Raw genomic sequence first — 44,785 nt, 5'->3', positions numbered from 1 at the left:
GACACCTCTGGTGACGGACAGGCGCGATTAGCTCAGCGGGAGAGCACTACCTTGACACGGTAGGGGTCACTGGTTCGATCCCAGTATCGCGCACACAGGTCCCTCGGGATCTTCGGTGGCACCTCGCAGTGCCGCCACCAGCCCGGCCGACACCTCTGGTGACGGACAGGCGCGATTAGCTCAGCGGGAGAGCACTACCTTGACACGGTAGGGGTCACTGGTTCGATCCCAGTATCGCGCACAGCAGCAAGGCAGTTGGAACGAGAGCCGCAGTCCGGTCACGGGCTGCGGCTCTCGTGCGTCCACCGGCGGGCGGCACAGTGAAGTGCCGTGTACGGGACGCCCTCACCGGCGTTCCGTACACGGCACTTCGTTGGCCGGTGCGTGCGCACCTGCTGCTCGCCCGTCCGCGTGTCCCCGCGGGTGCGTGCTCCGGCCCGGCGCCGACCCCTGTCCCGAGAGGTCAGCGCCCGATCATGTCGGCCACCGCGCGGGTCTGGGTGACCATCTGCTCCCAGCCGCCGAAGAGCAGCAGCAGCGCGATCGCGCAGGGCAGCGCCATGGCCAGGGCCACCGCGGGGTGGCGCCGGTCGTCCGCCGGGCGCTGCGCACGGGCCGACCGGATCGCGAACGGCCGGGTTGCGAACGGCAGCCGGCGCCGGGCCGATCCTCCGGAGACATCCGTTGCCATGGTCCTGCTCCCCCTGCTGCTGCGTGTGGTCGGCGCGGTGGACGGTTGATCTCGGGGGACGAGCGCGCCCCGCCCACCGCTGCTCTCAACCGTAGGCGGGCCGCCGGGTCCTGACATCGTGCCCGCGTATCGTTCCGGGGGTGGCCGGGAGGATGACTGGGGTACCGGTCGCCTACTACCGCAGGGGGAGCCGAGGGTCGTCCGACCCCCGAGGGAACCCTGAGAACTACCCCGAGATCCCGGTCACACCAACGCCTCCACGAGGGCCGTCCCCAGGGGAGATCGGACAATCCCACCGGCGGTTCACGTGTTGCGTATCAGCACACCGCAGCCGACAGTCCGTAAGCTGTGCCCGGAAGAATCTGACGCTGCCCCACCACCGGGGGCGCACCTCACGGGTTGCCCACCTGACGGGCCGACGGGGAACGACATGGCGATGATGCGGCTGAGGCGTGAGGACCCCCGCATCGTCGGCCCCTACCGCCTGCACCGCCGGCTCGGCGCCGGCGGCATGGGCGTGGTCTACCTGGGGTCGGACCGCAAGGGCCAGCGGGTCGCGCTGAAGCTGATCCGGGCCGAGCTGGCCGAGGACGCGGAGTTCCGCACCCGGTTCGCCCGTGAGATCGCCGCCGCCTCCCGCATCCGCGGCGGCTGCACGGCCCGGGTGGTCGCCTCCGACATCGAGGCCGACCGGCCCTGGCTCGCCACCTCGTACGTGCCCGGCCCCTCGCTCTACAAGCGGGTCGGCGACGAGGGCCCGCTGGCCTGGCCGGAGGCGGCCCGGATCGGTTCGGCGCTGGCGGACGGCCTGGTGAAGGTGCACGAGGCCGGCGTCGTGCACCGGGACCTGAAGCCGTCCAACATCCTGCTCTCCCCCAAGGGCCCGCGGATCATCGACTTCGGCATCGCGTGGTCGCGCGGTGCCAGCACGCTCACCCACGTGGGCACGGCGGTGGGCTCGCCGGGTTTCCTGGCGCCCGAGCAGGTCCGCGGCGCAGCGGTGACGCCGGCCACCGACGTCTTCGCGTTCGGCGCCACGCTGGCGTACGCGCTGACCGGCGACTCGCCGTTCGGCTCCGGCGCCTCCTCGGAGGTGATGCTCTACCGGGTCGTGCACGAGGAGCCGGACCTCTCGGAGATCCCGCCGGTGCTGGCCCCGCTGGTGGGTGCCTGCCTGGCCAAGGAGCCGATGGAGCGGCCCGGCGCGGCGCATCTGCACGAGCGGCTCAGCGAGCTGGCCGCGCGGGCGGGCGGCGGCCGCGGACGGGCGGCTGCGGCTGAGACGCGCGAGGAGGCGACGGCACGCGAGGAGACAGCGCGCGGTGCGCGGCCGCGCCCGTCCGGCGGGTCGGCCGTCGGCGCCGGGCACGGGTCGCAGGGCGGCTTCGGCCCGGATGCGGCGGCCGCGGCTGCGCGGGTCGAGCAGCAGCACTGGAACGGGCGGGGCGGCGTCCCGCAGCGCGGCGGCGAGGCGGGCCACGGCCACCCCGGTGTCGGACGACCCGCCGCCGAGCGGCACGCGCCGCTGCGCCGACCGCCCGGCCAGCCGCCGACCGCTCCGATGCCGTGGCCGGCGCCCGACGCCCAGGGGCAGGCCCAGCCGCCGTCCCGGGCCCAGGAGAGCCCCGAGTCCTACGACGTCCGGGCGGCGGCCCGGCCGGTGCGCGGTCCGCACGACCGCGCGGGCCGGGAGCGCGCCACCGTACGGGAGCGCCCGCAGACGCCCGCGCCGGGGCGTCCGGCGCGCGACCGCCAGCACACCCCTCCCCCGGGCCGCCCGATCGACTCCCGCCGACGTCTGCTGCGCCAGCGGCTGGTGGTCTTCATCACCGTCACGATCGGCGTCGCGCTGGCCATCGCCGCCGCCCAGGGCTGCGAGAACCGCAACTCGCAGGGGCTGCCGCCGCTGAACCCTGCGGTCGGCGGCCAGCGCACCGGGAACGCCGGACCGGCGATCGGGCTCTCCGCCGACGGCGTGCAGAGCCCGCAGCCGGCGCCGCAGGCCCCGGTGGCCCGGACCAGCGGGGGAAGCGGCAGCCCAGCCGCCGCGGGCCCCGCCGGGTTCGGCCCTGCCACCGGGGCGGTGCCCGCGGTGGACTGGCCCAACCGCAGCTACAGCGACCCGGGCGGCGGCCCGGCGATCCAGCTCCGCGACGGCCGCTCGGGCCCGGACGCCCAGTCGGCGCCCGCAGCCGGTGCACCGGTCTCGCTGGCCTCCGTGCTGCCCGCCCGCTACCGGGGCGCGGCGGCCGCCGTGGTGGTGCTGCGCCGCACCGAGGGATCGGTCCCGGTCGACCTGGTCGAGCTCTTCGGCTTCAGCGGCGACGTCCCCGTTCTGCTCGCCGCGCGCTCCTCGGCGGCGGACCCGCAGGCCGCCGCCGCCTGGCGGCTGGAGGAGGGCGCGCTGGTCCGCGAGGAGCGGGTGGCCCAGACCGGCGCCAGCTCGTCGACCCGCTACATGCTGCGCCCCGACGGCACGCTGGACGAGTCCTGGCCCGGCGCGGGCATCTCCGGTGGCACCGGCGCGAGTTGAGCCGGCCCGGCTGATCAGCCGGCGTTGACGGCGTAGAAGGCGACGGCCGCCGCAGCGCCGACGTTCAGCGAGTCGATGCCGTGCGCCATCGGGATCCGGACCCGGACGTCGGCGGCGGCCAGCGCGCGGGCGGTCAGCCCGTCGCCCTCCGCGCCGAGCAGCAGGGCCGCCTTGGGCAACCGGTGCGGCGCGGCGTCGGCGAGGTCGACGGAGCCCTCGGCCGGGGTGAGCGCCAGCAGCTGGAAGCCGGCCTCGCGCAGCGTGTCCAGACTGCCCGGCCAGGGGTCGAGCCGGGCGTACGGCACCGCGAACACGGCACCCATCGAGACCTTGACGGCCCGCCGGTAGAGCGGGTCCGCGCAGTCCGGGGAGAGCAGCACCGCGTCCATGCCGAGCGCCGCCGCGCTGCGGAAGATCGCGCCGAGGTTGGTGTGGTCGACCAGCCCCTCCAGCACGGCGACCCGGCGCGCGCCGCCGAGCAGTTCGGCGGCGGAGGGCAGCGGCTTGCGCGCCATCGAGGCGAGCGCGCCGCGGTGCACGTGGTAGCCGGTGACGTCCTCGGCCAGCCGCGGTTCCACCACGTGCACCGGGGCGTCCGCCTCGGCGATGACGTCCGCCATGACGTCCAGCCACTTGGCCGTCAGCAGCATCGACCGCATCGCGTACCCCGCCGCCAGGGCGCGCCGGATGACCTTCTCGCCCTCGGCGATGAACAGGCCCTCGGCGGGCTCGCGGCGGCGCCGCAGCTCGACGTCGGTCAGTCCGGTGTAGTCCGCCAGGCGCGGGTCGTCGGGGTCGGTGATGGTGCTGGGTTCGGCCATGCTCGCGCTCTCGCTCAGGCTCTCAGGCGTTTCGGGTGGGGTCCAGGACGTGCACGACCTCGCCGATGACGATGACGGCCGGCGGGCGGACGCCCTCGGCGGACACCGTGGCGGCGACCGTGCCCAGGGTGGCGTCGATCCGGCGCTGAGCAGCCGTGGTGCCCTCCTGGACGACGGCGACGGGTGTGTCCGCGTCCCGTCCCGAGGCGATCAGCTTGGCGGCGATGGCGCCGATCCGCTCGACCGCCATCAGCAGCACCAGGGTGCCGCGCATCTGGGCGGCCGCCTCCCAGTTGACCAGCGAGCGTGGGTCCTCGGGGGCGACGTGACCGGAGATCACGGTGAACTCGTGGGTCATCCCGCGGTGGGTGACCGGGATGCCGACCGCCGCCGGGACGCTGATCGAGCTGGAGATGCCCGGCACGACGGTGACCGGGACGCCGGCCTCGACGCAGGCGAGCAGCTCCTCGCCGCCGCGCCCGTAGACGTACGGATCGCCGCCCTTGAGCCGGACCACGAACTTGCCGGCCTTGGCGGCGTCGATCAGCGCCTGGTTGATCGCCTCCTGGGCCATCGCGCGCCCGTACGGGATCTTGGAGGCGTCGATCACCTCGACGTGCGGCGCCAGCTCCGCGAGCAGCTCGCGCGGGGCCAGCCGGTCGGCGACCACCACGTCGGCGTCGGCGAGCAGCCGCCGGCCGCGCACGGTGATCAGGTCGGGGTCGCCCGGGCCGCCGCCGACCAGCGCCACGCCGGCCGCGCGGGCGCGGAACTGGCGGGCGCTCAGGCTGCCGTCCCGCAGGCCCTCGACGATGGTGGTGCGCAGCGCGGCGGAGTGCCGGGGGTCGCCGGTCAGCACGGCGACGGTGGTGCCGTCGTCGTGGCCGGTGGCGGGCGTCCAGGCACTGGCGGCGGCGGCGTCGTCGCTGCGGGCGCAGAAGATCCGCAGGCGCTCGGCCGCCGCGCTGACGGCCTCGTTGACCTCGTGGTCGTCGGTGGCGACCAGGACGTACCAGCAGTCCGCGAGGTCGCCGTCGGTGTAGCCGCGGCGGTGCCAGCTGATCTCGCCCGCGTCGGCCATCGCCTGGACGGCCGGGGTGGTGACCGGCGAGACCAGCTGGACGTCGGCGCCGGCCGCTATCAGGGCGGGCAGTCGGCGCTGGGCGACCTGGCCGCCGCCGACCACGAGCACGCGGCGGCCGGTGAGCAGCAGACCGACGGGGTAGGGCGTACGGCCCGCGGTGCTGGGGTGGGGGTGGGGCGCGGTCATCGGCGGGGCTCCTGAGCGACGGAGGGCTGTTCGGGTAAGGCGGCGCGCTCCTCCCGTCCCGGGCGCGCCCTTGGGCCGGGGACGGGAGGAGCGGGGGACGGCGTCAGGCCTTCTCGGTGACCCCGGCGGAGTCGAAGGTGGCTACATCGTGCATCGCGCGGGCCGCACTCTGCACCAGGGGAAGTGCGAGCAGGGCGCCGGTGCCCTCGCCGAGGCGCAGGTCCAGGTCGATCAGCGGGCGCAGGCCGAGCTTGGCCAGCGCGGCCTGGTGGCCGGGCTCGGCGGAGCGATGGCCGGCGATGCAGGCCGCGAGGACCTCGGGGGCGATGGCCTTGGCGACCAGCGCCGCCGAGCCGGCGATGACGCCGTCCAGGATCACCGGGGTGCGCAGCGAGGCGGCGCCGAGCATGAAGCCCGCCAGGGCCGCGTGCTCCAGGCCGCCGACGGCGGCCAGTACGCCGATCGGGTCAGCCGGATCGGGCTGGTGCAGCTCCAGCGCGCGGCGCACCACGTCGACCTTGCGGGCGTGCGTCGTGTCGTCGATGCCGGTGCCGCGGCCGGTGACCGCGGCCGGATCGGCGCCCGCGAAGACGGCGATCAGGGCGGCGGAGGCGGTGGTGTTGGCGATGCCCATGTCACCGGTGATCAGGATCTTGTTGCCGGCCGCGACCAGGTCGCGGGCGGTCTCGATGCCGACCTCGATGGCCTTGAGCGCCTCCTCCCGGCTCATCGCCGGGCCCTGGGTCATGTCGTCGGTGCCCCGCTTGACGTTGCGGGGCAGCAGACCGGTGGTGCGGCCGCCCTGGATGGCCTCCGGCAGCTCGCTGGCCACACCCACGTCCACCACGCAGACCTCGGCGCCGACCTGCGCGGCGAAGGCGTTGACCACCGCGCCGCCGGCCAGGAAGTTGGCCACCATCTGCGCGGTGACCTCCTGCGGCCAGGGGGTGACGCCCTGGGCGTGCACGCCGTGGTCGCCCGCGAAGATCGCGACGCAGGCGGGCTCGGGGATCGGCGGCGGGCACTTGCGGGAGAGGCCGCAGAGCTGCGCCGAGATGATCTCCAGCATGCCGAGCGAGCCGGCCGGCTTGGTCATCCGCTTCTGCCGGTCCCAGGCCTCGCCGAGCGCCTTGGCGTCCAGCGGGCGGATGGTGCGGCGGGTCTCGGCGAGCAGGCTGTGCGGCTCCTCGCCCGGCAGGGCGCGGTTGCCGTACTGCTCCTCGTGGACCACCCAGGAGAGCGGGCGCTTCTTGGCCCAGCCCTGCTGCTGCAGCTCGGGCTCGTCGGGGAACGAGTCGACGTAGCCGACGCAGAGGTAGGCGACGACGTCCAGGTGCTCGGGCAGGCCGAGTTCGCGGACCATCTCCTCCTCGTCGAAGAAGCTCACCCAGCCGACGCCCAGGCCCTCGGCGCGGGCGGCCAGCCAGAGGTTCTCGACGGCCAGGGCGGCCGAGTAGGGCGCCATCTGCGGCTGGGTGTGCCGGCCCAGGGTGTGCCGGCCGCCGCGGGTGCGGTCGGCGGTGACGACGATGTTGACCGGCGTGTCGAGGATGGCCTCGATCTTGATTTCCTTGAACTGCTTCGCGCGGCCCTTGGGGAGCGAGGCGGCGTAGGCCTCGCGCTGACGCTCCGCCAGGTCGTGCATCTTGCGGCGGGTCTTGGAGGAGCGGATGACGACGAAGTCCCAGGGCTGGGAGTAGCCGACGCTGGGGGCGGTGTGCGCCGCCTCCAGGACCCGCAGCAGCACGTCGTGCGGGACCGGGTCCGGGCGGAAGCCGTTGCGGATGTCGCGGCGCTCGCGCATCACCTGGTGGACGGCCTCGCGCATGGCCTCGTCGTAGCCGGGGGCGGCGGGGCCGCGCTCGATCGGCTCGGGCGCGGTCTCGGGCTCGACTGCCTCGGGCTCGATCGCCTCGGCTGCGGGCGCGCCGGCCGCGTCGGGGGCGAGCTGCTCGACGGGCTCTGCGATGGCGGGCTCTGCGGTGGCGGGCTGCGGCTCGGCGGTCGCCGTTCCGGAGGGCATCACGCCGGTGCCGGCGGACGTCTCGGGTGCGGCTTCGGCGGCGGTCTCGGCGGCCTCGGCGGCCTCGGGCTGGACCGCCGGGTCGGCGGCGGGGGCGTCGGGCGTTATCGGGGGCACGGTGAGGGCCTCGGTGGTCTCGGGCGCCTCGGACGCGGGCACGGGCACGGGCAGGGCGGGGACGACCGGCAGACCGTGCGGCGCGGGCGCGGCCAGGAACGCGGAGATCCGGCGCGGGTGGGAGGCGGCCGGGGCGGCCTGGACCGGGGCGACGGGCTGCGGTTCCGGCTCTGCGGCGACCGCGACGGGCTCGGCGACCGGCTGCTCCACGGGGGCTTCGGCGGTCGGCGCCTCGACGAGGGCCGGCTCGACGGGGGCCGGCTCGACGACAACGGGCTCAGTGGGAGCAGGCTCGGCGGGAGCGGGCTCGGCTACCGGGGCTTCGGCGGGAGCGGAGGCGACGTCAGCCGGGCTCTCGACCGGGACGACCGGCGCGGTCTCGGCGGGCACCGCGACGGCCTCGACGACGGGCGCAGCCTGCGCCGGCAGTTCGATCGGCGTCTCAGCGGGAGCTGGAACGGGAGCGGGAGTGGGAACGGCGGCGGGCTCGGCCACCGCCACCGGCTCGACCGGGGCTGCCGGGGCCTGGACCGCGACCGGCACGGTCTCGACGGGCGCGGCCATCGCCTGAACGGGCAGCATCGGGATGCCGGCGGCCGGCGTGGCGCTCTGGTCGGAGGGGCCGCGGTCGGCGAGCGAGCGGACCGGGACATGACCGGTCATCAGCGACGGGTCCGGAATCGGCGGGCCGGCGTGCAGCGGACGGCGGGCGGACTGCGCGGCCACCGGCTGCGGCGCGACGGGCTGGGGAGCGGCAGGCTGCGGCACGACCGGCTGGGGAGCGCTCGGCTGCGCAGGCGGCTCGGCGGCGACCAGGGCGACCGGAGCGGCGGCCGCCGCCTCCGGCGCCGCGTCGGCGGCGGCGAGCAGCGGCGGCGCGAGCGGGGGCCAGGACGGCTCGACCGGCGTGCCGGAGGCGCCGAGCGCGTCGGCGTCGGGCGTGGTGAGCAGTGCCATGGTGGGCATCGGCTCGACCGGCGGCAGCGGCACGACGGGCTGGACGACGGCGGGAGCGGGAGCGGCTGCCGACAGGTCGGCCGGCGCCACGGCGGGGTCGACCGGGTGGAAGGCCGCCGAGCCGTCGGCGGCGGTGAAGACGGCGGGTGCCGGCAGGCCGGGGTCGACCTGCGGGACGGCCATCGGCTGCACGGCCTCGCTCCAGGAGCTCTGCGGGCCGGGCATCAGCAGCACGTCGTCATCGTCGTCCAGCTGGTCGAGAGGCTCCAGCCGCTGCTCCAGCTGGTCCGGCTGGTCGAGGAAGGTGAACGCCGGTCGGAGAGGTCCGCCCGGTCCGGGCTGGCCGACGAGGTCCGGGCCCCAGCCGCCACCTCCGCGCGCCGGGTCGATTCCGTTCTCGGGGAGCAGATGCTCCGGCAGTCCCTCGTTGGGGACGTGACCGCCGTCGGTCATGTCAACACTCCTTCCAGGCCGCTTCCGCGTCCTTGGCGACCCGGTCACCGACCGAGGCACACCGTCCGCTCCGGGTCCAAGCCGCGGGTCGGCCCACCCCTCAACAACTACCGGTCGTCGCACCGTTGCACGACGACCGTGGTCCCGTCCGGCTGGTCACGGCAGCGGGCGCCGGGCCCGCCCGCCCCGGTGGGGGCGGATCGGCACGGCACACCGTCACCTGAACTAACGACAGCCCGGGGCAACCGGCACGACCACCCCGGGCCCCGGCACATTCTCCCGGTCCGGCGAGTGTCAGTCGAATGCCCACAGCCCGATCATCATGTGGGTTGCGCCACGTCGGGAGGGCCGCCGCCCCGGAATTCCGGGAAGCGGTCGGACCGTCAGACTACCGGCCCCGACCGACAGCTCATCGAATCGATGTCCGAATCGTCCGGTATGACCGTCCGTTGGCGCGAGCGGCTGGCGTTACGAGCTCGGCTCGGCCCAGAGCACCAGGGCGCTCTCGCCGGCCCCGATCGACAGCCCGCCGTCGGCGACGAGCGGTGCGGACTGCAGCAGCGAGCCCGCCAGCTGGTAGCCCGCCGCGGTAACCACCTTGCTGATCTCCTCGGCCTCGGCGAAGGTGCCCGCCAGCGCCACCAGACGGCCCGGACGGCGGGTCAGCACCGCCGCGACCACGGCGGCCCCGCCGTGCTCGACCACCACGGCGTCGGGCTCCGGCAGCCCGCCCAGCACCTCGGGTGCGGTGCCGTGCACGGTCTCGACCTCCACGCCGTACCGGCGCGCGTTCACCGCGATCCGCGCGCAGGCCGCCGCGTCCGCCTCCACCGCGAGCACTGCCGCGCCGAAACGCGCCGTCTCCACCGCCAGTGCCCCGCTGCCCGATCCCACGCTCCACACCAGGTCGCCGGGGCCCGGGCCGAGCCGGGCCAGCACCACCGCGCGGGTCTGCGCGGGCACCGAGTCCGCGGCCTCCCCGTCGTAGGCCTCCCCCGGCAGGGCCCAGCCGCGCTCGCCCGTCCGGTAGCCGACCGGGCGGCCGGCGAGCCAGCCGGAGGGCTCGCCGACGGGCTGGTTGGTCTGGGCGTTGCCGCCGATCACCAGCACCACGTTGGGGTCGCGCCAGTCGTGGTCGGGGACCCGGTCGGAGGTCAGCACGGTGACGTCCTCGTCGGGCGTGCCGAGGCCCTCGCAGACCACGAAGGTGCGGTGCACACCGCGCAGCATCAGGGCCAGCTCGCTGGGCCCGGCGTCCGCGCTGGTCAGCACGGCGACCTTGCTGTTGGCCCGGCAGATGTTCGCCGCCCTGCGCAGCCGTCCGCCGTGGGTGCTGACCACCTGGGCGTCCTCCCAGGGCATCCCCGCCCGGGCGAAGGCCGCGGCGACCGAGGAGACCGCCGGCAGCACCTCCAGCTCCAGGCCGTACTCCGCCCGACGCAGGGTGCGGACCACGCCGAAGTATCCGGGGTCGCCCTCGGCGACCACCACCACCGCGCCGCGGTGTTCGGCGATCCGGCGGGCCGCCGACTCGACGCTGCCGAGCGCGATCCGCTCGGCGGCGGCCGGCACCGGCAGCGCGTTGAGCTGGTACGGCGCGCCGGCGACCAGGGTGGCGGCGGCGAGCGCGGCGCCGGCGGCCTCGGTCAGTGGTGTGCCGTCCCAGCCGATGACTGTGATCCGGTCAGCCATGCGCGGCTGTTCTCCCTCGGTTCCCGCTCGCGACGCGGCCGCGGCGCGCATCGGTACCTGCGTCCGGGCCCTGGGTCGGGTCGGAGGGCCGCGCAGGACGGAGGTGTCTGCCACCCCCGCCGTCCGTCCTCGGCCGTCCGCCCAGGCAGAGATTACCTGGTGTGATCCTACGAAGCTGGAGAGCCTCAGTCGTGGAGGGCGAAGTTGCCCGATCTCTGCTGCGAAGCGTGGTAGCCGTCGTAGCTGTCGAAGGCCTCCAGATCCTCGGGGAGCAGGCTCCACAGGATCAGGTCGCTGCGGGTCTCCTCCCCCGCCGAGCCGACCTCGCCGGTGCGCACTATCCAGGCGCTGCGCAGCACGCCCTCGCTGATGCAGCCGATCTTCTGGGCGACCTGCTGGGCCGCGGTGTTGCCGGCCGCGGTCCGCAGTTCCAGCCGGTGGAAGCCGCGGTCCTCGAAGAGCCACTGGGCCACTCCCAGCAGCGATTCGACCGCATAGCCCTCCCCGCGGGCCCACGGCGCCGTCACGTAGCTGGCCTCGGTGCTGAGCAACCGCCAGTCGGTGTGGTGCAGTTCGACGATGCCGACCAGGCGCTGGGTGAGGTGCTCGGTGATCGCGAAGGCGATGCCGCGGCCGGCCGCGCGCAGCTCGGGGACCTCGCTGCGAAGCCAGCCGAGGGCGTGCGCGCGGGTGTAGGGCTGCGGGACGTCCGTCCAGCTCAGGACCAGCTCGTCGGCCATCATGGCGACGAGACCGGGCGCGTCACCCTCCTCCAGAGGGCGCAGCAGCAGCCGTTCGGTGCTGATCGCGGTCTCGGGGAAGCTCGCTGGCATACCGTCTCTCCTCGCCGGGTCGTGGACCCACGGTACGCCCCGTGCTCCGGGGGCGCTGGCCCGGGGCGACGGAGCGTCAGTTCGCTCGAACGGGCGCGGGCCCCGACACCGCCGTGTCGGGGCCCGCTCGGGTGTGAGGTGTCCTTAGAAGGCCGGGATGACCGAGCCCTGGAAGGTGTCCTCGATGTACTTCTTGACCTCGGGCGAGTGCAGCAGCTGGGCCAGCTTCTGGACCCGCGGGTCGTTCTCGTGGCCCTTCTTGACGGCGAGCACGTTGGCGTACGGGTTGCCGTCGGCCTTCTCCAGCAGGATCGCGTCGGTGGCGGGCTTGAGGCCGGCGCCGAGCGCGTTGTTGCCGTTGATCACCGAGGCGTCCACGTCGTCCAGCGCACGCGGCAGCTGGGCCGCGTCCAGCTCCTTGAACTTGAGGTTCTTCGGGTTGGCGGCGATGTCGTGGATGGTGGCGGTGGTGCCGGCGCCGGACTTGAGGGTGATCACGTCGTTGTCGGCGAGCAGCTTGAGCGCCCGGCCCTCGTTGGTGGCGTCGTTGGGGACCGCGACCGAGGCGCCCTGGGCCAGGTCGGTGATCTTCTTGACCTTCTTCGAGTAGACGCCCAGCGGCTCCAGGTGGACGTTCTCGACCGGGACGATGTCCGTCCCGTGCGTCTTGTTGAAGTCGGTCAGGTACGGGACGTGCTGGAAGTAGTTGGCGTCGGCGGAGCCGTCCTGCACGGCGGGGTTCTGCAGCGTGTAGTCCGAGACCTCCTTGACCGTCAGCTTCAGACCCGCCTTGGCCGCCAGGTTGTCCCGGATGTAGTCCAGGATCTGGGCGTGCGGGGTCGGGCTGGCGACGACGACCAGCGGCTTGTCCGCGCTGTTCGAGGAGCCCGAGGAGCTGGAGGAGCAGGCCGCCACGGAGAGCGTGAGGCCGGCGGTGGCGAGGACAGCGGTGTACTTCAGGACGGTACGCACGAAAAGTGCCTTTCTCCGGAGGTATGGAGGGATGGCCGCGCACCCGGGGGTCTCCCGGGAGGCGGAAGTCTGGGGGGGTGGCGATCAGGCGCGGCGCAGGCGGGCCAGCAGGCTGGCCGGGCCGCCGCGGTGGGAGAGCCGGCGGCCTGCCAGGTCGCCGACCAGCTGGACGGCGGCGACCAGGAGGACCAGTTCGATCACGATCACGATCATGAAGTTGGTCTCGAACCGCATGTAGCCGTAGGTGATGGCCAGGTTGCCCAGGCCGCCGCCGCCGACCGTGCCGGCCATCGCCGAGTAGCCGATCAGCGCGATCACGGTGGTGGTCAGCGCGGAGACCAGGGCCGGCAGGGCCTCCGGCAGCAGCGCCTTCCTGACCACCGACCAGGTGCTGCCGCCCATCGCGTGGACGGCCTCGACCAGTCCGCGGTCCACCCCGCGTACCGCGCTCTCCACCAGTCGCGCGTAGAAGGGGATCGCGCCGACGGCCAGCGGCACGGTGGCCGCCTGCCAGCCGATCGAGGTGCCGACCACCCAGCGGGTGAACGGGATCAGCGCGACCAGCAGGATCACGAAGGGCAGCGAGCGCCCCACGTTGACGATCGCGCCGACCACCTTGTTGACCACCCGGTTGCGCAGCGGCCCGCCCTGGTCGGTGAGGACCAGCAGGACGCCCAGCGGCAGGCCGAGCAGCAGGGTGACCAGGGTGGCGATGCCGACCATCTGGAAGGTCTCCTGCGTGGCGGTCCACAGCAGCGGCTGCATGTCGTCCCAGGTCATGCCACTGCTCCGTTCACCGTGTTCGTCAGGACGTCCACCTGGAGGCCCTGCTCGCGCAGGTAGCCGATCGGCACCACGTTGTCCCGGTGGCTGCCGGAGAGTTCGACGCGCATCCGGCCGACCAGCTTGCCGCCGACGGTCTCCACCGCGGCGCCCAGGATGTTGACGTCGATCTGGTAGGTCCGGGCGAGCTGGGAGACGAACGGCCGACCGGAGCTGTCCCCCTGGAAGGTGATCTCCAGCACGGTGGCGTCGGGCCGACCGGTGCCGAACTCGCTGAGCGGGAAGAGCTCGCGGGCCAGTTCGGAGCGCTCGTCGGCCAGCAGGTCGGTGAGGGTGCCGGACTCGACGATCCGTCCGCCGCGCATCAGGGCCGCCGAGTCGCAGACCGTCTTGATGACGTCCATCTCATGGGTGATCAGGAGCACGGTGAGGCCGAGCTGCTGGTTGAGGTCGCGCAGCAGGCGCAGGATCGAGCGGGTGGTCTCGGGGTCGAGCGCGGAGGTCGCCTCGTCGGAGAGCAGCACCTTGGGGTCGCCGGCCAGTGCGCGGGCGATGCCGACGCGCTGCTTCTGACCGCCGGAGAGCTGGCCGGGGTAGCTGCGGGCCTTGTCGGCGAGGCCGACCAGGTCCAGCAGCTCGGCGGCCTTGCGGCGGCGGGCATGGCGGTCCAACCCGGTGATTTCCAGGGGCAGTTCGACGTTCTGCTGCACGGTGCGCGAGGAGAGCAGGTTGAAGTGCTGGAAGACCATGCCGATCCGGCGGCGGGCCTCGCGCAGCTCGCGGCCGGCGCGGTGCTCGCCGCCCGGCAGCGCGGTGAGGTCCAGGCCGTCCACGGTGACGGTGCCCGAGCTCGGGCGCTCCAGCATGTTGACGCAGCGGATGAGGGTGCTCTTGCCGGCGCCGCTGGTGCCGACGACGCCGTACACCTCGCCCTCGCGGACGTGCAGGTCGACGCCGTCCAGGGCGGTGACCTGGCGATCTCCTGCTCGGTAGACCTTCGTAAGGCCCTTGGTGGTGATCACAGCTGCTTCCGTACGTCGGGGGTGGGCGGCACACGTCGGCCGGGGGCGCGCGCAGAGCGGCGCCACGCCGGACGGCGGGGTGGTGGCACGGGGGGGATCGCCTGGTGCGGACGACGCCTGTGCGTCAGAGCCGAGGGCGAGCGGAACCGGGAGTCCGGATCAGGGGTGCTGCGGCGGGCAGTGGCCCGCGGGGCTAAGAGGGTCCTCTAAGGCCCGTTCAGCAGGAACACATTCGACAACACATGCCACGCACACCTGCCGGCATGGTGCCGGTGGCGGTGGATTTCGTCGTCGCAGTCATACGAACTAGTAAAACAGATGGGTGCTTCGAGTCCCAACGAACAGGACCCGCTGTCCGCATGGCGGACACGAGGCAGGCGCGCCAAGGGGTCCACGCGCGAACAGCCCCGCCTGCGCGGGTGCGCGGGCGGGGCTGTCGGTGCTGCGAGAGGTCTAGACCGCTACCTTCAGGGCGGCCTGGACGGGCTTCTCCAGGGTCACGAAGCTCAGCTTGCGGCTGACCGCGCGGACCTCCGTCTGCCGGTAGCCCTGGCGGGCGTAGAGCCGCAGGTTGCCGAGGCTGCGGTGGCCGGTGTGCAGGCGGAACGCCTCCACCGGGCCCTGCGCCACCAGGCGCTCCTCGACGGCCGTGAGCAGCCGCCCGCCCAGGCCGTGCCGCTGCATCCGCGGGTGGACCACCAGTCGGCTTATCCGGCCGACACCGTTCTCGTCGACCCGGCCGCGGACCGAGCCGACCACCTCGTCCCCGAGCCGGGCGACCAGCACATGGCGGTCGGCCAGCTCGGCGCGCAGGCTGTCCAGGGTCTGGGTCAACGGCTCGATCGACCAGTCTCCGTAGAGCTCGGCCTCGCTCTGGTACCCGAGGTACTGGAGCTTGAGGATCTGTTCGGCATCGTCCTCGGTCGCCACCGAGATGATCACGCTCATGCCCATGTGCGGGGGCCTCCCATCGTCTCTACCCGGTGCGCGCAGTGAGGGTTCCGCACCGGGTGCCCAGCCGGAGGTCTGCCCGGACGGGGATCGGCCCTGACCGGGAATAGCGCAAGACCGTATCAGCCGTACCGGGCGAACACCCGTCCGTCACGCCGAGCCGCACGTGTGCAAATCGGCAGATACGTTCGCCAGCGCTCTACCCAGGCTTCAGCTGTTCTCAACCCGGTGGACCTGGTGCGTGTCGGAAATCACTCGCGGGACGCAGTGGAGGGAGGCCGGACAGGGGCTAGCGGGAGGCCCACTCCTGCTGGAGTGCGAGGTCCGCCTTGAGCTCGGTCAGCTGGGCGGCGACGGCGCTGGGCGCGGTGCCGCCGCGGCCGTCCCGGGAGGCGATCGAGCCGTGCACGCTGAGCACCTCGCGGACGGCCGGCGTCAGGTGCGGGGAGATCGCGGCGAACTGCTCGTCCGTCAGGTCGCCGAGCTCGATGCCCAGCCCCTCGCAGGTCCTGACGCAGGCGCCGGCCACCTCGTGCGCGACCCGGAACGGCACGCCCTGCCTGACCAGCCACTCGGCCACGTCGGTGGCCAGCGAGAAGCCGGCCGGGGCGAGCTCCTCCAGCCGCTCGCGGTGCACGGTGAGGGTGGCCATCATGCCGGTGAAGGCGGGCAGCAGGACCTCAAGGGTGTCGCAGGAGTCGAAGACCGGCTCCTTGTCCTCCTGGAGGTCCCGGTTGTAGGCCAGCGGGAGGGCCTTGAGGGTGGCCAGCAGGCCGGTGAGGTTGCCGATCAGGCGGCCGGACTTGCCGCGGGCCAGCTCGGCGATGTCCGGGTTCTTCTTCTGCGGCATGATCGAGGAGCCCGTGGAGAAGGCGTCGTGCAGCGTGATGAAGCCGAACTCCTTGGTGTTCCAGATGATCACCTCCTCGGCGATCCGGGAGAGGTTGATCCCGATCATCGCGGTCACGAAGGCGAACTCGGCGACGAAGTCGCGCGAGGCCGTTCCGTCGATGGAGTTGCCCACCGAGCCGCCCTCGAAGCCGAGTTCGGCGGCCACCGCCTGCGGGTCCAGGCCCAGCGAGGAGCCCGCCAGCGCGCCCGAGCCGTACGGCGAGACGGCCGTGCGGGCATCCCACTGGCGCAGCCGCTCGGCGTCCCGGCTCAGCGCCTGGACGTGCGCGAGCACGTGGTGGGCGAAGAGCACCGGCTGCGCGTGCTGGAGGTGGGTGCGGCCCGGCATGGCGGTGTCCGGGTGCGCCTCGGCCAGGCCCACCAGGGCGTGCTGGAGGTCGAGGATCAGCGCGCCGATGGTCCTGGCGTGGTCGCGCAGGTACATCCGGAAGAGCGTGGCGATCTGGTCGTTGCGCGAGCGGCCGGCCCGCAGCTTGCCGCCGAGGTCCGCCCCGAGCCGCTCCAGCAGGCCGCGCTCCAGCGCGGTGTGCACGTCCTCGTCGGCGATCGTGCCGACCAGCACGCCCGCCTCGACGTCGGCCAGCAGCTGGTCCAACCCGGCCAGCATGGCGGCGAGTTCGTCATCCGACAGCAGGCCGGCACCGTGCAGCACGCGGGCGTGCGCCTTGGAGCCGGCGATGTCGTAGGGGGCGAGCCGCCAGTCGAAGTGGACGGAGGCCGAGAGCCGGGCCAGCGCCTCGGAGGGGCCGTCGGCAAAGCGGGCGCCCCACAGGCGAACGTCGGCGGTCTGGTCGGACGACATCGGGGGCGCTCCTTGCGATGGTGCGGGAAGGGAGGTGGAGAAGGGGTGAGCCCCGGCCGGCAGGGGAACCGGCCGGGGCTCGGGAAAGGTGGCTCAGGCCAGGTCGCGGCGGGCCGCGATCTTCGAGGAGAGCCCGAAGATCTCGATGAAGCCCTTGGACATCGACTGGTCGAAGGTGTCGCCGGTGTCGTAGGTGGCGAGGTTGAAGTCGTACAGCGCCTGCTCCGACTTGCGGCCGTTCACGACGGCCCGGCCGCCGTGCATGACCATCCGGATGTCGCCGGAGACCTGCTGGTTGGCCTCGTTGATGAAGCCGTCCAGCGCGCGCTTGAGCGGCGAGAACCAGAGGCCGTCGTAGACGAGTTCGGCCCAGCGCTGCTCCACCTGCCGCTTGTAGCGGGCGAGTTCGCGCTCGACGGTGACGTTCTCCAGCGCCTGGTGCGCGGTGATCAGCGCGATCGCACCCGGAGCCTCGTAGATCTCACGGGACTTGATGCCCACCAGCCGGTCCTCGACCATGTCGAGGCGGCCGATGCCCTGGGCGCCGGCCCGCTTGTTGAGCTCCTCGATCGCCTGCAGGACGGTGACCTTGCGACCGTCGATGGCGACCGGGACGCCGGCGTCGAAGGTGATGACCACCTCGTCGGCCTCGCGCGGGGTGGCCGGGTTCTGGGTGTACTCGTACACGTCCTCGATCGGCGCGTTCCAGATGTCCTCCAGGAAGCCGGTCTCGACGGCCCGTCCGAAGACGTTCTGGTCGATCGAGTACGGGTTCTTCTTGGTGGTGACGATCGGGAGGTTCTTGGCCTCGGCGAAGGCGATCGCCTTGTCCCGGGTCATCGCGTAGTCGCGGACCGGGGCGATGCACTTCAGCGACGGGGCCAGCGACTGGATGCCGACCTCGAAGCGGACCTGGTCGTTGCCCTTGCCGGTGCAGCCGTGCGCGACCGTGCTGGCGCCGTGCTTCTGGGCGGCGGCCACCAGGTGCTTGACGATGGCCGGCCGGGAGAGCGCGGAGACCAGCGGGTACTGGCCCTGGTACAGGGCGTTGGCCTTGACGGCCGGGAGGCAGTACTCGTCGGCGAACTCCTGGCGGGCGTCGGCCACCTCGGCCTCGACCGCGCCGCAGTCCAGCGCGCGCTGGCGGATGGCGTCCAGGTCCTCGCCGCCCTGGCCGACGTCGACGGCGACGGCGATGACCTCGGCGCCCGTCTCCTCGGCGATCCAGCCGATGCAGACGGACGTGTCCAGACCGCCCGAATAGGCGAGTACGACGCGCTCGGTCACGGCTTTCTCCTTCTTTAGCAGTACAGGCAGGGGGCGAGCGCCAGGATCGGTGTCCCATGCGCTGATAGGCATAAGTATGCACGACTCCGCATGAAACTCAAAGCCGGACGGCCACGAGCCGGGACGGCGGTCCCGGCTCGCCGCCGTCCGGCGTCGAGCGGTTGGGTCGGTCGGGCTGCTCACCCCTGCTTCCTAGCAGGTGGCGGAGCTGTTCACCAGGCTCTTCACCGGGCTCTCCCCCAGCCTCTTCACCAGGCTGTTCACCAGGCGACCGGCAGTTCTCGCAGGCCGTACACGAACGCCTCGGTACGGAACTTCAACTCCTCGAACGGCACCGCAAGCCGCAGCTGCGGCAGCCGGCGCAACAGCGTCTCCAGCGCGATCTGCAGCTCGGCGCGGGCCAGCGGCTGGCCCAGGCACTGGTGGACGCCGAAGCCGAAGGCCAGGTGCCGGCGGGCGTCGCGCTCGACGTCCAACTCGCTGCCGGCCGCGAAGAGCTCCTCGTCCCGGTTGGCGGTGGAGAGCATGCAGAGCACGCCCTCGCCGGCCCGGATCAGCACCCCGTCCAGCTCGACGTCCTCCAGCGCCACCCGGGGCAGCCCGGCGTGCACGATGGTGAGGTAGCGCAGCAGCTCCTCCACCGCGCCGCGGATCAGCGAGGGGTCGGCGCGCAACCGGTCGGCCTGCTCCGGGTTCTGCAGCAGCGCGACGGTGGAGAGCGAGGTCATGTTCGCGGTCGTCTCGTGCCCGGCTATCAGCAGCAGCAGGGCGTTGGAGGCGATCTCTTCGGCGCTCAGGTCGCCGCGGGCGGCCAGTCGGCCGAGGATGCCCTCGCCGCCCTCCTCGGTGGACTTGGCGGCGAGCGTGGTGAGGTACTCCGTCAGCTCGTCGACTGCCTGCCGGACGCTGCCGGCCGGCGAGGTGGAGTCCAGCAGCCGCTGGCTGCGCTGCTGGAAGAAACCGTGGTCCTCGTACGGCACGCCGAGCAGGTCGCAGATCACCAACGAGGGGATCGGCAGGGCGAATTCGGCGACCAGGTCGGCCGGCGAGCCCTTGGCCAGCATGGCGTCGAGGGTGTCGTCGACAATTCTCTGGATGCCCGGGCGCATCGCCTCGACCCGCTTGATCAGGAAGTCGCCGGTGAGGATCTTGCGCAGCCGGGAGTGCTCCGGGTCGTCCAGCCGCAGGAAGCTCGGCTTCTGGGTGAGCAGCTCGCGGCGCCCGGGGATGAGCATCGGGAAGCCCGGGTGGCGCGCGTCGGCGCTGAAGCGGCTGTCGGTCAGCACCGCGCGGACCTCGCGGTAGCCGTTCAGCAGCCAGCACGGGGTGCCGTCCCACAGGCTCACCTGCGAGACCGAGGTGTCCTTGCGGTAGCTCGGCGGCGGGTCGAACGGGCAGCCGCCGCGGTCGGCGGGGATCGTCAGCAGGTCGGCCGCGTTCAGGTCGGTGGTGTTCACGCGCCGACCTCCTGTCCGGCGGAGAGGGAGATGGCGCCGCCGGGGCATATCGCGGCGGCGGTGCGGACCTCGGAGTGGAGCGCCTCGGCCGGCCGGTCCTGGAGCAGCAGGACCAGGCCGTCCTCCTCGCTCTGGTCGAAGACCGCGGGGGCGGTCAGCACACACTGCCCTGAACTGCAGCAGCGATTCTGGTCGACAGTCACGTGCATGCGGGACCTCGATGGGCGCGAAGTGGGTCGGTTGCCCTGGGCAACCAACTTTCCGTCAGCCCAACCTAGCCCGGAGTTGCAGGGCATACGAAGGGGTAGCACCCATCCGAAGGAGAATGGCTGATTCGCACCGGTGCGGCCGCAGGACCACGGCCTAGGAGCGGGTCTGCGCGAGCTGCATCAGGTGGTCCGCCAGCGCCTGGCCGCCGGCTGGATCGCGGCTGATCAGCAGGACGGTGTCGTCGCCCGCGATGGTGCCGATGATCTCGAAGACCTCGGCCGTGTCGATCGCCGAGGCCAGGAACTGCGCGGCGCCCGGCGGCGTCCGCAGCACCACCAGGTTGCCCGAGGCGGTGGCCGAGACCATCAGCTCGCCGGCCAGCCGGGCCATCCGCCCCTCGCTGGCCGACTCCCCCATCGGCGCGCGCGGCGTGCGGTCGCCGCCCTCGGCCGGGACGGCGTAGATGAGCGCGCCGTCCCGGTTGCGGATCTTGACCGCGCCCAGCTCGTCCAGGTCCCGGGAGAGGGTGGCCTGGGTGACCACCAGGCCGTCGTCCGCCAGCAGCTTGGCCAACTGGCTCTGCGAACGAACGGGCTGACGGGTGAGCAGGTCCACGATCCGCCGGTGCCGCGCCGTGCGGGTCTGCGGCACCTGCGAGGTGGGGCCGGCGGCGGGCTGGTCAGGTGGGGGCACGGTCATGTCGATGATTCTCCCGGACTACCCTCGGGCCTGCGCGGCCGGGGCGCCACCGGCGGCGTCCGCGGGGAGGCTCGCCCGGACGGTGTCCAGAATCCCCGGCAGCGCGGCGAGGAAGAGATCGGCCTCCTGCTCGGTGAGCACCAGCGGCGGCACCAGCCGCACCGCGTCCGCGACGGCCGCGTTGACCAGGAATCCGGCCTCCTGGGCCACCGCCTGGATCCGCGCCGCGACCGGCGCGTTCAGCACGATGCCCAGCAGCAGGCCGGCGCCGCGCACGTGCGAGACCAGGTCGTCGCCGAGCGCCTCGATCCCCGAGCGCAGCCGCTCGCCGATCCGCTGCACGTGGGCGAGCAGCCCGTCCGCCTCGATGGTGTCCAGCACCGCCAGCGCGGCCGCCGCGACCACCGGGTTGCCGCCGAACGTGGTGCCGTGGTGGCCGGGCTTGAGCAGCTCGGCCGCCGGGCCGAAGGCGACCGCGGCACCGATCGGCAGGCCGCCGCCGAGGCCCTTGGCGAGCGTGACCACGTCCGGGTCGACGCCCTCCTCGGCCTGGTGGGCGAACCAGTATCCGGTCCGGCCGATGCCGGTCTGCACCTCGTCCAGCACCAGCAGCGTGCCGGTGGCCCGGGTGATCTCGCGCGCCGCCCGCAGGTAGCCGGGCGGCAGCGGGATCGCGCCGTTCTCGCCCTGGATCGGCTCCAGGACGACCGCGGCGGTCTCGGTGGTGACGGCCGCGCGCAGCGCCTCGACCTCCCCGAACGGGACGTGCGTGACGTCGCCGGGCAGCGGCCGGAACGGGTCCTGCTTGGCGGGCTGGCCGGTCAGCGCCAGCGCGCCCATGGTCCGGCCGTGGAAGCCGCCCTCCAACGCGACCAGGTGGGTGCGGCCGGTGAGGCGGCTGATCTTGAACGCGGCCTCGTTGGCCTCGGCGCCCGAGTTGCAGAAGAAGACCCGGCCGTCCCTCCCGAAAAGCTCCAGGAGGCGCTCGGCGAGCTTGATGGGCGGCTCGGCCATGAAGAGGTTGGAGACGTGGCCGAGCCGGCCGATCTGCTCGGTGACCGCCGCGACGATCGCCGGGTGGGCGGTGCCGAGCGCGTTGACCGCGATGCCGCCGAGGAAGTCGACGTAGCGCTTGCCGTCGGCGTCCCAGAGCGTGGCGCCCTCACCGCGGACCAGGGCGAGGCGCGGGGTGCCGTAGTTGTCGGTCATCGCGTGCTGCCAGCGGTCGGTGAGTTCCTTGCCAGACTGTCCGGCGGTCATGCGAGTCCCCCCAGTAGTACGTCGGTGTCGTCGTCCGGCACCACCATGGTGCCGATCCCCTCGTCGGTGAAGATCTCCAGGAGCAGGCTGTGCTGCACCCGGCCGTCCAGCACGCGCGCGGTGCCCACACCCGAGCGGACCGCGCGCAGGCAGCCCTCCATCTTCGGCAGCATCCCGCTGGCCAGCGTGGGCAGTATGGCCTCCAGCTCGGTGGCCGACAGCTGGCTGATCACGTCGTCGGAGTTCGGCCAGTCCGCGTACAGGCCCTCGACGTCGGTGAGGACCACCAGCATCTCGGCGCCCAGCGCGACCGCGAGGGCGGCCGCGGCGGTGTCCGCGTTGATGTTGTAGACGTGGCCGTCCGTGCTGCGGGCGATGCTGGAGATGACCGGGATCCGGCCATCGGCGATCAGCGCCTTGACCGCGCCCGCCTCGATGTTGACGATGTCGCCGACCAGGCCGATGTCCACCTGCTCGCCGTCCACCGTCGCGTAGCGCTTGACGGCGGTCATGGTGTGCGCGTCCTCGCCGGTCATCCCGACCGCGAACGGGCCGTGCTCGTTGAGTAGTCCGACCAGCTCGCGCTGGACCTGGCCGGCCAGCACCATCCGCACCACGTCCATGGTCTCCGGCGTGGTGACCCGAAGTCCGTTGGTGAACGAGGACTTGAGCCCGAGCTTCTCCAACTGGGCGCTGATCTGCGGGCCGCCGCCGTGCACGACGACCGGGTGCAGTCCGGCGTAGCGCAGGAAGACCACGTCCTGGGCGAAGGCGGACTTCAGCGACTCGTCGACCATGGCGTTGCCGCCGAACTTGATCACCACGGTCTTGCCGTGGAAGCGCTCCAGCCAGGGCAGCGCCTCGATCAGCGTGCGGGCCTTGGGCAGGGCGGTGTTGTTGCGGGCCTGTTCGCCCTTGGGTGCGATCTGCAAGGTGTGTCCCCGGGCTCAGGTGGAGTAGGCGCTGTTCTCGTGCACGTAGTCGGCGGTCAGGTCGTTGGTCCACACCGTGGCCTCGGCCGTACCGGCGTTCAGGTTCGCGGTGATGGTGATCTCGCGTCCCGTCATGTCGACCAGGTCGCGGTCGTCGCCGACCGAGCCGTTGCGGCAGACCCAGACGCCGTTGATCGCCACGTCCAGGCGGTCCGGGTCGAAGGCCGCGCTGGTGGTGCCGATCGCCGCCAACACCCGTCCCCAGTTGGGGTCCTCGCCGTGCAGGGCGCACTTGAGGAGGTTGTTGCGGGCGACCACGCGGGCGACGTCCACCGCCTCGTCCTCGGTGGCTGCGCCGGTCACCACGATCGCGATGTCCTTGCTGGCCCCCTCCGCGTCGCCGATCAGCTGACGCGCCAGGTCCGCGCAGACCTGCTGCACGGCGGCGTTGAACTCCGCTGCGGCAGGGGTGACTTCGGAGGCGCCCGAGGCGAGCAGCAGCACCGTGTCGTTGGTGGACATGCAGCCGTCGGAGTCCACCCGGTCGAAGGTGGTGCGGGTGGCGGCGCGCAGCGCGTCGTCCAGACCGGCACTGTCCACGACGGCATCGGTGGTGACCACCACCAGCATGGTGGCCAGGCCCGGTGCGAGCATCCCCGCGCCCTTGGCCATCCCGCCGACCGTCCAGCCGTCCTTGGACAGTTGGGACGTCTTGTGCACGGTGTCGGTGGTCTTGATGGCGATCGCCGCCGCCTCGCCGCCGTCCGCGGACAGCGCCTTGGCAGCCTGCTCGACACCCGGCAGCAGCACGTCCATCGGCAGCCGTACGCCGATCAGGCCGGTCGAGACCACCGCCACCTCGCCCGCGCCGACGCCCAGTTCGACGGCGACCTTCTCGGCGGTGGCGTGGGTGTCCTGGAAGCCGCCCGCCCCCGTGCAGGCGTTGGCGCCACCGGAGTTGAGCACGACGGCGGCCAACTCACCGGTCTTCAGCACCTGCTGGGACCAGAGCACCGGAGCGGCCTTGACCCGGTTGGAGGTGAAGACGCCGGCCGCGGCGTGCGACGGGCCGTCGTTGACGACCAGCGCGAGGTCCGGCGTGCCGGAGGCCTTCAGGCCGGCCGTGACCCCGGCGGCGCGGAAGCCTCTGGCCGCCGTCACTCCAAGGCTCTTGTGGTCACTGGTCACGGTGCGACTCCGTTCACGGGAAGGCCCAGCTCCTCGGGCAGGCCGAGGGCGATGTTCATGCTCTGCACCGCGCCGCCGGCGGTGCCCTTGACGAGGTTGTCGATCGCGCTGATCACGACGATCCGCCCGGCGTGCTCGTCCAGGGCGACCTGGACGAGGGCGGAGTTGGAGCCGTACACCGACTTGGTCTGCGGCCACTGCCCCTCGGGCAGCAGGTGGACGAACGGCTCGGCGGCGAACGCCTCGGCGTAGGCGGCCCGGACGGCCGCCGCCGTGACACCCGGCTTCGCCTTCGCCGAACAGGTCGCCAGGATGCCGCGGGACATCGGCACCAGGGTCGGCGTGAAGGAGATCGTCACCGGCTCCCCCGCCACCGGGCTCAGGTTCTGCGACATCTCCGGCGTGTGCCGGTGCCCGCCGCCGACCCCGTACGGGCTGACCGAGCCCATCACCTCGCTGCCCAGCAGGTGCGGCTTGACCGCCTTGCCGGCGCCCGAGGTGCCGCTCGCCGCCACGATCACGGCCTCCGGCTCGGCGAGCCGCGCGGCGTACGCGGGGAAGAGCGCGAGCGTGACGGCCGTCGGGTAGCAGCCCGGCACGGCGATCCGCTTCGTCCCCTTCAGCGCGGCCCGGTGCCCCGGCAGCTCGGGCAGCCCGTACGGCCAGGTCCCGGCATGCGCCGAGCCGTAGAAGCGCTCCCAGTCCATGGCATCCTTGAGCCGGAAGTCGGCCCCGCAGTCCACCACCAGCACATCCTCGCCGAGCGCCTCGGCAACCGCGGCCGACTGCCCGTGCGGCAACCCCAGGAAGACGATGTCGTGCCCCGCGAGCACCTCGGTCGTCGTCGGCTCCAGCACCCGGTCCGCCAGCGGCAGCAGGTGCGGCTGAAGCTCACCCAGCCTGGTCCCGGCGTTCGACCCCCCGGTCAGCGCCCCGATCTCGACCTCCGGGTGCCCCAGCAGCAGCCGGAGCACCTCACCCCCGGCGTACCCGCTGGCCCCGGCGACGGCGACTCGCAATGCCATGACGTTTCCTCCTAGAACTCAGCATGAATATACGCATCCCGGAACATTCATGCAAGGCACTTCGACAGCCTGACGGTGCGCGGCTATCCGGATCCTCGAAGAGCGAGATCGGCTCCGCCTGCCTCACGTACTGTGAGTTCGCATGATCGAACACGAGACTGAGATCAGCGAAGATCTGGTCCGCGACCTTCTGCGGGAGCAGCATCCGGACCTGGCCGAGCTGCCCATCCGTGAGGTGGCGGGTGGCTGGGGCAACCAGATGTGGCGCCTCGGGGACGAGTTGGCCGTCCGGATGCAGCGGATGGACAAGCTCCCCGACCTTCAGCTCAAGGAGCGCCGCTGGCTGCCGGAGTTGGCCCCGCGCCTGCCGCTTCCGATCCCGACTCCGGTGCGGAGCGGTGCACCGTCCGAGCGCTTCCCCAAGATCTGGACCGTCATGACATGGGTTGAAGGCACCCCACTCGACCACGGCTCGATCACCCGCGGCGACCACGCGGCCGACATGCTGGCGGCGTTCCTCGAAGCGCTGCATGTGGAGGCGCCCGTCGACGCGCCGGACGCCTCGGACTTTGGTGCTCACCCCAAGGAGTGCGCGACCGGCTTCGAGAACCGCCTTCAGGCCGTGGACCTCGGGCGCTTCGCCGAGGACGACATCCGGGCCGTGTGGGACGACGCGGTCGCGGCTCCCGAGTGGGAGGGCCCGCGGGTGTGGGTGCACGGTGACCTGCACCCCGCGAACGTCGTCGTCGCGGACGGCACGCTGGCGGGCATCGTCGACTTCGGCGCAGTCTTCGCCGGCGACCCGGCGTGGGACCTTGCGGCCGCCTGGCTGCTGCTCCCGGCGGGCGGCGCCTCTCGGTTCTTCAGCAGCTACGCACAGGCGGATGAGGCGACGATCCGACGGGCGCGCGGGCTGGCCGCGATGAAGTGCCTGTTCTTGATGCTGATGGGCCAGAGCGGGGACCGCGGCCTGCCCGGCGGCAAGCCGAACTGGGGGCCTGTAGGGCGGTCGGCGCTCGATCGTGTCCTGACGGGCCTTTGACCTGGCAAGTGAGGGTTGCACCTGCGAGGTGCCGAGATCCACGCGGCTCAGGTCCGAGGACGGGCGCTTGACGGTGTGATTCAGATCACGGCAGATGCAGAACCTGCGCGCCGCCGTGGCCGTCTGGTTGGTGTGAGATCACGCAGGAGAGCACTCGACGAGCTGGACGAGGAACGCCTCCTCCGGCTGGTGGCCAAAGCCGACCGGGGGGCGTTCGACGAGCTGTACCGGCGTACTGCGCCGTGGCTGGCGGTGCGGTTGCGCCGGCGGTGTGCGGATGAGCAGATCGTCGCCGAGGTCATGCAGGAGACCTATCTGGCGGTGTGGCGCGCGGCCGGCGCGTTCGCCGGGAGCGCGGTGGGCGGGACGGCCGTCGGGTGGCTGTGGACGATCGCCGCGCGCCGGCTGGTCGATGCGTTCCGCCGCCGTGCCCACCACGCCGAACCGCCGGTCGCCGCCGCCGAGCGGGCGGTGGTGCCCGCGGCGGAGGACGAGGCGCTGGCCGCCACCGTCGGCGGCGACGTGGGCGATGCCCTGTGCCGGCTCGCGCCGGAACTGCGGCAGGTACTGCAGGCCATGGTGCTCGACGGGCTGTCCGTGCGGGAGACCGCCGTCCTGCTCCGACTGCCCGAAGGAACCGTCAAGACCCGCGCCCGCCGGGCCCGGATCGCGATGCGGGAGGCACTGACATGAGCGAGGAACACGCGTCGACGCGGTTGATCGGCGGCTACGCCCGTGGCGACCTGACGATGGCCGCGGACACGGTGTGGGCGCTGGAGGCCCATCTGGAGACGTGCGCGCTGTGCCGAGGCCGGCTGGCGGCCGCCGTGACGACCGAGGCGCCCGGCATCGCCGCGCTCCTCGATACCGTCCATGCCGGTCTGGGACCGCAGTTGGACGCGGCCGTCCAGGCGCCCGCGCGGCGGTGGCGCCCCAGCTGGGCGTCGGCCTGGCTGACACCGGTCAGGGCCCCGTGGCTGGCCATGACCCTCAGCGTCACGCTGCTGGCGCTGCTGCTGGGCGCGGCCGCGCCGCCGATGCTCTTCGGTACGGCCTCGCTCATGGTGCTGATCGCGCCCGTGCTGCCGCTGTGCGCTGTCGCGGCCTCGTGGTCGCGCGGCCTGGACCCGGCGCACGAACTGACGGCCTCGACCGCCCGCGCCGGGCTGCCCCTGCTGCTGCGACGTACCACCTCGGTGCTCGCCGTGGTGCTGCCCGCGCTCCTGGTGGAGGGCTGGCTGACCGGGGCCATGACGGCCGCGCAGTGGTTGCTGCCCTCGCTGGCCTTCACCTCCACAACCCTGGCGCTGGGCAGCGTCGTCGGCGTGACCCGCGCCGCCACCGCACTGGTGGCCCTCTGGGGCGCCGTCATCGCGGCCCCCGCCTGGGACACCGGCCGCGTCCCGCTCGCCCTGCAACCGGACCAACTGCCCTTGTGGGGACTGCTCCTCGCGCTCGGCACCGGCATCGTGATCGCCCGCAGAAACGCGTACTCACTGCCGCGCAACCATCGTTGACCCTCGAAAGGGCCCACCGCATGCACCCCACGACGAGCGCGGCCGACACCGCGCCGAAGACCTACGCCTGGGAGATCCAGGCCACCGGCCTGAAAGTACGGGCCGGACGCAAGAAGATGGCCGTCGACGGACTCGATCTCTCCCTGGGTATGGGCGCCCACGGCCTGCTGGGACCCAACGGCGCGGGAAAGACCACGCTGATCCGGTCCCTGGCCACCGTGCTGCGCCCCGCCGAGGGCGAACTGGAGCTGTGCGGCAGGTCGGTGACCGGGCTGGGCGACCTACGTGCCCTGCGCCGCCGGATCGGCTACCTGCCGCAGGAGTTCGGCTACTACAAGCGCTTCACCGTACGTGAGTTCGTCGAGTACATGGCCTGGCTGAAGGAGGTCCCGAAGGCCGACATCCCCGCGGCCGTCCAACGCGCCGTGGAGCGGGTGGGTCTGGCCGACCGCGCCGACCACCGGATGAAGACGCTGTCCGGCGGCATGGTGCGGCGCGCCGGCATCGCCCAGGCCATCGTCAACGACCCCGTGCTGCTGCTGCTGGACGAGCCGACGGCCGGTCTGGACCCGGCGCAGCGGCTGCGCTTCCGCGAGCTGCTGCAGGAACTGGGCCGCGACGCCTGCGTGGTCGTCTCCACCCACCTGGTCGAGGACGTCGCGGCCGCCTGCTCCGACGTGGTGCTCTTCGCCGAGGGCCGACTGGTCTTCCAGGGCACACCGGATGTCCTGGCGGCGGCGGGCGGCTCCGAGTACCCGGGCGACAGCCCCCTGGAGCGCGGCTACTCGGCGCTGCTCCAGGGCACCGAGCAGCTGAGGGGCACCTGGTGAACGCACGTGTCCTGGGCATCGAGCTGAAGCGCTCCATCGCCCCCTGGCCCGGCCTCGTCGTTCTCGGCGGCAGCCTGGCGATCCTCGTCCTGGCCAACGGAATCTGGTGGCAGGGCACCGCGGGGTGGACGGCCCAGTGGACCCCCATGGCCATGTGGACCCGGTACTGGCTGGCCTACTGGTGGCCGCTGACGGTGGGCATGGGGGCGGTGTACGGGCTGCGCGACTCCCGCTCGCGCGTGGCCGAGCTGCTGACGACCACGCCGCGGCCGGCCTGGCGCCGTGCGGCGCTGCCGGCCGGCGCGATGGCGATCGTGCTGGCGTCCGGATTCGCCCTCGTCGTCCTCGTGGGCGTGGTCCGCGTGGCCCTCGGCCCCGCCGCCTACACAGGTCTCGGCTGGCTGCCGATCTCGCTCGTGGCGGCACTGTCGCTCGTCGCGGGGGCGGTGTTCGGCATGGGCGCCGCTCGGGCCCTGCCCTCCGTCTTCACCCCGCCGGCGCTGGTGGTGTTCGTCCTGCTGACGGAGATGCTGCTGCGGCAGAACATGGACGGGAAGCTGCCCTCGGGCATCGCGCCGAACCGGATCGCCCTGCTGTCCCCGGAGGTCGTGGAGCCGCGGGAGATGCTGCTGACCCTGTCGGGTTCCGTGCACCTCGGCCAGACGCTGTGGCTGCTCGGTCTGCTCGCCACCGGCTTCGCACTGCTGTCGACCGTGACCCGCCGGGGCCTGCTGCTCTCGGTGGCCCCCGTGCTGGTCGGCGCGGCCCTGGCCCTGCTGGTCCTCCCGGCCGATCCGCGCGACAGCTACGTCGTCGACAGGACCGCCGCCGCCCTGGTCTGCGACGGCCCGGTGTGCGTGACACAGGCGCACCGCTCGCACCTGCCCGAGCTGGCGCGGCGCGGCAAGGAGGCACTGCGACTGCTGCACGACGCGCTGGGCGACCGGGCGCCGGCCTCGGTGCGGGAGGAGACCGCGCTGCGCGCGCTCAGCGACAACCGCGAACTCTCCAGCGATGCGGTGCTGATCGACTTCGACGACCCGCTGATCGCCCATGCGGCGGGGGCGGAGCTGACCCGCCTCCTGGTCGCCCAGGGCCTGGCACCCAACTGCGGACCGCGCACCGTGTGGGAGGGCGACGGGGAGGTCGACGTCCCCGCGCAGAGCATCGCCGCGAGCTGGGCCCTCGGCGATCACCGGCTCGAACCGCTGCAGAAGCCGGACACCGACGCGTACTCGCAGCGCACCTGGGCGAACGCCGAAGCCGCCTGGGAGAAGCTGACGGCTCTGCCGCCGGCCGAGCAGCGCTCGCAGATCGCCCAGATCCATGCCGCCGCGCTCTCCTGCAAGGACGACCTCGCGGCGCTGACGGGGGAGGCATCTTCATGAGATGGCTGATGCTGTACGCGCGTTCGCGGCAGGTGCCCGCGTCGGCCGCCGCGGTCACGCTCGTCGCGCTGGCGCTGTGGGCCCTCGACCGGGGCAAGGACCCGGTGGGCCTGGGGATCGCGGCCCTGGTCCTCACCGCGAACGTGGCGGCCGCTTCCGTCGGGCTCGGCGGGCAGGATGCCGCGCTGGACCGGACGGCCGCGATCCGCTGGATGCCCCGGCGGGCGGCGCACGTGCTGCTGCTCGGCGCGGTCGCCGCGGCGGCGCTGCTGGCGGTCCGGGCGGCGGGGCCGAACCTCGCCCCGGCCGCGATCCTCGTCCGGGACGGCGCGGGTCTGGCCGGCCTGGCCGCGCTCGGGGCGGTGCTGTGCGGGGCACCGCTGGCCTGGACCCTGCCGACCGGCTGGCTCGCGTTCACCGTCTGCGTCCCGCCGCCGGGCGGCGCGGCGGGACAGGTGGTCAGCTGGATGATCTTTCCGCCCGGCACGGCGGCGGCCACCGGGACCGCGTGGGCCCTGCTGGTGGCCGGCACCGTGCTGTACGCCGCGGCAGGGCCGAGACGGTGACGGTCACCCAGGGAGATCAGCCGGCCAGGAGTGCCTTGATCTCCTTGGCGAGCTGCGGGCCGAGCTCGCCCCAGCCGTCCTGGTAGCCGTAGACGTCGGCCAGGGTGCGGGCCTCGTAGTCGCCGTTCATGATGTCGATGTCGTTGGGCGTGATGAGTGCCGGGTGGGCGACGCCGAGGGCCGAGGAGACCTTGATCAGCTCCCTGCGCAGGGTGCGCAGGTAGACGGCGGCCCGGGTGGACTTCGAGGCCGGGTCGAGGCCGCGGGCCAGCCACGGGTTCTGGGTGGCGATGCCGGTGGGGCACTTGTCGGTGTGGCACTTCTGCGACTGGATGCAGCCGATCGACAGCATCGCCTCGCGGGCCACGTTGATCATGTCGGCGCCCAGCGCGAACGCGACCGCGGCGTTCTCGGGCAGGCCGAGCTTGCCGGAGGCGATGAACGTCAGGTCGTCGGTCAGTCCCAGCTCGGCGAAGGTGCCGTAGACCCGGGAGAAGCCCATCCGGAACGGCAGCGCCACCGAGTCGGCGAACATCCGCGGCGCCGCCCCGGTGCCGCCCTCACCGCCGTCGATCGTCACGAAGTCGACACCGCGGTCGCCACGCGCCATCAGGGTGGCCAGCTCCTGCCAGAAGCCCAGCTCTCCGACCGCGCTCTTGACCCCGACCGGCAGGCCGGTCTCGGTGGCCAGCAGTTCGACGAAGTCGAGCATCGAGTCGACGTCGCTGAACGCGGTGTGCCGCGACGGGGAGGCACAGTCCTTGCCGACCGGGATACCGCGGATCGCGGCGATCTCCTCGGTCACCTTCGCCCCCGGCAGCATCCCGCCGAGCCCCGGCTTGGCGCCCTGGGAGAGCTTGATCTCTATCGCCTTGACGGGGGCGCTCGCCACCACGTCCTTGAGCTTGTCGAGGTTGAAGCTGCCGTCCTCGTTGCGGCAGCCGAAGTACGCCGTACCGATCTGGAGGATGAGGTCGCCGCCGTTGCGGTGGTACGGCGAGAGGCCGCCCTCGCCCGTGTTGTGCATCGTGCCCGCCAGCGCCGCCCCCTTGTTGAGGGCTGTGATGGCCGCGCCGGAGAGCGATCCGAAGCTCATCGCGGAGATGTTCACCACGCTCGCCGGTCGGAACGCCTTGGCGCGCCCGCGCGGTCCGCCCAGCACCTTGGCCGAGGGCAGCGGGGCCTGCGGGTCGTGCGCGTCGTGCGCCTCGGGCAGAGCGCCGGCGAACGTGCGCTGCTTCAGGTAGGCGTGCCCCTGAACGTGCTCGACGTCGACCTCGGTGCCGAACCCGAAGTAGTTGTTCTCCTCCTTCGCCGACGCGTAGATCCAGGTGCGCTGGTCACGACTGAACGGGCGCTCCTCCTCGTTGGAGGTCACGATGTACTGCCGCAGCTCCGGCCCGATCGTCTCCAACAGGTACCGGGCGTGCCCGATCACCGGGAAGTTCCGGAGCAGTGCGTGCCTCTTCTGGATGAGGTCACGGGCGGCCAGGACCGCCACCGCTGTCGCGGCGACCGCGCCGATCTTCCGGGCGTGCATGAAGGTTGCCTCCTGGATGAGTGACTCCATCACCGTGCGGTGGAGTGAATGCGAGTCGATAGTAGGAGGCCGTTCGAACAGGCAGGTGGCCAGGGGGGCTCTCAGCCGGCGGCGGCGCCGAACCACTGGGGCAGGTGGCCGAGCAGGTCCTGCTGGTCCTCGCCGACCCAGGCCACGTGGCCGTCCGGCCGCAGCAGTACGGCGGGCGCGTCCAGTTCCTCGCAGGCGTCGACGACGTGGTCGATCCGGTCGGTCCAGCCGGCGACCGAGAGTCGGCCGGTCCGGTCGAGGAGCAGCCCGCGGCCGCCGTGCATCAGCTCGTAGAGGCGGCCCTGCTTCAGCTGCACGTCCCGCATCCGGCGGCCGAGCAGCTCGTGGCCCTCGCCGAGGTCGTAGCGGACGTCGACCGCGGTGATCATGCCGGTCACGTACCGGTTCACCACCTCGAAGTCCATCAGCCTGGAGAACAGCGCGCGCAGCGCGGTCGCACCCGGATCGGTCCCCAGCAGGGTGATCTGCGCGCGGGTGTTGTCGAGCACGGCGGCGCCCACCGGGTGCCGTTCGGTGTGGTAGCTGTCCAGCAGCCCGTCCGGCGCCCAGCCGTTGACCGCGGCGGCCAGCTTCCAGCCGAGGTTGAACGCGTCCTGGACGCCGAGGCCGAGCCCCTGGCCGCCGGTCGGCGGGTGGATGTGCGCCGCGTCGCCGGCCAGCAGCACCCGGCCGACCCGGTAGCGCTCGGCCTGCCGGGTGGCGTCGCCGAACCGGGACAGCCAGCGCGGCGAGTGCACGCCGAAGTCGGTGCCGGCGATCGCCCGCAGCTGCTGCCTGAACTCCTCCAGGGTCGGCGCGGTCGCACGCTCCTCGGCCACGCCGTCGGCCGGCACGATGACGCGGTACGTTCCGTCCGCGTTGGGGATGAGGCCGAACCGCAGCTGGGTCCGGCGGACCTCCGCAACGACGGCGTCGACCGTTGCCGGGTCCTCGGCCACCTCCATGTCGCCCAGCAACGTCTCGACCGTGGCGGGCTCGCCGGGGAATCCGACGCCGAGCTGCTTGCGGACCACGCTGCGGCCGCCGTCGCACCCGACGAGGTAGCGCGAGCGCAGCCGCGTGCCGTCCGCCAGTTCGACGCTCACGCCGTCCTCGTCCTGGCTCAGCGCGACCACCTCGCAGCCGCGCCGGATCTCGGCACCGAGTTCGAGCGCATGCTCGTTGAGCAGCCGTTCGGTGGCCGGCTGCTCGATGGACAGGCCGTACGGGTGGGCCGTGTCCAACCGGTCCGGCCACGGCTTGTGGATGCCGCCGAAGAATCCGCCGACCTGGAACTTCTCACTGACCGCGAGAAAGCGCTCCAGCAGGCCGCGCTGGTCCAGCATCTCGACGCTGCGCGCGTGCAGGCCGCGCCCGCGGGTCTGCCGAGTCGGCTCGGTCAACTTCTCCAGCACGACCACGTGCACGTCGTGCAGCCGCAGCTCGGCGGCCAGCATCAGGCCGGTCGGTCCGCCGCCGACCACGATCACGTCAATCATCATCATCCGTCATTTCCGCAGGTCATGGGCTTGGTTGACCATTTTGGAGCACGACCGGGCCCTTGCCGCAAGCCCCCTGGTGCGCTATATCTTGAGAGTGGCAAGGAGTGGGTAACCTCCTTGCCACTGCCATCGGGAGGTTCGGTGCCGGGGGTCGGGGAAGTGCCGCCGTTCGACCCGGAGTTGCGGGCCGTGCTGGCGGCGCTGGGCGAGTCGGCGAGGGAGCCGGTCACCGCGGAGGGCCTCGCGGCGCGCCAGCAGCGGGATGCTGCGGGCCGGCCCAGGCCGACGGTCGGGGAGCTCCAGGACGGCGGCCGGTTCGCGGTGGAGGAGTTGCGGGCGCCGGGAGTCGCGGACGGCAGCGAGGTCAGGCTGGTCAGCGCACGGCCCGCCGGGGCCACCGGACCACTGCCGCTGCTGTACTACCTGCACGGCGGCGGAATGATCATGGGCAATGCGTGGTCAGTCCTTCCGCGCGTGCTGCGCGAATGGGCTCTCCCGCTGCGGCTCGCCGTCATCTCCGTCGAGTACCGGCTGGCGCCGCGGGCGCAGTACCTCGGACCGGTGGAGGACTGCTACGCCGGGCTCGTCTGGGCGGTCGAGCACGCGGCCGGGCTGGGCCTGGACGCGGACCGCGTCCTGATCGGCGGAAAGAGCGCCGGCGGTGGACTCGCCGCAGCACTGGCCCTGCTGACGCGCGACCGCGGCGGGCCGGTCCCGATCGGTCAGCTGCTGCTGAGCCCGATGCTCGACGACCGCAACGACAGCTTCTCCAGCCACCAGATGGCCGGACACGACACCTGGGACCGGACCTCCAACGCGACCGCGTGGCAGGCACTGCTCGGCGACCGGTACGGCGCCGCCGACCTGGCGCCGTACGCGGCCGCTGCCCGTGCCACGGATCTCTCCGGGCTGCCGCCGGCCTACCTGGAGGTCGGGTCGGCCGAGACCTTCCGGGACGAGGCCGTCGCCTATGCCGATGCGATCTGGCAGGCCGGCGGCGAAGCCGAACTGCACGTGTGGCCCGGCGCGTTCCACGGCTTCGACACCCTGGCGCCGAACGCGGTCCTCAGCCGCGATGCCCGCGACGCCCGTACCCGCTGGCTGCGGCGGATCCTGGGACGGTGAGCCCGCCGTCGCGGGGGCGGCGCAGGTACTGGGTGAGCATGCCGAGGACGGCGGCTGCCGCGCCCGCGGCCAGTAGGACGGCGTCGAAGAAGAGGTCCAGGCCGCGGGTGGCGCCCGCTGCGGCGACCGCGCCGGAGAACTCGGGCTCGACCAGGCCGCTCGGGTCCTCGGTGACGCTGACCTGCTCCCCCGCGGCGTCGCCGGCGCCGCAGTCGACGCTGCGCGTCCGCGCGGGGGCGCCGTCGTACCGCACCGCGCAGGTGTAGCTGGTGGTCCTGCCGTGGATGACCCTGACTCCGGTGACCGTGCCCGGATGCGTGGTGCCTCGCAGCGTGAGGACGGTGGCCTGCGCGGCCTTCATGCTCAGCAGCGGCACGGCGATCAGCGGGGCGAAGATCAGCGCCAGGGCCACGCCCCGGAGCAGGCCGGACTGGCAGAGTCCCGACAGCGCGACGATCAGTCCGACCGCACCGGTGAGCACCAGCGCCAGCGCGGGCAGCAGCATCCACGTCCCGCCGGCAACGAGCGCTCCGCCGAGCGGGAGAAGGACGGCCGCGGCCGGTATCCAGAGGGCCGTGAGCAGCGGACGCCTCGGGTAGGGCGTGTCGTTCCGGCGCGCCCCGCGCCGTTGCCGGGTCGTGGTCACGGGAGCAGCCACTCCTGGCTGCCGTTGCCCGGAGTGCAGGTGCCGACGGTGACGGGGTTGCCCGCGCCGTTGTCGGTCAGGCAGCTCTGGCCCATGTAGTCCTTGATGTAGTAGCTGCCCGAGCCGGTGGCGGCGGTCGTCCACGCCGTCATGAAGTCGTTGAAGGAGGCGAGTCGGACGCCGACCGGCGACCCGTCGAAGGTCGCGACCTCGGTGAGCGCGGGTTGGCTGCGGTCGCAGGCGTTGAAGCGCTGGAAGGAGTCCGCCCAGTGCACCCAGCCGTAGGCGGTGGTGCCGCCGGTGACCACGGTGGTGCCGCCGGAGAGGCTGTCGGCGGCCAGGCCCAGCTTCAGCCCGTCGCCGACGTTGACGATCGCGCCCCAACCGGCGCCGCCGCAGCCTGCGGGAGCCCCGGAACCCGGCGCGGGCGGCGGCGGGGTGGCCGGATGGGTCGCGCCGCCGCCGGGGGCGGCCGCGGTGGTCGGGGCCGCCGGGGCGCCCTGGCCGGGCGCGGGGGCCGCGCCTCCCCCGCCGCTCCCGCCGCCGTTCTGACCGATGGTCACCGGCTGGCTCCCGGAGCCGGATCCGCCGCCGGGCGGCGGGACGGTGCCGGTGCCCGGTGCCGGTGCACTCGCCGCTCCCGCCGCTCCCGGCGCCGAGGGAGCGGGAGAAGGGGAGGGGGACGGGGAAGGCGAGGCGGAAGCGGACGGGGAGGCGGCGCCGGCTGAGGTCGACGCGGCAGCGCTCCCCGCGCCGCCGGTCCGCGGGCCGGACACCACGACGGTGGGCCGCGCGTCGGACGCGCCGGCGCCCGCGTCGGTGCGGAACGGGCTCGGGTCGATCAGCAGCGCCGTGCCGACGCCCACCGTGATGGTGCACGGGATGATCACGGGGATCAGCAGCCGCCGCCAGCCGCGCCGGTCGCGCGGCCGCTCCTCGGCCGCGAGCGTCGTGACCAGCGGCGAATCGGCCACCGATGCGCCGGGCGGGGTCACCGGCGGGGTCGCCACCGTCGGGGTCTGCGGCGGCACGGCCGGGACCAGCCGGAGCGTCCGGCTGTCGGCCGGCGCGGGGGCGGCGGCTGCCCCGGCCGCCGCTGCGGCGCCGGAGGCCCGGCGCGCGGCAGCTGCCATCACGGCGGCGCTGGTGAAGCGGTCCTCGGGCTTCTTGGCCAGCGCCTTGGCGACCAGGTCGCGTACGGGCTGCGGAAAGGCGTCGGGCAGCTCGGGCGCGGGCTCCCGGACGTGCTTGAGCACGATCTCCAGCGCCGTCTCACCGGTGAACGGCGGCTCGCCGGTGAGCATCTCGTAGCAGAGGACGCCCATCGAGTAGAGGTCCGAGGCCGGTATCGACGCGGCACCCTCGGCGCGTTCGGGGGCGACGTAGAGCGCGGTGCCGAGGATCGCGTGCGAGGAGGTGATCCTCGTACCGGCGGCGGCGCTGGCGATGCCGAAGTCGGTGACCACCACCCGGCCGTCGTCGCGCATCATCAGGTTGGACGGCTTGATGTCGCGGTGCACGATCTGGCGCCGGTGCGCGACGTGCAGCGCGTCGAGCGCCTGGGCGACGATGCCGAGGGCCTGGTCGGCCGACATCGGCCCGGTCTCGGACAGTTCCTCGTCCAGCGGTCGGCCGGTGATGAGTTCCATGACGATGTAGGCCACCCGCGTGCCCGAATCGCCGGTGCTCTCACCGTAGTCGTAGACCTCGACGATGCCGGGGTGGTTGAGCGCGGCCAGCAGCTTGGCCTCGCGCCGGAAGCGCTCCATGAACGCGGCGTCGTCCAGCAGTGCCGGCAGCAGGATCTTGACGGCGACCCGGCGTTCGAGCACGCCGTCGTCCGCGCACCAGACCTCGCCCATCGCCCCGCCGCCGAGCCGCTCGGTCAACCGGTACCGGTCCCCGAGAACCGTCCCCCGATCCCACATCCCCGTCCCCCTGTGTGCGCCGACGTACCAATTGGTCGGGCCAGGACGAGAGTTTGCCAGACCTGGTCTATGCCTCCAACAGCGTGGCAGGCGGCCGGCCCGGGGCGGGTCGCGGCCCGGTTCTCCGACTCCGCTGGGACGATGCGGCCATGGCACCCCAGTCAGCGGTTCCCGAGCGCTCGGCCGGCGCGACACCCGTGCTGGCGACGCTCGCGGCCGGGCAGTTCCTGATGGCCCTCGACAGCTCCGTCATGAACGTCTCGATCGCGACGGTGGCCGACGACGTGGGCACGACCGTGAGCGGGATCCAGGGCGCCATCACGACCTACACGCTGGTGATGGCGATGTTCATGATCCCCGGCGGCAAGGTCGGCGCGCTGATCGGCCGCAGGCGGGCGTTCATGATCGGCTGCGCTGTCTACGGCTGCGGATCCCTGACGACGGCGCTCGCCCCGAACCTGCCGGTGCTGCTGCTCGGCTGGTCGTTCCTCGAGGGGGTGGGGGCCGCGCTCATCCTGCCCGCGATCGTGGCGCTGGTCGCCGGCAACTTCGCGGCCGAGCGCCGACCCGCGGCCTACGGACTCGTCGCAGCCGCCGGAGCCGCCGCGATCGCGGTCGGGCCGCTGATCGGCGGCGTCGCGACGACGTACTTCTCCTGGCGCTGGGTCTTCGTCGGCGAGGTCGCGATCGTGCTCGTCATCCTGGCCCTCGCCCGCCGCATCGCCGAGGCGCCGATCGACTCCCGCCCGCGCATCGACCTGGTCGGCGCCGTGCTGTCCGCCCTCGGGCTCGGGACCTTCGTCTTCGGGGTCCTGCGCTCGGGCGAATGGGGCTGGTTCGCGCCCAAGCCCGACGGGCCGGTGTGGCTCAAGGTCTCGCCGGTCGTCTGGCTGATGCTGGCGGGCCTGCTGCTGGTCTGGCTCTTCCTGCGGTGGGAGGCCCGTCTCGTGGAGCAGCAGCGGGAGCCGCTCGTGCAGCCGGCCCTGCTGCACATCCGGCAGCTCACCGGCGGCCTGGTGATGTTCTTCTTCCAGTACCTGGTGCAGATGGGCGTGTTCTTCCTCGTCCCGCTCTACCTGTCGGTCGCGCTCGGCCTGTCCGCGCTCGCGACCGGGGCACGCGTCCTGCCGCTCTCGCTGACCCTGCTGGCCGCGGCGATCCTGATCCCGCGCCTGCTGCCGGACGTCTCGCCGCGCCGGGTGGTCCGGCTGGGGATCCTCGCGCTGCTCGCCGGCGCGCTGGTCCTGCTGGCCGCGCTCGACGCGACCTCGGGTGCGGGGGTCGTCACCGTGCCGCTGCTGCTGATCGGGCTCGGGATGGGCGCGCTGGCCTCCCAGCTCGGATCGGTCACCGTGTCCGCGGTGCCGGACGAGCAGAGCGCGGAGGTCGGCGGCCTGCAGAACGCCGTCACCAACCTCGGCGCGTCGATCGGTACGGCCCTGGCCGGGTCCATCCTGATCGCCGTCCTGACGACCTCGTTCCTGACCGGCGTCGAGCAGAACCCGGCGGTCCCGGCCGCGGTCAAGACCCAGGCGAACTCTCAACTCGCAAGCGGCGTACCGTTCCTGTCGGACACTCAGCTCAAGTCCGCACTCAGCACGGCGGGCGCGAGCCCGGAGGTGACCTCGGCCGCGCTCGACGCGAACACCGCGGCCCGGCTCGCCGGTCTGCGCGCCGCGCTCGGCGTCCTCGCGCTGCTCTCGGTCCTCGCGCTGTTCTTCACCCAGCGGATCCCGGCGACTCAGCCCCGCTCGGCGCCGCCGGGTGGCGGCGCCGTCAGGTCCTGACGGCCCGCAGGATGACGAACTTCGGGTCGCTGGTGACCACTTCGCAGTTGCCGAAGAGCCGTCGCAGCTTGACGTGGTAGCCGAGGTGACGGTTGCCGATGACCCAGAGCTCGCCGCCCGGGCGCAGCACGGCGCGCGAGCCGGTGAACATCCGCCAGGCGGTCGCGTCGGTGGTCGCCTGGTGGGTGTGGAACGGCGGGTTGTTGAGCACCAGGTCGGCGCTGGCGGCGGGCACGCCGGACAGGCCGTCGCCCACCAGGAACTCGGCGCGGGCGTCGGCGGGGGCGTTGGCCCGGAAGGTCGCCTCGGCCGAGGCGACCGCCTGGTAGGACTCGTCGATGAAGGTCAGTTCGGCGCTCGGGTTGCCCAGCGCCGCGGCCGTGCCGACCACGCCGTTGCCGCAGCCCAGGTCGACGATGCGCAGGTGGCCCGGGCCGGTGCGCGGGAGGTTGCGCAGGAAGAACCTGGTGCCGATGTCGAGGCGTTCGGCGCAGAAGGTGCCGGCGTGGTTGGTGACGGTCAGGCCGGAGGCCGCGCCGATGTCGTCAGGCAGCGGGTAGCTGTGCGGCCACGGGCTGGGGGTGCGGGCCAGCCGGGGGTCGGGGGTGCAGAAGATCAGCCGGGCCTTCTTCTCCGCCAGGGACGTCCGGGTCGGGCCGATGATCCGCTCGAAGAGCTTCAGAGTCGAGGTGTGGATCTCGGTCACCATGCCGGTGGCGACGACGACGGTACCGGCGTGCACGCCCGGGGCGAGGCGGTGCAGCTGGTCCTCCAGGAGCGCGAGGCTCTTGGGCACGCGGATCAGCAGGACGTCGATCGGAGCCGGCGGGGTGTCCCGGGTCGAGAGCAGCTGCGCGGCAGCCTCCTCGATCCCGTTGCGCACCAGGTTCGCCCGGGTCGCCTGCCGGGTGAGGAAGGAGTCGGTGATCTGGACGGGACGGGTGGCGTGACCGGCGAGTGCGGTGGCCAGCGCGCCCCAGCGGTCGCCGACCAGGGCGACGGTTCCGGTCAGATCGGTGGGCTCGGCTTCGCCGTCCCCGCCTCCGTCTCCGTCTCCGGCCAGGTGGCGCAGCAGGTAGGCGTCGGCGGCATCCCAGGCGCGGAGCGTGTCGCGGGGGTCCTCGGGGAAACGGGCGAGGTCGAAGGCACCCCATGACGTCGTGAAACTGTTCATCGTCCCCTCAGGCTACCTGGTCACCACCCCACTGACCGTGCAACAGCAAGCGCACCCAAATGGTGTGCGCGAGCCCGGAGGCCTGTGGTTCCCTTGGTCGCGCCACCCCGCAGTACCCGTTCACAGTCCCTCAGGAGAGCTCCCATCAACACCGTGATACGCAGGACCGTTCGTGCCACCCTGGTTGCCGCCGCCTGTACCTCCGTCCTCGCCGCGGGCCTGACGGCCTGTGGCGCAGTGAAGCAGCTCACCGCTGCCCAGAAGGTCTCGGACGCGTTCGGCAAGCTGGGCGACGGCAAGGCCTTCAGCGCCAAGCTGTCGCTGGACGCGTCGGCCTCGCAGATCATGGCCTACGGCACGGCCACCGGCGAGAAGATCGAGCAGAAGAACGCCGACGCCCTGTCCGGCCTGGGCGTCGCTGTCGCGATCAGCTCCGACAAGCCGCTGAAGGAGCTGGCCAAGCAGAACGGCCAGGGCGGCAACCAGGCGCTGGACAAGTCGGTCAACCTCTCCTACGCCGTGACGGCCAACGGCGGCGCCCCGCTCATCGAGGTGCGCCAGCTCGGCGCCACCACCTACCTGCACGCCGATGCGGCCGGGATCGCCAAGGTCGCGGGCCAGGACCCGGCGAAGTTCCAGCAGACCGCGGGCGAACTGCCGGACGGCCTCAAGGTGGTCAAGGACGTCCTGACGGGCCAGTGGGTCTCGTTCGACGAGAAGACCGTCACGGACTTCTCCAAGGGCCTCGCCGGAAACGCCGCCAAGGGCGGCGCGGCTCAGCCGTCGGGCCAGCCCTCCGCACTGCCGTCGATGGACCCGAAGACGGCGAAGAACCTGCTGAACACCGTCAAGGACGTGCTGTCCCGCAACGCCACGTTCGAGGACAAGGGCACGACGGACGGCGCCGAGCACATCGTCGTCAGCGCGCCGTCCCGTCAGCTCGCCAACGACCTGCTGAAGTCGATCCCGCCGGTGGCCAAGGGCATCCCCGGGCTGGACAAGCTGCCCGGCTCGGCCCCGGCCGACCTCCCCGACCGCACCTTCGCGGTGGACCTGTTCATCAAGAACGGGACGGTCTCCTCGATCGGCTTCGACATGGCGCTGCTGGACAAGAAGTCCACCCCGAACGTCCACCTGCCGGTGAAGGTCGCCTTCGGCACCGACTCCCCCACCCTCCAGGCCCCTTCCGGCGCCGTCGCGGTCACCACGGCGGACCTGAACAACGCCATGGCGCTGCTCGCACCGAAGGGGCTGGGTGCCGCCGGCCGGCACACCCCGGCAGCGCCGCTGACCGACGCCCAGGTCAAGGAGCTGACCGCGGACGGTCTGACCGCGCAGGACATCAAGTCGGCCACCGACGCGGGCCTCGGCTACGACCAGATCAAGAGCCTGCTCAACTCCGGTGCGGGTGCGGGCGCCTGAGCACGACCCACCGACCGCTGCGCCCCTTCTTCCCCACGGAAGGAGGGGCGCAGTGCTGCGCCCCGGGTCCCGTGTCGCCCGCGACACGGCCCGCAGAAGCCCGGGCTCTCTGCCGAACGCTGCCAGGATGACTCAACGTAGCGGGTGGGGTGACCAAGGAGAGGAAGGGCTCATGGGTGACGGCGGACTCTCCGGGAGCAGGCTGGCGCGGATGCGCGACACCCTGGCGCGCCACGTCGGGCCCGGCCAGGTGCCCGGGCTGGTCGCGCTGGTCGCCCGTCGCGGGGAGGTGCACGTCGAGACGCTCGGTGTGCAGGCGGTCGGCGGCACTCCCGTCGCCCGGGACACGCTCTTCCGGGTCGCCTCGATGACCAAGCCGGTCACCGCCGTGGCGGCCATGATCCTGGTCGAGGAGTGCCGGCTGCGGCTGGACGACCCGGTGGACGGGCTGCTGCCCGAGCTGGCCGGCCGCCGGGTGCTGAGCAGCCTGGACGCGCGGCTGGACGACACCGTCCCAGCCCACCGGCCGATCACCGTGCGCGACCTGCTGACCTTCCGGATGGGCTTCGGCGTCGTGATGGCCCCTCCCGGGACGTACCCGATCCAGCGGGCCGCCGACGAGCTGGAGCTGGGCCAGGGTCCGCCGCGCCCGTCCGTGCCGCCCGCGCCGGACGAGTGGATCCGGCGCCTGGGCACGCTGCCGCTGATCCACCAGCCCGGCGAGCGGTGGATGTACAACACCGGCTCGGACGTGCTCGGCGTGCTGATCGCGCGCGCTGCGGGGCAGCCGTTCGAGGCCTTCCTGCGGGAGCGGGTCTTCGAGCCGCTCGGCATGCGGGACACCGGCTTCTCGGTACCCGCCGACCAGCTGCACCGGCTTGCCACCAGCTACGCGGCCGACCCCGCGACCGGCGCCCTGACCGTCTACGACGAGGCGGCCGGCGGCGACTGGAGCCGTCCGCCGGCCTTCCCCTCGGGCGGCGGCGGGCTGGTCTCCACCGCCGACGACTTCCTCGCCTTCGGCCGGATGATGCTGGCGCACGGCCGGTACGGCAGCCACCGGATCCTCTCCCGCCCCTCGGTCGAGACCATGGTCACCGACCAGCTGACACCAGCGCAGAAGCCGCAGTCCGGGCCGTTCGCCGACTACTTCGCCGGCCACGGCTGGGGCTTCGGCCTCTCGGTGGCCACCCGGCGGACCGACCCGGCCGCGCCGGTCGGACGGTTCGGCTGGGACGGCGGCCTCGGCACGTCCTGGTCCACCGATCCGCGCGAGGAGCTGGTCACCGTCCTGCTGACCCAGCGGAACTGGACCTCGCCCCACCCGCCGGACGTCTGCCGCGACTTCTGGACCTCCGCCTACCAGGCGATCGACGACTAGTTGGTTCACCCACCTGCCGGTGTAATGCTGGTCAGACCATCGTGGTGTGACAGACGACGTCGAGTCCATCCGCCTCTCCTCCGACCTTGGTGGCCGACCTGCGCCACAACGCCACAGACGGGGACGCCTCCGCTCTCGCTGAACGGTTGCTGCGTCACTGACCTGTCGCCGGGTGTCGACTCCCGAGGTGGCGTCATCCCCGTGGCCACGCGCGTCGGCGCCGGACGCTGACCCCGCAGCCCGCAGCCCGGCACCTGGAGCTGGAGGCGCCGGGCTTCAACGTGCGATTTTCCTACCGGCGCCGGTGGCGACCACCACCACCCTTCACTGGCGAATACCCCGGCACGGGCACCGCCCGCGCCGCCTCGGAGTGGTTGACCGCCCGGCAAGCCGCTGGGTAGTTCTCGGCGACGTTGACCGGCTGCCACGCGAAGCCGTCCCACTCCAGGATGAGCCTTGGGGCGTCCGGGTTGACGTGGGCGCCGTGCTGCGGTTCACCGGGTCCTCCCTCAGATCGACCAGCAGTTCGCCGGATCGTCCAGCCACGCCAACTGACCGTCGGAATCTACCGTCAGCCCGAGTCGGCCAAGACCCGGTTCGCCGTTCTCCACCCACCAGCGGTGCGCCGCCTCGAACTCTTCCCACAGCCGCCGCGGTCCTGCCTGGCGTACCGCGGTCGGCGCGCCGTCCCGGTAGGTCGCGGACGCCCACGACGAGCCGGAGAGCGAGTAGAGCCACAACGTCCGGCCGTTCTCGTGGGCCTGGACGGCGTGGGTGACGGTGGGCAGTCGCAGCCCCAGCACGAACGGGTACGGGTCGAACTGGCCGTGCCCGATCCAGGGGATGGAGGTCGTTGACTCGACAGCCGGCATGTCCTGCGGAGCAGTCCAGACGTGACGCTGTGAGCGCGCCTTCATGAACGCCACCGGGCGCAGGAACGGGCCCGAGGCGGTGCCGTCGGCGGTGACGATGAGGCGTACGAGGGCGTCATCGGTGGAGTAGTGGGTGCCGAACGGGGCGAGGATGACGCCGCCCGGCTTGGTCTGGGCGATCAGCGCGAACGGCATTTCCCGCAGACCGAACGTCACGATGGTGCGGTCGTACGGTCCGGCGCCGGGCCAGCCTTTGAGGGCGTCGCCGACGTGCACGACCAGGTTGAGTCCGGCGCGGTGCAGGCTGGATTTTGCTCTCGCCGCCATCCCGCGGTCGATTTCGGCGGTGACGATGTTCTGGTCGCCGAGGCGGTGCGCCAGGAGTGCGGCGTTCCAGCCGGTGCCGGTGCCCCCCTCATACACCCGCATCCCCGGTTCCACGTCCAGGTCCGCGAGCATGGCGGCCACGACGGACGGCATGGACGCGGAGGAGGTGGAAACAGCGCCGGGCTGCTCGCCCTGGTGGTCGCCGTCGTCCCACTGGGTGACGATCGGGATGTCCGCTTCGGCTGCCGCCAACCATCCTGCGGGGTCGGTGGCCTTGTTGATGGCCACGCTGGTGCCGGTGGTCATGTCGTACGCCCAGAACAGGTCGGGCAGAAAAAGGTGTCGGGGCACCGCGGCGAAGGCCGGCACCCAGTCGGAAGTCAACGTGCCGGAGGCGAGGAGGAACCGCCCCAACGCGTGGCCGGGGCGGTCCGTTCCCTCGAATAGAGCGTCAGTCACTTGCGGCGGCCTCCGTCACCGGGGGGCGGCCCACCGTCCGGGGGAGGCGGCGGGGGCGGCGTCCAGGGCTGTCCGGGGACGGTGTCGGGGTTACCCCCGCCGCCTCCCCCTCCGGCTGCAGTCGTGATCACGATGGTGCTCCTTCGGTAGGTGCGGATGCTGCCGTGTGGTGCTGCCCAGCCAAGGAGTTCGTCATGCTCCGGCTGGGAGTCGGTGGCGGGCGCCGTGGAGACGCATTCGACCGGCGCCAGTTGTGCACCGCCCGGCGGCCTGAGTGACCGGGCGGAGAACTAGGTGGTGGTTGCAAGGCGTCCGCCATGCTGGCTGCACATACAGGCCGGCCACGTGGCCGCCGGGTG

At 72.8% G+C, this 44,785-nt stretch carries 36 protein-coding genes, 2 tRNA genes and 1 pseudogene; 13 read left to right on the top strand and 26 right to left on the bottom strand.

Annotated elements, in window-relative coordinates; genetic code table 11:
* Positions 1–21 precede the first annotated feature (21 nt).
* Both P3T37_RS15260 and P3T37_RS15255 read left to right on the top strand, forming a co-directional pair.
* A tRNA-Val gene (locus P3T37_RS15260) sits at positions 22–93 on the top strand.
* Between the two features lie 76 nt (positions 94–169).
* Positions 170–241, top strand: a tRNA-Val gene (locus P3T37_RS15255).
* A gap of 222 nt (positions 242–463) precedes the next feature.
* Here the strand turns inward: P3T37_RS15255 and P3T37_RS15250 are convergent.
* Entirely contained in the window at positions 464–691 is a 228-nt protein-coding gene (locus P3T37_RS15250) for a hypothetical protein (protein ID WP_280724155.1), read from the bottom strand.
* Between the two features lie 430 nt (positions 692–1,121).
* Here P3T37_RS15250 and P3T37_RS15245 point away from each other — a divergent pair.
* Positions 1,122–1,937: pseudogene (locus P3T37_RS15245) on the top strand (serine/threonine-protein kinase); the annotation flags it as partial.
* Between the two features lie 1,301 nt (positions 1,938–3,238).
* On the opposite strand, the gene P3T37_RS15240 reads toward P3T37_RS15245, so the two are convergent.
* The 18 genes from P3T37_RS15240 to argC form a co-directional block, all read right to left on the bottom strand.
* Positions 3,239–4,045: an RNA methyltransferase gene (locus P3T37_RS15240; protein ID WP_280724154.1), complete on the bottom strand. Its 807-nt coding sequence runs from the start codon at positions 4,043–4,045 to the stop codon at positions 3,239–3,241.
* A 22-nt stretch (positions 4,046–4,067) separates the two neighbouring features.
* The gene (gene cobA / locus P3T37_RS15235; protein WP_280724153.1) at positions 4,068–5,315 is read right to left on the bottom strand and encodes a uroporphyrinogen-III C-methyltransferase; all 1,248 of its coding nucleotides are present in this window, start codon (positions 5,313–5,315) and stop codon (positions 4,068–4,070) included.
* A gap of 103 nt (positions 5,316–5,418) precedes the next feature.
* Positions 5,419–8,865, bottom strand: coding sequence for a nicotinate-nucleotide--dimethylbenzimidazole phosphoribosyltransferase (gene cobT / locus P3T37_RS15230; RefSeq protein WP_280724152.1), 3,447 nt, complete (start codon positions 8,863–8,865; stop codon positions 5,419–5,421).
* Between the two features lie 468 nt (positions 8,866–9,333).
* Positions 9,334–10,557, bottom strand: a complete 1,224-nt coding sequence (gene cbiE, locus P3T37_RS15225; RefSeq protein WP_280724151.1) for a precorrin-6y C5,15-methyltransferase (decarboxylating) subunit CbiE — start codon at positions 10,555–10,557, stop codon at positions 9,334–9,336.
* A gap of 185 nt (positions 10,558–10,742) precedes the next feature.
* A complete protein-coding gene (locus P3T37_RS15220; RefSeq protein WP_280724150.1) occupies positions 10,743–11,390 on the bottom strand; it encodes a GNAT family N-acetyltransferase in 648 nt (215 codons plus the stop codon).
* Between the two features lie 144 nt (positions 11,391–11,534).
* Entirely contained in the window at positions 11,535–12,362 is an 828-nt protein-coding gene (locus tag P3T37_RS15215; RefSeq protein WP_280724149.1) for a MetQ/NlpA family ABC transporter substrate-binding protein, read from the bottom strand.
* Between the two features lie 84 nt (positions 12,363–12,446).
* On the bottom strand, positions 12,447–13,142 hold the full coding sequence (locus P3T37_RS15210) for a methionine ABC transporter permease (protein ID WP_280724148.1): 696 nt from the start codon (positions 13,140–13,142) through the stop codon (positions 12,447–12,449).
* Positions 13,139–14,167 carry an ATP-binding cassette domain-containing protein gene (locus P3T37_RS15205; protein WP_280724147.1) on the bottom strand — a complete coding sequence of 343 codons (1,029 nt, stop codon included), beginning with the start codon at positions 14,165–14,167 and terminating at the stop codon, positions 13,139–13,141. Before P3T37_RS15205 ends, P3T37_RS15210 begins: the two co-directional genes overlap by 4 nt.
* A 453-nt stretch (positions 14,168–14,620) precedes the next feature.
* Positions 14,621–15,121 carry a GNAT family N-acetyltransferase gene (locus P3T37_RS15200; RefSeq protein WP_280724146.1) on the bottom strand — a complete coding sequence of 167 codons (501 nt, stop codon included), beginning with the start codon at positions 15,119–15,121 and terminating at the stop codon, positions 14,621–14,623.
* A gap of 286 nt (positions 15,122–15,407) precedes the next feature.
* Positions 15,408–16,832: an argininosuccinate lyase gene (gene argH / locus P3T37_RS15195; protein WP_280724145.1), complete on the bottom strand. Its 1,425-nt coding sequence runs from the start codon at positions 16,830–16,832 to the stop codon at positions 15,408–15,410.
* Positions 16,833–16,925: 93 nt separating this feature from the next.
* Positions 16,926–18,119, bottom strand: coding sequence for an argininosuccinate synthase (locus tag P3T37_RS15190; RefSeq protein WP_280724144.1), 1,194 nt, complete (start codon positions 18,117–18,119; stop codon positions 16,926–16,928).
* 260 nt (positions 18,120–18,379) lie between these two features.
* Entirely contained in the window at positions 18,380–19,576 is a 1,197-nt protein-coding gene (locus P3T37_RS15185) for a cytochrome P450 (protein WP_280724143.1), read from the bottom strand.
* On the bottom strand, positions 19,573–19,785 hold the full coding sequence (locus tag P3T37_RS15180; RefSeq protein WP_280724142.1) for a ferredoxin: 213 nt from the start codon (positions 19,783–19,785) through the stop codon (positions 19,573–19,575). Before P3T37_RS15180 ends, P3T37_RS15185 begins: the two co-directional genes overlap by 4 nt.
* 154 nt (positions 19,786–19,939) lie before the next feature.
* Entirely contained in the window at positions 19,940–20,485 is a 546-nt protein-coding gene (locus tag P3T37_RS15175; RefSeq protein WP_280724141.1) for an arginine repressor, read from the bottom strand.
* Between the two features lie 18 nt (positions 20,486–20,503).
* Complete coding sequence (locus tag P3T37_RS15170; protein WP_280724140.1) at positions 20,504–21,745, bottom strand: acetylornithine transaminase; 1,242 nt, start codon at positions 21,743–21,745, stop codon at positions 20,504–20,506.
* On the bottom strand, positions 21,742–22,677 hold the full coding sequence (gene argB / locus P3T37_RS15165) for an acetylglutamate kinase (protein WP_280724139.1): 936 nt from the start codon (positions 22,675–22,677) through the stop codon (positions 21,742–21,744). Before argB ends, P3T37_RS15170 begins: the two co-directional genes overlap by 4 nt.
* 15 nt (positions 22,678–22,692) lie before the next feature.
* On the bottom strand, positions 22,693–23,865 hold the full coding sequence (gene argJ / locus P3T37_RS15160; RefSeq protein ID WP_280724138.1) for a bifunctional glutamate N-acetyltransferase/amino-acid acetyltransferase ArgJ: 1,173 nt from the start codon (positions 23,863–23,865) through the stop codon (positions 22,693–22,695).
* Complete coding sequence (gene argC / locus P3T37_RS15155) at positions 23,862–24,890, bottom strand: N-acetyl-gamma-glutamyl-phosphate reductase (protein WP_280724137.1); 1,029 nt, start codon at positions 24,888–24,890, stop codon at positions 23,862–23,864. Before argC ends, argJ begins: the two co-directional genes overlap by 4 nt.
* 142 nt (positions 24,891–25,032) lie before the next feature.
* On the opposite strand from argC, the gene P3T37_RS15150 reads away from it, so the two are divergent.
* The 6 genes from P3T37_RS15150 to P3T37_RS15125 all read left to right on the top strand — a co-directional run bounded on the left by P3T37_RS15150 (position 25,033) and on the right by P3T37_RS15125 (position 30,233).
* Positions 25,033–25,932 carry an aminoglycoside phosphotransferase family protein gene (locus P3T37_RS15150; RefSeq protein ID WP_280724136.1) on the top strand — a complete coding sequence of 300 codons (900 nt, stop codon included), beginning with the start codon at positions 25,033–25,035 and terminating at the stop codon, positions 25,930–25,932.
* A gap of 132 nt (positions 25,933–26,064) precedes the next feature.
* Positions 26,065–26,625 (top strand): RNA polymerase sigma factor, encoded by a 561-nt coding sequence (locus tag P3T37_RS15145; protein ID WP_280724135.1) that lies wholly within the window; start codon positions 26,065–26,067, stop codon positions 26,623–26,625.
* The gene (locus P3T37_RS15140) at positions 26,622–27,449 is read left to right on the top strand and encodes a zf-HC2 domain-containing protein (protein WP_280724134.1); all 828 of its coding nucleotides are present in this window, start codon (positions 26,622–26,624) and stop codon (positions 27,447–27,449) included. Before P3T37_RS15145 ends, P3T37_RS15140 begins: the two co-directional genes overlap by 4 nt.
* A 20-nt stretch (positions 27,450–27,469) precedes the next feature.
* Entirely contained in the window at positions 27,470–28,279 is an 810-nt protein-coding gene (locus P3T37_RS15135) for an ABC transporter ATP-binding protein (protein WP_280724133.1), read from the top strand.
* The gene (locus P3T37_RS15130) at positions 28,276–29,667 is read left to right on the top strand and encodes a hypothetical protein (RefSeq protein ID WP_280724132.1); all 1,392 of its coding nucleotides are present in this window, start codon (positions 28,276–28,278) and stop codon (positions 29,665–29,667) included. The genes P3T37_RS15135 and P3T37_RS15130 overlap by 4 nt, the downstream gene beginning before the upstream one ends.
* A complete protein-coding gene (locus tag P3T37_RS15125; RefSeq protein WP_280724131.1) occupies positions 29,664–30,233 on the top strand; it encodes a hypothetical protein in 570 nt (189 codons plus the stop codon). Before P3T37_RS15130 ends, P3T37_RS15125 begins: the two co-directional genes overlap by 4 nt.
* A 16-nt stretch (positions 30,234–30,249) precedes the next feature.
* On the opposite strand, the gene P3T37_RS15120 is transcribed toward P3T37_RS15125, so the two are convergent.
* Complete coding sequence (locus P3T37_RS15120; RefSeq protein WP_280724130.1) at positions 30,250–31,773, bottom strand: FMN-binding glutamate synthase family protein; 1,524 nt, start codon at positions 31,771–31,773, stop codon at positions 30,250–30,252.
* Between the two features lie 101 nt (positions 31,774–31,874).
* Complete coding sequence (gene rox / locus P3T37_RS15115; RefSeq protein WP_280724172.1) at positions 31,875–33,302, bottom strand: rifampin monooxygenase; 1,428 nt, start codon at positions 33,300–33,302, stop codon at positions 31,875–31,877.
* A 144-nt stretch (positions 33,303–33,446) separates the two neighbouring features.
* Here rox and P3T37_RS15110 point away from each other — a divergent pair, with 144 nt between their 5' ends.
* Entirely contained in the window at positions 33,447–34,430 is a 984-nt protein-coding gene (locus tag P3T37_RS15110) for an alpha/beta hydrolase (protein ID WP_280724129.1), read from the top strand.
* Here the strand turns inward: P3T37_RS15110 and P3T37_RS15105 are convergent.
* Positions 34,372–35,076, bottom strand: a complete 705-nt coding sequence (locus tag P3T37_RS15105; RefSeq protein WP_280724128.1) for a hypothetical protein — start codon at positions 35,074–35,076, stop codon at positions 34,372–34,374. The genes P3T37_RS15110 and P3T37_RS15105 overlap by 59 nt on opposite strands.
* Complete coding sequence (locus P3T37_RS15100; protein WP_280724127.1) at positions 35,073–36,965, bottom strand: serine/threonine-protein kinase; 1,893 nt, start codon at positions 36,963–36,965, stop codon at positions 35,073–35,075. The genes P3T37_RS15105 and P3T37_RS15100 overlap by 4 nt, the downstream gene beginning before the upstream one ends.
* Positions 36,966–37,153: 188 nt before the next feature.
* Between P3T37_RS15100 and P3T37_RS15095 the strand changes: the two genes are divergently transcribed.
* The gene (locus tag P3T37_RS15095; RefSeq protein WP_280724126.1) at positions 37,154–38,791 is read left to right on the top strand and encodes an MFS transporter; all 1,638 of its coding nucleotides are present in this window, start codon (positions 37,154–37,156) and stop codon (positions 38,789–38,791) included.
* On the opposite strand, the gene P3T37_RS15090 is transcribed toward P3T37_RS15095, so the two are convergent.
* Complete coding sequence (locus P3T37_RS15090; RefSeq protein WP_280724125.1) at positions 38,781–39,965, bottom strand: methyltransferase; 1,185 nt, start codon at positions 39,963–39,965, stop codon at positions 38,781–38,783. The genes P3T37_RS15095 and P3T37_RS15090 overlap by 11 nt on opposite strands.
* Positions 39,966–40,118: 153 nt before the next feature.
* Here P3T37_RS15090 and P3T37_RS15085 point away from each other — a divergent pair, with 153 nt between their 5' ends.
* On the top strand, positions 40,119–41,387 hold the full coding sequence (locus P3T37_RS15085; RefSeq protein WP_280724124.1) for a hypothetical protein: 1,269 nt from the start codon (positions 40,119–40,121) through the stop codon (positions 41,385–41,387).
* A gap of 172 nt (positions 41,388–41,559) precedes the next feature.
* Positions 41,560–42,768 carry a serine hydrolase domain-containing protein gene (locus P3T37_RS15080; protein WP_280724123.1) on the top strand — a complete coding sequence of 403 codons (1,209 nt, stop codon included), beginning with the start codon at positions 41,560–41,562 and terminating at the stop codon, positions 42,766–42,768.
* 292 nt (positions 42,769–43,060) lie between these two features.
* Here P3T37_RS15080 and P3T37_RS15075 read toward each other — a convergent pair whose 3' ends face one another.
* Both P3T37_RS15075 and P3T37_RS15070 read right to left on the bottom strand, forming a co-directional pair.
* Positions 43,061–43,303, bottom strand: a complete 243-nt coding sequence (locus tag P3T37_RS15075; RefSeq protein WP_280724171.1) for a DUF6087 family protein — start codon at positions 43,301–43,303, stop codon at positions 43,061–43,063.
* Positions 43,278–44,426 carry a methyltransferase domain-containing protein gene (locus tag P3T37_RS15070; protein ID WP_280724122.1) on the bottom strand — a complete coding sequence of 383 codons (1,149 nt, stop codon included), beginning with the start codon at positions 44,424–44,426 and terminating at the stop codon, positions 43,278–43,280. Before P3T37_RS15070 ends, P3T37_RS15075 begins: the two co-directional genes overlap by 26 nt.
* Positions 44,427–44,785: the final 359 nt, after the last annotated feature.

Source organism: Kitasatospora sp. MAA4 (assembly GCF_029893355.1).
Taxonomy (GTDB): domain Bacteria; phylum Actinomycetota; class Actinomycetes; order Streptomycetales; family Streptomycetaceae; genus Kitasatospora.
Note: the sequence above shows the minus strand (reverse complement) of the source record. Positions and strands in the feature narration are given on the sequence as shown.

Coding starts and splice junctions, on each gene's coding strand:
- P3T37_RS15250 (WP_280724155.1), bottom strand. CDS start 691: ATGGCAACGGATGTCTCCGGAGGATCGGCCCGGCGCCGGCTGCCGTTC.
- P3T37_RS15240 (WP_280724154.1), bottom strand. CDS start 4,045: ATGGCCGAACCCAGCACCATCACCGACCCCGACGACCCGCGCCTGGCG.
- cobA (WP_280724153.1), bottom strand. CDS start 5,315: ATGACCGCGCCCCACCCCCACCCCAGCACCGCGGGCCGTACGCCCTAC.
- cobT (WP_280724152.1), bottom strand. CDS start 8,865: ATGACCGACGGCGGTCACGTCCCCAACGAGGGACTGCCGGAGCATCTG.
- cbiE (WP_280724151.1), bottom strand. CDS start 10,557: ATGGCTGACCGGATCACAGTCATCGGCTGGGACGGCACACCACTGACC.
- P3T37_RS15220 (WP_280724150.1), bottom strand. CDS start 11,390: ATGCCAGCGAGCTTCCCCGAGACCGCGATCAGCACCGAACGGCTGCTG.
- P3T37_RS15210 (WP_280724148.1), bottom strand. CDS start 13,142: ATGACCTGGGACGACATGCAGCCGCTGCTGTGGACCGCCACGCAGGAG.
- P3T37_RS15200 (WP_280724146.1), bottom strand. CDS start 15,121: ATGGGCATGAGCGTGATCATCTCGGTGGCGACCGAGGACGATGCCGAA.
- argH (WP_280724145.1), bottom strand. CDS start 16,832: ATGTCGTCCGACCAGACCGCCGACGTTCGCCTGTGGGGCGCCCGCTTT.
- P3T37_RS15180 (WP_280724142.1), bottom strand. CDS start 19,785: ATGCACGTGACTGTCGACCAGAATCGCTGCTGCAGTTCAGGGCAGTGT.
- P3T37_RS15175 (WP_280724141.1), bottom strand. CDS start 20,485: ATGACCGTGCCCCCACCTGACCAGCCCGCCGCCGGCCCCACCTCGCAG.
- P3T37_RS15170 (WP_280724140.1), bottom strand. CDS start 21,745: ATGACCGCCGGACAGTCTGGCAAGGAACTCACCGACCGCTGGCAGCAC.
- argC (WP_280724137.1), bottom strand. CDS start 24,890: ATGGCATTGCGAGTCGCCGTCGCCGGGGCCAGCGGGTACGCCGGGGGT.
- P3T37_RS15150 (WP_280724136.1), top strand. CDS start 25,033: ATGATCGAACACGAGACTGAGATCAGCGAAGATCTGGTCCGCGACCTT.
- P3T37_RS15140 (WP_280724134.1), top strand. CDS start 26,622: ATGAGCGAGGAACACGCGTCGACGCGGTTGATCGGCGGCTACGCCCGT.
- P3T37_RS15135 (WP_280724133.1), top strand. CDS start 27,470: ATGCACCCCACGACGAGCGCGGCCGACACCGCGCCGAAGACCTACGCC.
- P3T37_RS15125 (WP_280724131.1), top strand. CDS start 29,664: ATGAGATGGCTGATGCTGTACGCGCGTTCGCGGCAGGTGCCCGCGTCG.
- P3T37_RS15120 (WP_280724130.1), bottom strand. CDS start 31,773: ATGCACGCCCGGAAGATCGGCGCGGTCGCCGCGACAGCGGTGGCGGTC.
- rox (WP_280724172.1), bottom strand. CDS start 33,302: ATGATTGACGTGATCGTGGTCGGCGGCGGACCGACCGGCCTGATGCTG.
- P3T37_RS15095 (WP_280724126.1), top strand. CDS start 37,154: ATGGCACCCCAGTCAGCGGTTCCCGAGCGCTCGGCCGGCGCGACACCC.
- P3T37_RS15090 (WP_280724125.1), bottom strand. CDS start 39,965: ATGAACAGTTTCACGACGTCATGGGGTGCCTTCGACCTCGCCCGTTTC.
- P3T37_RS15080 (WP_280724123.1), top strand. CDS start 41,560: ATGGGTGACGGCGGACTCTCCGGGAGCAGGCTGGCGCGGATGCGCGAC.